The 57,671-nt window shown below is 38.0% G+C and carries 60 protein-coding genes and 1 other annotated feature (1 of these 61 running past the window's edge); of the genes, 53 read left to right on the top strand and 7 right to left on the bottom strand.

What is annotated here, in order from left to right; all coding sequences use genetic code 11:
• The 10 genes from alaS to mtnN all read left to right on the top strand — a co-directional run.
• Positions 1 to 79 carry the final stretch of an alanine--tRNA ligase gene (gene alaS / locus IPU53_RS13540; protein ID WP_207451512.1) on the top strand. It extends 2,546 nt beyond the left edge of the window, so 79 of the gene's 2,625 nt are visible here — the last part of the coding sequence; its start codon lies beyond the left edge, outside the window; the stop codon is at positions 77 to 79.
• A gap of 178 nt (positions 80 to 257) precedes the next feature.
• Positions 258 to 524, top strand: coding sequence for an IreB family regulatory phosphoprotein (locus IPU53_RS13535; protein WP_207451511.1), 267 nt, complete (start codon positions 258 to 260; stop codon positions 522 to 524).
• A 3-nt stretch (positions 525 to 527) separates the two neighbouring features.
• Positions 528 to 944, top strand: coding sequence for a Holliday junction resolvase RuvX (gene ruvX / locus IPU53_RS13530; protein ID WP_207451510.1), 417 nt, complete (start codon positions 528 to 530; stop codon positions 942 to 944).
• A 12-nt stretch (positions 945 to 956) separates the two neighbouring features.
• Entirely contained in the window at positions 957 to 1,241 is a 285-nt protein-coding gene (locus IPU53_RS13525) for a DUF1292 domain-containing protein (RefSeq protein ID WP_207451509.1), read from the top strand.
• 216 nt (positions 1,242 to 1,457) lie between these two features.
• Positions 1,458 to 2,627, top strand: coding sequence for an endolytic transglycosylase MltG (mltG, locus tag IPU53_RS13520; RefSeq protein WP_207451508.1), 1,170 nt, complete (start codon positions 1,458 to 1,460; stop codon positions 2,625 to 2,627).
• Positions 2,624 to 3,265: an O-methyltransferase gene (locus IPU53_RS13515; protein WP_313886495.1), complete on the top strand. Its 642-nt coding sequence runs from the start codon at positions 2,624 to 2,626 to the stop codon at positions 3,263 to 3,265. The genes mltG and IPU53_RS13515 overlap by 4 nt, the downstream gene beginning before the upstream one ends.
• A gap of 194 nt (positions 3,266 to 3,459) precedes the next feature.
• Complete coding sequence (gene greA / locus IPU53_RS13510) at positions 3,460 to 3,936, top strand: transcription elongation factor GreA (RefSeq protein WP_207451507.1); 477 nt, start codon at positions 3,460 to 3,462, stop codon at positions 3,934 to 3,936.
• Positions 3,937 to 4,097: 161 nt separating this feature from the next.
• Positions 4,098 to 5,825 carry a penicillin-binding transpeptidase domain-containing protein gene (locus tag IPU53_RS13505; protein WP_207451506.1) on the top strand — a complete coding sequence of 576 codons (1,728 nt, stop codon included), beginning with the start codon at positions 4,098 to 4,100 and terminating at the stop codon, positions 5,823 to 5,825.
• Between the two features lie 79 nt (positions 5,826 to 5,904).
• Entirely contained in the window at positions 5,905 to 6,558 is a 654-nt protein-coding gene (locus tag IPU53_RS13500; RefSeq protein WP_207451505.1) for a YrrS family protein, read from the top strand.
• A 16-nt stretch (positions 6,559 to 6,574) separates the two neighbouring features.
• Positions 6,575 to 7,270, top strand: a complete 696-nt coding sequence (mtnN, locus tag IPU53_RS13495) for a 5'-methylthioadenosine/S-adenosylhomocysteine nucleosidase (RefSeq protein ID WP_207451503.1) — start codon at positions 6,575 to 6,577, stop codon at positions 7,268 to 7,270.
• Between the two features lie 392 nt (positions 7,271 to 7,662).
• Here mtnN and sigK read toward each other — a convergent pair whose 3' ends face one another.
• Positions 7,663 to 8,391 carry an RNA polymerase sporulation sigma factor SigK gene (gene sigK, locus IPU53_RS13490; RefSeq protein WP_207451500.1) on the bottom strand — a complete coding sequence of 243 codons (729 nt, stop codon included), beginning with the start codon at positions 8,389 to 8,391 and terminating at the stop codon, positions 7,663 to 7,665.
• Positions 8,392 to 8,549: 158 nt separating this feature from the next.
• Between sigK and IPU53_RS13485 the strand changes: the two genes are divergently transcribed.
• Positions 8,550 to 10,346, top strand: a complete 1,797-nt coding sequence (locus IPU53_RS13485; RefSeq protein ID WP_207451629.1) for a M3 family oligoendopeptidase — start codon at positions 8,550 to 8,552, stop codon at positions 10,344 to 10,346.
• 346 nt (positions 10,347 to 10,692) lie between these two features.
• Here IPU53_RS13485 and pssA read toward each other — a convergent pair whose 3' ends face one another.
• Entirely contained in the window at positions 10,693 to 11,229 is a 537-nt protein-coding gene (gene pssA / locus IPU53_RS13480) for a CDP-diacylglycerol--serine O-phosphatidyltransferase (protein WP_207451497.1), read from the bottom strand.
• A 92-nt stretch (positions 11,230 to 11,321) separates the two neighbouring features.
• Between pssA and IPU53_RS13475 the strand changes: the two genes are divergently transcribed.
• Positions 11,322 to 12,122, top strand: a complete 801-nt coding sequence (locus tag IPU53_RS13475; protein WP_207451495.1) for a phosphatidylserine decarboxylase — start codon at positions 11,322 to 11,324, stop codon at positions 12,120 to 12,122.
• Positions 12,123 to 12,153: 31 nt separating this feature from the next.
• On the opposite strand, the gene IPU53_RS13470 is transcribed toward IPU53_RS13475, so the two are convergent.
• Positions 12,154 to 12,300: a sporulation histidine kinase inhibitor Sda gene (locus IPU53_RS13470; protein ID WP_207451493.1), complete on the bottom strand. Its 147-nt coding sequence runs from the start codon at positions 12,298 to 12,300 to the stop codon at positions 12,154 to 12,156.
• A 321-nt stretch (positions 12,301 to 12,621) separates the two neighbouring features.
• Between IPU53_RS13470 and IPU53_RS13465 the strand changes: the two genes are divergently transcribed.
• From IPU53_RS13465 to IPU53_RS13430, 8 genes are all read left to right on the top strand, one after another.
• Positions 12,622 to 13,143 carry a YqeG family HAD IIIA-type phosphatase gene (locus tag IPU53_RS13465; RefSeq protein WP_207451491.1) on the top strand — a complete coding sequence of 174 codons (522 nt, stop codon included), beginning with the start codon at positions 12,622 to 12,624 and terminating at the stop codon, positions 13,141 to 13,143.
• Positions 13,140 to 14,249 (top strand): ribosome biogenesis GTPase YqeH, encoded by a 1,110-nt coding sequence (gene yqeH, locus IPU53_RS13460; protein ID WP_242698290.1) that lies wholly within the window; start codon positions 13,140 to 13,142, stop codon positions 14,247 to 14,249. The genes IPU53_RS13465 and yqeH overlap by 4 nt, the downstream gene beginning before the upstream one ends.
• Before the next feature lie 27 nt (positions 14,250 to 14,276).
• Positions 14,277 to 15,116 carry a shikimate dehydrogenase gene (aroE, locus tag IPU53_RS13455; RefSeq protein WP_207451487.1) on the top strand — a complete coding sequence of 280 codons (840 nt, stop codon included), beginning with the start codon at positions 14,277 to 14,279 and terminating at the stop codon, positions 15,114 to 15,116.
• Complete coding sequence (gene yhbY / locus IPU53_RS13450; protein WP_207451486.1) at positions 15,110 to 15,400, top strand: ribosome assembly RNA-binding protein YhbY; 291 nt, start codon at positions 15,110 to 15,112, stop codon at positions 15,398 to 15,400. The genes aroE and yhbY overlap by 7 nt, the downstream gene beginning before the upstream one ends.
• Before the next feature lie 18 nt (positions 15,401 to 15,418).
• Complete coding sequence (locus IPU53_RS13445) at positions 15,419 to 15,994, top strand: nicotinate-nucleotide adenylyltransferase (RefSeq protein ID WP_207451485.1); 576 nt, start codon at positions 15,419 to 15,421, stop codon at positions 15,992 to 15,994.
• The gene (gene yqeK, locus IPU53_RS13440; RefSeq protein ID WP_207451484.1) at positions 15,984 to 16,547 is read left to right on the top strand and encodes a bis(5'-nucleosyl)-tetraphosphatase (symmetrical) YqeK; all 564 of its coding nucleotides are present in this window, start codon (positions 15,984 to 15,986) and stop codon (positions 16,545 to 16,547) included. Before IPU53_RS13445 ends, yqeK begins: the two co-directional genes overlap by 11 nt.
• 218 nt (positions 16,548 to 16,765) lie before the next feature.
• Positions 16,766 to 17,122, top strand: a complete 357-nt coding sequence (gene rsfS, locus IPU53_RS13435; protein WP_207451483.1) for a ribosome silencing factor — start codon at positions 16,766 to 16,768, stop codon at positions 17,120 to 17,122.
• Positions 17,122 to 17,862, top strand: a complete 741-nt coding sequence (locus IPU53_RS13430) for a class I SAM-dependent DNA methyltransferase (protein ID WP_207451482.1) — start codon at positions 17,122 to 17,124, stop codon at positions 17,860 to 17,862. The genes rsfS and IPU53_RS13430 overlap by 1 nt, the downstream gene beginning before the upstream one ends.
• A 124-nt stretch (positions 17,863 to 17,986) precedes the next feature.
• Here IPU53_RS13430 and comER read toward each other — a convergent pair whose 3' ends face one another.
• A complete protein-coding gene (gene comER, locus IPU53_RS13425) occupies positions 17,987 to 18,808 on the bottom strand; it encodes a late competence protein ComER (protein WP_207451481.1) in 822 nt (273 codons plus the stop codon).
• Positions 18,809 to 18,894: 86 nt separating this feature from the next.
• Between comER and IPU53_RS13420 the strand changes: the two genes are divergently transcribed.
• The 3 genes from IPU53_RS13420 to IPU53_RS13410 all read left to right on the top strand — a co-directional run bounded on the left by IPU53_RS13420 (position 18,895) and on the right by IPU53_RS13410 (position 22,469).
• Positions 18,895 to 19,512 carry a helix-hairpin-helix domain-containing protein gene (locus tag IPU53_RS13420; protein ID WP_242698288.1) on the top strand — a complete coding sequence of 206 codons (618 nt, stop codon included), beginning with the start codon at positions 18,895 to 18,897 and terminating at the stop codon, positions 19,510 to 19,512.
• A gap of 78 nt (positions 19,513 to 19,590) precedes the next feature.
• Positions 19,591 to 20,052 (top strand): ComE operon protein 2, encoded by a 462-nt coding sequence (locus tag IPU53_RS13415; protein WP_207451480.1) that lies wholly within the window; start codon positions 19,591 to 19,593, stop codon positions 20,050 to 20,052.
• 119 nt (positions 20,053 to 20,171) lie between these two features.
• Positions 20,172 to 22,469 (top strand): DNA internalization-related competence protein ComEC/Rec2, encoded by a 2,298-nt coding sequence (locus IPU53_RS13410; RefSeq protein ID WP_278253283.1) that lies wholly within the window; start codon positions 20,172 to 20,174, stop codon positions 22,467 to 22,469.
• A 255-nt stretch (positions 22,470 to 22,724) separates the two neighbouring features.
• Here the strand turns inward: IPU53_RS13410 and IPU53_RS13405 are convergent, their stop codons facing one another.
• Positions 22,725 to 22,859, bottom strand: a complete 135-nt coding sequence (locus tag IPU53_RS13405) for a YqzM family protein (protein WP_207451477.1) — start codon at positions 22,857 to 22,859, stop codon at positions 22,725 to 22,727.
• A 522-nt stretch (positions 22,860 to 23,381) separates the two neighbouring features.
• On the opposite strand from IPU53_RS13405, the gene holA reads away from it, so the two are divergent.
• Positions 23,382 to 24,404, top strand: a complete 1,023-nt coding sequence (holA, locus tag IPU53_RS13400; RefSeq protein ID WP_207451475.1) for a DNA polymerase III subunit delta — start codon at positions 23,382 to 23,384, stop codon at positions 24,402 to 24,404.
• 31 nt (positions 24,405 to 24,435) lie between these two features.
• Here the strand turns inward: holA and rpsT are convergent, their stop codons facing one another.
• A complete protein-coding gene (rpsT, locus tag IPU53_RS13395; protein ID WP_207451473.1) occupies positions 24,436 to 24,696 on the bottom strand; it encodes a 30S ribosomal protein S20 in 261 nt (86 codons plus the stop codon).
• 393 nt (positions 24,697 to 25,089) lie between these two features.
• Here rpsT and gpr point away from each other — a divergent pair, with 393 nt between their 5' ends.
• From gpr to deoC, 12 genes are all read left to right on the top strand, one after another.
• The gene (gpr, locus tag IPU53_RS13390) at positions 25,090 to 26,217 is read left to right on the top strand and encodes a GPR endopeptidase (RefSeq protein ID WP_207451471.1); all 1,128 of its coding nucleotides are present in this window, start codon (positions 25,090 to 25,092) and stop codon (positions 26,215 to 26,217) included.
• A gap of 66 nt (positions 26,218 to 26,283) precedes the next feature.
• Positions 26,284 to 26,619: a DUF3679 domain-containing protein gene (locus IPU53_RS13385; RefSeq protein ID WP_207451468.1), complete on the top strand. Its 336-nt coding sequence runs from the start codon at positions 26,284 to 26,286 to the stop codon at positions 26,617 to 26,619.
• A 198-nt stretch (positions 26,620 to 26,817) separates the two neighbouring features.
• Positions 26,818 to 28,647, top strand: coding sequence for a translation elongation factor 4 (gene lepA / locus IPU53_RS13380; protein ID WP_207451466.1), 1,830 nt, complete (start codon positions 26,818 to 26,820; stop codon positions 28,645 to 28,647).
• Positions 28,648 to 29,192: 545 nt separating this feature from the next.
• Positions 29,193 to 30,323, top strand: a complete 1,131-nt coding sequence (gene hemW, locus IPU53_RS13375) for a radical SAM family heme chaperone HemW (protein WP_207451464.1) — start codon at positions 29,193 to 29,195, stop codon at positions 30,321 to 30,323.
• 110 nt (positions 30,324 to 30,433) lie between these two features.
• Positions 30,434 to 31,459, top strand: a complete 1,026-nt coding sequence (hrcA, locus tag IPU53_RS13370) for a heat-inducible transcriptional repressor HrcA (protein WP_207451462.1) — start codon at positions 30,434 to 30,436, stop codon at positions 31,457 to 31,459.
• 102 nt (positions 31,460 to 31,561) lie between these two features.
• On the top strand, positions 31,562 to 32,173 hold the full coding sequence (gene grpE, locus IPU53_RS13365; RefSeq protein WP_207451460.1) for a nucleotide exchange factor GrpE: 612 nt from the start codon (positions 31,562 to 31,564) through the stop codon (positions 32,171 to 32,173).
• Between the two features lie 39 nt (positions 32,174 to 32,212).
• The gene (dnaK, locus tag IPU53_RS13360) at positions 32,213 to 34,051 is read left to right on the top strand and encodes a molecular chaperone DnaK (RefSeq protein ID WP_207451458.1); all 1,839 of its coding nucleotides are present in this window, start codon (positions 32,213 to 32,215) and stop codon (positions 34,049 to 34,051) included.
• Positions 34,052 to 34,397: 346 nt separating this feature from the next.
• Positions 34,398 to 35,525, top strand: a complete 1,128-nt coding sequence (gene dnaJ, locus IPU53_RS13355) for a molecular chaperone DnaJ (protein WP_207451456.1) — start codon at positions 34,398 to 34,400, stop codon at positions 35,523 to 35,525.
• A gap of 19 nt (positions 35,526 to 35,544) precedes the next feature.
• Complete coding sequence (gene prmA / locus IPU53_RS13350) at positions 35,545 to 36,486, top strand: 50S ribosomal protein L11 methyltransferase (protein ID WP_207451454.1); 942 nt, start codon at positions 35,545 to 35,547, stop codon at positions 36,484 to 36,486.
• 12 nt (positions 36,487 to 36,498) lie between these two features.
• The gene (locus tag IPU53_RS13345; RefSeq protein ID WP_207451452.1) at positions 36,499 to 37,251 is read left to right on the top strand and encodes a 16S rRNA (uracil(1498)-N(3))-methyltransferase; all 753 of its coding nucleotides are present in this window, start codon (positions 36,499 to 36,501) and stop codon (positions 37,249 to 37,251) included.
• Positions 37,252 to 37,255: 4 nt separating this feature from the next.
• A complete protein-coding gene (gene mtaB, locus IPU53_RS13340) occupies positions 37,256 to 38,608 on the top strand; it encodes a tRNA (N(6)-L-threonylcarbamoyladenosine(37)-C(2))-methylthiotransferase MtaB (protein ID WP_207451449.1) in 1,353 nt (450 codons plus the stop codon).
• A 220-nt stretch (positions 38,609 to 38,828) separates the two neighbouring features.
• Positions 38,829 to 39,479: a deoxyribose-phosphate aldolase gene (gene deoC / locus IPU53_RS13335; RefSeq protein WP_207451447.1), complete on the top strand. Its 651-nt coding sequence runs from the start codon at positions 38,829 to 38,831 to the stop codon at positions 39,477 to 39,479.
• A gap of 3 nt (positions 39,480 to 39,482) precedes the next feature.
• Here the strand turns inward: deoC and IPU53_RS13330 are convergent, their stop codons facing one another.
• Positions 39,483 to 40,403 carry a Na/Pi symporter gene (locus tag IPU53_RS13330; protein WP_207451445.1) on the bottom strand — a complete coding sequence of 307 codons (921 nt, stop codon included), beginning with the start codon at positions 40,401 to 40,403 and terminating at the stop codon, positions 39,483 to 39,485.
• A gap of 1,506 nt (positions 40,404 to 41,909) precedes the next feature.
• Between IPU53_RS13330 and rpsU the strand changes: the two genes are divergently transcribed.
• From rpsU to glyS, 17 genes are all read left to right on the top strand, one after another.
• Positions 41,910 to 42,083, top strand: coding sequence for a 30S ribosomal protein S21 (gene rpsU, locus IPU53_RS13325; RefSeq protein ID WP_057983047.1), 174 nt, complete (start codon positions 41,910 to 41,912; stop codon positions 42,081 to 42,083).
• Between the two features lie 14 nt (positions 42,084 to 42,097).
• Positions 42,098 to 42,544, top strand: a complete 447-nt coding sequence (locus IPU53_RS13320; RefSeq protein ID WP_207451443.1) for a GatB/YqeY domain-containing protein — start codon at positions 42,098 to 42,100, stop codon at positions 42,542 to 42,544.
• Positions 42,545 to 42,818: 274 nt separating this feature from the next.
• Positions 42,819 to 44,123 carry an NfeD family protein gene (locus tag IPU53_RS13315; protein ID WP_207451627.1) on the top strand — a complete coding sequence of 435 codons (1,305 nt, stop codon included), beginning with the start codon at positions 42,819 to 42,821 and terminating at the stop codon, positions 44,121 to 44,123.
• A gap of 33 nt (positions 44,124 to 44,156) precedes the next feature.
• On the top strand, positions 44,157 to 45,149 hold the full coding sequence (floA, locus tag IPU53_RS13310) for a flotillin-like protein FloA (RefSeq protein ID WP_207451441.1): 993 nt from the start codon (positions 44,157 to 44,159) through the stop codon (positions 45,147 to 45,149).
• Between the two features lie 27 nt (positions 45,150 to 45,176).
• On the top strand, positions 45,177 to 45,617 hold the full coding sequence (locus tag IPU53_RS13305; protein ID WP_207451439.1) for a hypothetical protein: 441 nt from the start codon (positions 45,177 to 45,179) through the stop codon (positions 45,615 to 45,617).
• A gap of 196 nt (positions 45,618 to 45,813) precedes the next feature.
• Entirely contained in the window at positions 45,814 to 46,062 is a 249-nt protein-coding gene (yqfC, locus tag IPU53_RS13300; protein WP_242698295.1) for a sporulation protein YqfC, read from the top strand.
• Positions 46,063 to 46,065: 3 nt separating this feature from the next.
• Complete coding sequence (gene yqfD / locus IPU53_RS13295; RefSeq protein WP_313886493.1) at positions 46,066 to 47,262, top strand: sporulation protein YqfD; 1,197 nt, start codon at positions 46,066 to 46,068, stop codon at positions 47,260 to 47,262.
• A 3-nt stretch (positions 47,263 to 47,265) separates the two neighbouring features.
• On the top strand, positions 47,266 to 48,240 hold the full coding sequence (locus IPU53_RS13290; RefSeq protein WP_207451433.1) for a PhoH family protein: 975 nt from the start codon (positions 47,266 to 47,268) through the stop codon (positions 48,238 to 48,240).
• Between the two features lie 298 nt (positions 48,241 to 48,538).
• The gene (locus tag IPU53_RS13285; protein WP_207451431.1) at positions 48,539 to 50,722 is read left to right on the top strand and encodes an HD family phosphohydrolase; all 2,184 of its coding nucleotides are present in this window, start codon (positions 48,539 to 48,541) and stop codon (positions 50,720 to 50,722) included.
• Positions 50,706 to 51,176 carry an rRNA maturation RNase YbeY gene (gene ybeY / locus IPU53_RS13280; RefSeq protein ID WP_207451626.1) on the top strand — a complete coding sequence of 157 codons (471 nt, stop codon included), beginning with the start codon at positions 50,706 to 50,708 and terminating at the stop codon, positions 51,174 to 51,176. The genes IPU53_RS13285 and ybeY overlap by 17 nt, the downstream gene beginning before the upstream one ends.
• The gene (locus IPU53_RS13275; RefSeq protein WP_242698286.1) at positions 51,166 to 51,549 is read left to right on the top strand and encodes a diacylglycerol kinase; all 384 of its coding nucleotides are present in this window, start codon (positions 51,166 to 51,168) and stop codon (positions 51,547 to 51,549) included. Before ybeY ends, IPU53_RS13275 begins: the two co-directional genes overlap by 11 nt.
• 250 nt (positions 51,550 to 51,799) lie before the next feature.
• Entirely contained in the window at positions 51,800 to 52,207 is a 408-nt protein-coding gene (locus IPU53_RS13270; protein ID WP_207451428.1) for a cytidine deaminase, read from the top strand.
• Positions 52,194 to 53,114: a GTPase Era gene (gene era, locus IPU53_RS13265; RefSeq protein ID WP_207451625.1), complete on the top strand. Its 921-nt coding sequence runs from the start codon at positions 52,194 to 52,196 to the stop codon at positions 53,112 to 53,114. Before IPU53_RS13270 ends, era begins: the two co-directional genes overlap by 14 nt.
• Before the next feature lie 130 nt (positions 53,115 to 53,244).
• On the top strand, positions 53,245 to 53,391 hold the full coding sequence (locus IPU53_RS13260) for a YqzL family protein (RefSeq protein ID WP_207451427.1): 147 nt from the start codon (positions 53,245 to 53,247) through the stop codon (positions 53,389 to 53,391).
• A 51-nt stretch (positions 53,392 to 53,442) separates the two neighbouring features.
• Complete coding sequence (gene recO, locus IPU53_RS13255; RefSeq protein ID WP_207451426.1) at positions 53,443 to 54,201, top strand: DNA repair protein RecO; 759 nt, start codon at positions 53,443 to 53,445, stop codon at positions 54,199 to 54,201.
• 75 nt (positions 54,202 to 54,276) lie between these two features.
• Positions 54,277 to 54,450 (top strand) — a binding site (T-box leader).
• 259 nt (positions 54,451 to 54,709) lie between these two features.
• Positions 54,710 to 55,600, top strand: a complete 891-nt coding sequence (gene glyQ, locus IPU53_RS13250) for a glycine--tRNA ligase subunit alpha (protein ID WP_207451425.1) — start codon at positions 54,710 to 54,712, stop codon at positions 55,598 to 55,600.
• A complete protein-coding gene (gene glyS, locus IPU53_RS13245; protein WP_207451424.1) occupies positions 55,593 to 57,650 on the top strand; it encodes a glycine--tRNA ligase subunit beta in 2,058 nt (685 codons plus the stop codon). Before glyQ ends, glyS begins: the two co-directional genes overlap by 8 nt.
• The last annotated feature ends 21 nt before the right edge of the window (positions 57,651 to 57,671 follow it).

The following is a 57,671-nucleotide window of genomic DNA, read 5'->3' as shown; positions in this document are numbered from 1 at the left end:
GGCTCAGGCTGGAGGGAAAAACCCCGAAAAATTGGAAGAAGCGTTAAACTATGTCAAGGATTGGGTGAAATCCGTTTGATTCCAAGTCGAAATCATGTACAATAAAGGTAATGTTTAACAATTGGGCATATCTTTAAGAGGATGTTCAAAAAGTTCGGTGAAAATATGTCGGCAGATGGTTGGATGTCAGTGTCGAAGCCGACTTGCTCCTTTTTGAACATCACTTTTATGGTATGTCTTAAGAGAGGTGTTATATATTGAGCTCTTTTGATAAAACAATGCGATTTGATTTTCATGAGGATCCGATGGAGCGGGAAGTAAAAGAGGTTTTATTACAGGTATATGGAGCTCTTCAAGAAAAGGGATATCACCCGATTAACCAAATCGTTGGTTACCTACTTTCCGGGGATCCAGCCTATATTCCACGTCATCAGGATGCACGGAATATGATGCGAAAGCTAGAAAGAGATGAAATCATTGAAGAGCTAGTTAAATCGTATTTAAAGCAGCATCGAGAGGAATAATATATGCGAATCATGGGTTTAGATGTAGGGTCCAAGACAGTTGGTGTAGCAATCAGTGATGAAATGGGGTGGACTGCCCAGGGGGTAGAGACCATCCCAATTGATGAAGAGAAAAATAATTTTGGCTTTAATCGAGTCAAGCAGGTCATTGACGAATACAACGTAGAAAAAATTGTCGTTGGTTTCCCGAAAAATATGAATAATACGGTTGGTCCAAGAGGAGAAGCTTCCAAATCCTATGCCGAAAAATTGGAGACGCAATTTCAGTTACCAGTTTTATTATGGGATGAGCGTTTAAGTACAATGGCAGCTGAACGCGTATTACTTGAAGCAGATGTAAGTCGAAAGAAAAGAAAAAAGGTTATCGATAAAATGGCCGCTAGCATGATTTTACAGGGCTATTTAGATAGCCAACAATAATGAGGTGAAGATATGGAAAACGGTGATAAATTTATTACAGTTGTAGATGAAGAGGGAAATGAACAGTTACATGAAATTTTATTCACCTTTGATTCAGAAGAATTTAATAAATCGTACGTATTATACTTCCCAGCAGGAGCGGAAGAAGATGAGCAGGAAGATATCGAAATTCATGCGTCTGCTTACAATCAAAATAATGAGAGTGATGGGGGAAATCTGCAACCCATTGAAACAGAAGAAGAATGGGATATGATTGAAGAAATGCTAAATACTTTTCTGGCTGAAGAAGAGGAATAGCAGGAACAATCTTCCGAATAATGAAAGAGATGGACCTAGCTCATAATAAAAGCTAGGTCCATCTCTTTTATTCCGCATGAACGGACAGTACCTCCCCTTTTTCACTTCAGTTTTTAATGTTATATTTCATTTTACGAGTAAATTAGACATTTTTTATAGTATAATGAACAGGAAAAAATATAGAGTAGCTTTTTTGCTTCATAAGGGGGATTGTACGTGGCGGGTAAAAGTCGCGAGAAAAACAATAAATTATCCAAAAAGACGATCATTAAAAATAATTTGATTGAGAGAGGAAATGAGGCGAGAATCATTAGAAGAATTGTAGCCATTATCGCCCTGATTTTAGTATTGGCTGCGGGGGGAGTTTTCTTGGGGGGATATATATATATTGAATCATCATTGAAACCACTTGATCCTGATAATCAAAAGCAAAAAGAGGTTGAAGTTCCTATTGGATCCTCCACAAGCTCGATTGGACAATTATTAGAAGAAAAGAAAATTATTAAAAATGGAACGATTTTCAAATATTATGTAAAATTTAATAACATTTCTGGATTCCAAGCGGGAAATTACAAATTTTCTCCTTCTATGACATTAGCGGAAATTACGGATGCACTGCAAACGGGGAAATTAGTCAGCAAAGAAGTATTTAAGATCACTGTGCCTGAAGGATTTCAACTAGAGCAAATTGCAGAAGTAATGGCTAAACAAACGGATTATTCAGCAAAGGAGATTATGGAAAAATTAGACGATCCTAAAACAGTGGATGAATTTGCGGAAAAATATCCGGAAATTATTACAGATGATATGAAAGCTGATGCAATTAAGCATCCATTTGAAGGATACCTTTATCCTGCAACATATTCTTTTTATGAGGAAAAGCCATCATTAGATGCGATTATCGATCCAATGATAAAGCAAACGCAAATTGTGTTAGCGAACTATACCGAGGCGCTTTCTGAGAAAAAAATGAGTGTTCATGAATTGTTGACGATGGCTTCTTTAATTGAAAAAGAAGCAACAGCTAAAGCCGATCGCCAAAAGATTGCAAGCGTCTTTGTGAATCGTATAGAGGAAGATATGCCTTTACAAACAGATCCAACGATTGCTTATGCCTTAGGGGAACATCAAGTAAGGACAATGTATGAAGATCTGCAAGTAGATTCTCCTTATAATACGTATGTGCATAAAGGATTAACACCAGGCCCCATCGCAAATGCTGGTAAGGAGTCGATCGAAGCTGTTTTGAATCCTGCTGATACCGATTATCTTTACTTCCTAGCAGAGTATGGGACAGGTGATGTCTACTTCGCAAAAACATTGGAAGAGCATAATGCTTTAAAGAAAAAACATATAACAGATAAAAGGAAGGAAGCTTCGGAGTGATAGATGAATCGGTAAGAAATTATCTCCACTCTCTTATGGGCACTCGTCCAAGTATTTTTTATGAGATGGAGCAATATGCCAAAGATGAACATGTTCCTATTATGGATTTAGCCGGTATAGAAGTGATGTTACACATGATGAAGCTCCAAAAACCGAAACGCATTTTGGAGATCGGCACAGCTATTGGATATTCCGCTCTTAGAATGGTAGAGGCTTTAGCGGATAGCCAGATCGTCACCATAGAAATCGACGAATCAAAGGTGGAAAGAGCTCAATATTATATCCAACAAGCTGGTTTTAAAGAAAGAATCAACATCATCCATGGAAATGCATTAGATGTTTTTGAAACAGTGAGCATATATGGTCCCTTTGATACTATATTTATTGATGCTGCGAAGGGACAATATAAAAAATTCTTTGAAATGTACAGCGATTTACTGGCACCATCAGGATGTGTTTATATTGATAATGTTTTATTCAGAGGATTAGTAGCAGATCCAACTATTGGGGAAAATAAAAGATTGACAAAAATAGCAGAAAAGCTGGAAAATTTTAATCAATGGTTAATGAGCCAAAATGAATTTGAAACAGTTATTCTCCCGGTTGGGGATGGCTTGGCAGTGAGTCGGAAAGTATAAATATTGATATTCATTTGTAATTGTGTAAAGATAAGCCTATCTTGAACAAAAGTTATTTTTGTAATAATATAGCATAGATACTATATATACATGTACTCACATGAAGAACATGCGCGCCTCTAAATAGGCGCGTTATCATGTATACATTCAATATTTAATATATAGAGGTTTTAAACAGATAAGGAGTGAAGGGAATGGCTGTCGAAAAGGTTTACCCAATGACAGAAGAAGGTAAAGAAAGACTTGAACAAGAACTAGAAGAATTAAAAACGGTTAAAAGAAAAGAAGTTGTGGAACGTATTAAAATTGCTCGTAGTTTTGGAGATCTATCTGAGAATTCGGAATACGATTCTGCAAAAGAAGAACAAGCTTTTGTAGAGGGACGTATCACAACTTTAGAAAATATGATCCGTAATGCGAAAATCATTGAGGATGATGATCTGAATTCAGATACGGTCACATTAGGGAAAACGGTCACATTTATTGAACTTCCTGATGGTGACGAAGAAACGTATACGATTGTTGGAAGTGCGGAAGCAGATCCGTTTGAAGGAAAAATATCCAACGATTCTCCAATCGCCAAAAGTTTATTGGGCCATAAGGTAGATCAAGAAGTGAATGTGCAAACACCTGGAGGAGAAATGAAAGTAAGACTTGTTTCAATTCAATAAAGAATAAAAGAGGAGCCTCTCATAAGTCAGTTAATGGACTTTTGGGAGGCTCCTTCTTCAATAGTTCTTTGGCTGGTGATGGAAGCGACAATTTACCCTTTATTTTCCAGCTATAGGTTGATTAATTGTTAAAAAGGCAACACTGTTCTTGAGGTGGTTGCATGAGCAAGAAACGTGTTGTCTTTTTATCAATCAGTATTCTATTAGGATTAGGACTATTATTAGGAAGATTAATGCAAATTCAATTATTTCAAACCGAAAATTTTTCGAAACATGAGGTTAATCTTTTTGAAGAAAGTGTGAAGCAAAGGACACAGCAAGTATTCATTGATGATGGACGCGGACTGTTTTTAGATTCAGAGGATAAGCCACTTTCACATCGTGAAGAGATGGTTCTGGTGTTATTCCCTTTTTTAAAAGGGATTGAGTGGGATCAAAACGGAGTAGCTGAAATTTTACAAGTTCCATCAAAGCAGTTAACAGCGAAAATAGAGAATGCTGCATCTCCTTTTATTTATGGGGAATTAACCGAGTTACAAGCTAATAAGATCAACGAATTAAATATTCCTGGAGTTGTTTCCTTAAAACGAAAATGGATTCCTGATACATTACCGGCAGCCCAACTTATTGGTGTAGTTGGTGAAAATAATGAAAAACTCAAAGAAAGATATCCGGAAAAAAATATCAGTGATTTAAAAATAGGAGTTACCGGCTTACAAGAGCAATTTGATGAATTTTTATTACCTGATACACCGACGAAGTTAATTTTTCATGTGGATGCAATAGGGAACCCTTTGTTTGGCGTTGATGTCAAATATACAGGTGAGAATAATCCGTATTATCCCCTTAATGTGAAAACGACGATTGATCGAACGATACAAGAAAAAATGGAATCGCTACTAGATCAATATGAAGTTGAAAATGGTGGGGCTATTTTATTGGATATCGAAGCAGGTACAGTGATTGCGGATGCATCTCGTCCTGTTCTTAACAGTCAAAGCCCTTTTGATGATAAAGGGGTGGTCAATCAAATGTTTGAAGCGCAGATTCCAGGGTCTATATTTAAAACAGTTGTGGCTACAGCGGCGTTTGAAGAAGGATTAATAACGAATTCGGACCATTTTAATTGTAATCTTGATATTAGGGGCGATAGTGCTAAGCGCCAATTAGGTGAGTTGAATATAGAAGATAGCTTTGCGCGTAGTTGCAATCGTACATTTGCGGAACTTGCCAATAAAATTCAGGACAAGGACCCCCATTTATTAGAAGCTTATGCCGAGAAATTAGGTTTAATTGGAGCTCAGAGCTGGGAGGGGAATGTTTTTTATCTGAATGACTTTAAACAATTTACAGCTTCTACAGGAAGAATATTTTTGCAAAATCATGATCAAGTTGACCATAATTTTATTTCGCAAACTGGAATTGGCCAGCATGAGGTTCGTGTCTCACCAATCGGAGTTGCCAATATGATGGCGACGATTGCAAGGGGAGGGAAAGGGAAATCGATTAGGATTGCATCTGAGATTCAATATGCGGACGGAAGCTCAATGTTTGAATTTCCTGCCCAGGATAAAAAAGACATATCGATTTCAACTGCTACTGCACAAAAAATGCAGCAATTACTTCGAAAAGTTGTAACAGATCCAGAAGGAACGGGTGCTTATTTTCAAAATCTCCCTTATGATGTGGCAGGGAAGAGCGGTACAGCACAAACAGGTATGCAAGCTGAGGATGAGCAGTTGTATAACAAATGGTTTGCTGGTTATTTTCCTTTTGAAAATCCCAAATACGTTCTTGTGACGGTTAATTTAGGGGTGAAAGATGATCAAGGCTCAGTAACAAGTCTTTATGCTGATTTAGTTGAGATGATCCATGAGGAAGAAAATTGAATAGCAAATAAGAGAAAATTTAATTCACGTTTTTTCCTGTCCATGATATGATATAGACAATGGAAATGGGGTGGATTATATGCCAGATAAATTTAATCGAATTAATTCACGTTATGAACAACGTGCAAAACGAAGGAAAACAAATATTGTACTAAATACATTGATTGCGATTGTAGTCATTCTTATTCTGATAGTAGGTGGCAATATTTTCCTAACAGATAGTAAGACAGAGAAAGAAATGAAAGAAGCAGCTAAAACAGAAGCACAAACAAAGGAAAATCAACAATCAGATGATAAGCAAGACAAAACAGATAAAGCAGGAGAAAAAGAAGATGCGGATGAAGAGAAAGAAACTGATGAGAATGCAGAAGACGAAGAGGTAATTGAAGAGGATAGTGATGAAGCAAATGTTGATAAAGTGATCAAAGATCCTTCATGGGAGCCAGTTGGCACAGAACAATCAGGTGAGCATCAATATTCTTCGGAAATGGGATCGACAGATTGGAATGAAAAAGAGAAGGCTGCTGCCTATGCCATTGGAATTTCCCCGGACAGTATGACAAATTGGTGGACTAGAAAAGGGGACGATACAGGAAGTCAAGCTATTATGACAGTATCTGAATCAAGTAAGCCAGATGAAGCTTATCGGGTATATCTTGAATGGGTTGATGGCGAGGGATGGAAACCGACAGAAGTGAAGAAGTTAATCGAAAACGATAAAGGTCAAGAATAGGAATGGGGTATGCAGCATGATCATTTCAATCATCGGTGCAATGGAGGAAGAGGTTTCGATATTAAGAAAGCAAATGGTCGATATAAAAACAGAGATTGTTGCTAATTGTGAGTTTACAGTTGGGAAAATAGAGGACAAGCAAGTAATCTTGTTGAAATCTGGAATTGGGAAAGTCAATGCAGCAATGTCAACATCGATATTATTGGAAAGATTCAAACCAGATATTGTGATTAACACTGGTTCTGCTGGTGGTTATCATCCTGACTTAAATATTGGAGATTTAGTGATCTCAACAGAGGTTCGCCATCATGATGTTGATGCCACTATTTTTGGGTATGAATATGGTCAAGTTCCACAAATGCCACCTGCTTTTAAGGCAGATGCTTTTCTTGTAGAAAAGGCGGTAAGAGCCGCTGAGAAAATTGACGAGATTCAGACAGTAGAAGGACTAATTGCAACAGGTGATTCATTTATGAATGACCCTGAAAGAGTGGAGTTCGTTCGTCAACAATTTCAGGATCTTTATGCGGTTGAGATGGAAGGAGCTGCGATTGCACAAGTAGCATCGCAATTTGATGTTCCTTTCGTCGTCATCCGATCTTTATCTGATATAGCAGGGAAAGATTCTAATATTTCATTTGACCAATTCCTTGAGACTGCTGCTGTTCATTCCGCTCAGCTTGTAGTAGAAATGATCAAGGAAATATCCTGAACTATAAAACATACTAAGATTAGTGGGTAAAGTCATTGACGAATGACTTTGCCCACTATTTCTGTACACGGATGTACTTGCATAATGCGCTTTAAGTAATCTTCACATCGTTCGGAACATGATTCGTCAACAAAAAAAGCATCGAATCATATAGTGGATTACTATTATAAGTTAAGAAAGCAACCCATCCCAAAAAGGATAAGGTTGCCATTGTAGCTTGTTGAACAAGCTGCTGAAATGTATCTATTCCATGACCAGCGGAAAGCGAAGTATATTTCCGAAGTAGAGGTATATGCACATACTTGTTCGGTTTTTTCTTTGATGAGAATACTTATGTCCCAGTCGTACTGTAATGAAAAACATAATATTATAACCCTTTATAAAGTGGAACCTCAATCATCTCCCTGCGTTTTTTTGAGTTTTTCTCTCTCTGCCCTATAAAATTCATGGAACATTTTCATCAACGCTCGTTTTTCAATTCGTGATACATAGCTTCTTGATATTCCTAACTCCTTTGCAATTTCTCTCTGTGTTCTTTCTTTTTTTAAGTTTAGTCCAAAGCGGCCGACAATCACTTGTTTTTCTCTCTCATCCAAAACGTCAATATATTTTTTTACTCGTTCTAATTCCATGTTTAATTGAATGGTGTCAAATACATCCTCCAGTTCTGACTTTAAAACATCGATCAAGGAAATTTCATTCCCTTCTTTGTCATGACCAATTGGATCATGTAATGACACATCTTTTTTTGTTTTTTTTAATGCCCGAAGATGCATTAAGATTTCATTCTCAATACATCTGGCAGCATAAGTAGCCAATTTGGTCCCCTTACCGAAGGAATAACTTTCAATTGCTTTAATCAATCCGATTGTCCCGATAGAAATTAGATCTTCTGCATCTTCACCAGTATTTTCAAACTTTTTTACGATATGGGCAACAAGCCGTAAATTATGTTCAATTAAAAGGTTACGTGCTGTTTCATCTCCTTCTGCCATTTGTTCTAAGTAGAGTTTTTCTTTTTCTGGGGATAAAGGTTGCGGAAAAGCGTTATTTTTTACATATGAAACAAGGAACATTAGCTCTTTGAATAAATACCCAATTGCCGCTAGTATCCCGGACAAATCCTCACCTCCATCTCCGCTTTCGCCTATATCTCATGTATATGAGTCCAGTTGAATAGTTTTGCTTGTCCAGACTAAAAACTTGAAGAACCTCTAAAATTATGAAATATAGGATAAGTCTTTTATAATGAATTGGAAGACAAGGTTGAGGAGGAATCATATTGAGAAGTCATTATGAAGAGACTTGGGACTTAGAAGTTTTTTTCGAAGGGGGAAGTGAATCACCCCAATTTGCCAAACATTTACAAAGCTTGAAGTCACAATTGAACCAATTTAAAGATCATGTTGAACATTGGACAATCCCGACAAGCAACAATGATACGTCGCTTTTGGAATTATTAGCAAATATGCAGACCGTCGCTGATAATATGGGACAGGCAGGAGCATTTGTCAGTTGTTTGCAAGCTCAAAATTTAAACGATGCAAAGGCGAATGAATTGCGTGGAATCGTCACAACATTACGTGCCCAATTCGAAACGCTTCTGACCGTATTCGATGAAAAAATATCCATGATCGAAGAAAATATTTGGCTAAGCTTATTAAAAAGGCCTGATTTTCAAGAAATCACATTCGTGTTGAATGAAAAAAGACAACAGGCATCTGAAAAGTTACCACAAGAACAGGAAGCTCTTATCCATGCATTAAGTGTAGATGGCTATCATGGCTGGGGAGAATTATATGATACGATTGTCGGAAAAATAAAGATACCCTTTGAAGAAAATGGAGAAATAACGGAGCTATCTGTTGGGCAAGCTGCCAATAAATTCTCGTCTCCTGATCCGCAAGTACGTCAACAAATATTTACTGCTTGGGAAGAATCATGGGAGCAAGAATCTGATGTATTGGCGGATACATTAAATCATCTTGCTGGTTTTCGGTTATCTGTTTACCACCAAAGACAATGGGATGATTTTTTGAAAGAAGCTCTAACATATAATCGGATGAGTGAAGAGACCTTAAATGTAATGTGGGAGACGATTTCTGCTCATAAACAACCATTTGTAGAGTTTCTTCAACGTAAAGCAGAGATTCTAGGTGTTGAACAGCTCAGTTGGCAAGATTTAGATGCACCGATTGGGAAATCCAATAAAACATATAGCTATCAAGAAGGCGCAGATTTTATTTTAAAGCATTTTAGTGAATTTGGAGATAAGTTACCTCAGTTTACGGAAAAGGCTTTTGCAGAGCGATGGATTGAAGCCGAGGACCGCCCAGGCAAACGGCCAGGAGGATTTTGTACGTCTTTCCCAAATAGTCAGCAATCAAGAATTTTTATGACCTATTCTGGAACACCAGGAAATGTCTCAACCCTTGCTCATGAATTAGGTCATGCGTTTCATTCTTATGTGCTAGAAGAGGTGAATCCCGCTAATCGTGATTATGCGATGAATGTAGCTGAAACAGCCTCAACATTTGCGGAAATGATTGTTGCCGATGCATCTGTGAAAGAAGCGCAAAATGATGATGAAAAGCTTGCTCTCTTAGAAGATAAAATTCAACGGTCTGTTGCCCTGCTTATGAATATTCACGCTCGTTTTTTATTTGAAACTCGTTTCTATGAGGAACGTAAAAATGGAATTGTGAATAAAAACCGTCTAAATGAGTTGATGACAGAGGCACAAAAAGAGGCCTACGGCGATGCTCTAAAAGAATATCATCCGCAATTTTGGGCCTCAAAATTACATTTCTTTATCACAGGCGTACCATTTTACAATTTCCCTTATACTTTTGGTTATCTATTTTCGCTAGGCATTTACGCCAAGGCGTTAAAAGAAGGGAAAAGCTATGAACAGAACTATATCTCGCTTCTCCAGGATACAGGTGCCATGACAGTAGAAGAACTCGCGAAAAAACATCTAGATGTCGACCTAACAAAAAAAGACTTTTGGGAACAAGGCATCCAACTGTGCGTCCAAGACGTAAAAGAATTTATGAAGATGACAAGAAAAGCGTAAGCGCCTGTTCAGCGACGTACAAATTTAAAGGGTTCAGACGAGATAAAGGAAACACGATGAGGAGAGAGGACGAATCGATGTTGACTTATCGTAGGAGGAAGCCGTAAATTTGCTAGTCGCTAGGCGCTGTAGCTAGACAAGAAAAGCGTAAGCGCCTGTTCAGCGACGTACAAATTTAAATAATAAGGTTGAACGGCAAAAATTGCGGTCCTGGCGACAGACTCAAATAGCGAGGTCCTGTCGCTTCGTCTCACTTATACATCCTGTACGTCGCAACACCGTTCTGATCAACATCCTGTTGGTTTAAATTAAGCCGGTCAACTCTTTCGAGGTGAACCGGCTTATATTAAACCTTTTTTATTGTAAAAGTACTAATCATCATGATGGATAAAAGAAGGCTAATAAGAATAAAAGAGTATGATGGTAGGTAAGGAATAGTAAGATAGCTCAGTGTAAGCAAACATCCTGCGGCTGTGATAGGAAGTCCCGTAAAATGCCCCTCATTTTCCGTAATATTAAATCTAGCAAGTCTAAAAGCTCCACAAGCAATATAGAAAACAGTAAAAAATATTCCTGGAAAACCAAACAGATGAAGAATTCCCTGATATAATAACAATGCAGGAGCGACCCCAAATGAAATAATATCACTCATTGAGTCCAGTTGTTTTCCTAAATCAGATTCAATATGAAACTTTCGGGCAGTCATTCCATCGAACCGATCAGCCAATGCAGCAATAAATATGAAGAGTAAGCCTAAATGATATTGACCGTTGATACAGGCTATAATGGCAAAACTACCTAATCCTAAATTGATAAGTGTTAAGAAATTTGCAGCATTTGCTTTCAACAAACGAACTGTCATATCCATTACATTGATTAACATTACAGCACCTCCTTTTAATTACAGGTCTTCTTTATAATTATAAAACTTTCCAACGAAAATGTTAACAAAATTATTTACCGGAGGAATATATTTTGAAAGAGCTATTATACCGAGCTATGATTAGAGCGACAAATGGTCCGATTTTTTCAAAGACCCTTTCACGATTTGCACAATCGAATATAAGTCGACCCCTCATTAAGCCTTATGCAAAAATTTTCCGAATCAATTTGGATGAAATGGCCGGTCAATGGAGCTCCTATCCGAATTTACATACATTTTTTACACGGAGGTTGAAAGCGGGTGTCCGCTCAATCGATGAACAATTTGATACGGTCGTGAGTCCAGTGGATGGCGTGATTAAAGAGATGGGGACGGTTGATTTAAATCAAGATATCATGGTAAAAGGGAAAAGATATTCCATTGCGGAAATGCTTGGTGGAAAGGAACAAGCCCAGGAATTTGTAGAAGGAACGTATATGATCATTTATCTAAGTCCTTCCCATTATCATAGAATACATTCTCCATTATTAGTGGAAAAAATGGATCAATACAGCCTTGGGGACCGGTCTTTCCCTGTAAATGCATTAGGCTTAAAATACGGGAAGGCTACTTTAGCGAGCAATTACCGAGTCATAACATTATTACAGCACGAAGGTGTTCGTTTGGCGATGATAAAAGTTGGAGCGATGATGATCAATTCGGTACAAGTGACAAATCACAATGAGACTTGGAAAAAAGGGGAAGAAATTGCCTACTTCTCTTTTGGTTCGACAGTTATGTTATTGTTTCCAAAAGCAACCTTTGAATCACTATTACAACAAGACCTACCTCTTCCTGTGAAATACGGGGAGCCGATTGGGAAAATAAAAACAAAGCGCCATAAATTAAGATAGAGACGCTTCGTACGAATCAAGTTCATTTTCGCTAGTTTAAAGTTACTTTTTCCGTATACTCTTCTAGTGATCGCCGGTGGAGCTCCAATTCAATTAGCTGAATAAAGTCGTAACTCAATTCGAGTTCTTTTGCTTTATAATAAGATTCAATCAATAGTTCGTCTGATAGCTTATTCATCAGCTTCACCTCCAGCAATTTTAATTCAACATGCATTCATAAAATAATAGGTTGTCTAAACGTTATTGTTACTTTAACAAAATTAAATCGTTGGAACAAGTGTTCCTTTATCCACAGGCAGAAGTGGATAACTTGTGGGCAACGTATGGATAAATCTGTTTAAGCTTGATATAACCACTTTAATAAAGTGAATAAAGTTATCCACAGATCCAAGTTTGTTAGAAAATGTCGAAAAGTATTTGGTATTAACAAAAAAGGTGCGATTTTGTCAAAAGTTAGGTAAGATACATTTATATATTTTTTTAATAGAGGTGCAAATCATTGCTGAAAAAATTCTTGCCAGGAGAATATGTCAAAAGTATTTATCATATTTCTCCAAGCGTATTAAAAGAAAAAGGGGTCAAAGGGATTATCACAGACCTTGATAATACATTAGTTGAATGGGATCGGCCGAATGCGACCCCACCATTGATTGAGTGGTTAAATGACATGAAACAACATCAGATTAAAATTACCATTGTGTCGAATAATAATGAAGAACGAGTGCGAATTTTTTCTGATCCATTGGAAATACCTTTTATCTCTAAGGCGAGAAAGCCGCTACGTACGGCTTTTAAGAAGGCTATGCTAACGATGAATTTGAAAAAGGAAGAGACAGTCATTATTGGAGATCAGTTGCTCACAGATATATTGGGTGGAAATCGCATGGGATTACACACGATTTTAGTTGTACCAGTTGCTAGCTCGGATGGTTTTTTTACTCAATTTAATCGTAAAATTGAACGTAAAATAATGGCGAATTTCAAGCGAAAAGGCTTGATTGATTGGGAGGAATCAAATTGAGTAATACCGAAGAATATATTTGTTATGGGTGCGGTGCCGCGATCCAGACTATAGATCCTAAAGGGGTCGGTTACGCACCAAGTTCTTCACTAGCAAAAGAAGAGATTATCTGCCAAAGATGCTTTCGTTTAAGACATTATAATGAGGTTCAGGATGTATCTCTTACAGATCAAGACTTTTTGAATATCTTAAATCAGTTGGCGAAAACAGATAGCTTGATTGTCAAAATTATTGATATCTTTGACTTTAATGGGAGTTGGCTTCCAGGGCTTCATCGCTTTGTAGGAAAAAATCCGATTTTACTTATTGGTAATAAAGCGGATTTGCTTCCCAAATCAGTAAAAGCGAATAAAGTGATTCAATGGATGAAAAGTGAGGCAAAACAATTAGGGCTTAGACCGGTGGATGTTCTCCTGACAAGTGCACAAAAGGGGTTCCATATTCAAGAGGTACTTGAGAAAATCGACCAGTATCGACAGGGAAAAGATGTATATGTTGTCGGTTGTACAAATGTCGGGAAGTCCACATTGATTAATCGGATTTTGCATGAAGCTGCGGAAGTGGACAACCTTATTACGACTTCTCATTTCCCTGGGACAACATTAGATATGATCAAAATTCCTTTACAGGATGGTCAATCATTAATTGATACGCCAGGAATTATAAATCATCATCAAATTGCTCACTTTGTAGGGAAAAAAGACTTAAAAATAATCACACCCAAAAAAGAAATAAAATCAAGGGTATTTCAGCTAAATGAACAACAAACCTTGTTTTTTGGTGGATTAGCTCGACTGGACTATGAAAAAGGCGGACGTCGCTCTCTCGTGTGTTATATGGGAAATGAACTTGATATTCATCGGACTAAATTAGAAAATGCTGATGCTTTATATAAAAATCATGTTGGAGAAATGCTTCAACCACCTCGAAAGAATGAACTTGAAGCATTTCCAGAGCTTGTTCGCCATGATTTTACGATTCGTGAGGGGAAGACAGATATTGTCTTTTCCGGTCTAGGTTGGGTGACAGTGCCAGAAGCTGGAGCCAAAATCGCTGCCTATGTTCCGAAAGGCGTTAGTGTATTATTACGAAAATCACTTATTTAATAGAGAGAGAAAGGGGAAATGTTGACGATGAAATTATATGGAGTGATTGGGGATCCGATCGCACATTCTCTGTCTCCTCTAATGCATAATCAAGAATTTAAAGAATTAGGGATGGAAGCTTACTATCATCCCTTTCATATTAAAGGAACTGATCTTGAGATAGCCATTAAAGGAATGAAAGCAATAGGGGTGGAAGGCTTTAATATTACGATCCCACATAAAACAGCGATTATCCCTTTCTTAGATCGAATTGATCCATTAGCTCAGGCTATTGGAGCGATTAATACTGTGATCAGGGAAAATGATCAATGGGTTGGTTTTAATACAGACGGGGAAGGGTTCATTAAGGCTTTACAAGCAGAATGGAAAGAAAGGTTAGAGAATGAGCGGGTATTAATTGTCGGAGCGGGCGGGGCAGCAAAAGCGATTTTTTATACATTATTATCAAAAGGGATTGGGCATATTGATATTTGCAATCGTACGGTCGAACGCGCGCTCAACCTCATGGAAATGTGCCCTTATAAAGGTCATTCGTCTGCTTTAACTTTTGCAGAAGCGGAAGATCGACTAAATGAGTATACATTAGTGATCCAAACGACTTCCATTGGGATGTATCCAGAGATGAATCAAAGCCCTTTTTCGTTAGCTCGATTAAACTCTCAGGCCTTTGTTTCTGATATTATCTACAATCCATTTCAAACGACCTTTTTAAAACAGGCAGAGAATCAAGGGGCCCAAACACAAAATGGCATAGGGATGTTTGTCTACCAAGGTGCCTTGGCTTTCGAGAAGTGGACAGGGGATATGCCTAATACACAAAGAATGACTGAAATCGTAATGAAACATTTAGGAGGAAAAGTATGTTAACCGGAAAACAGAAACGCTATTTAAGATCGACAGCTCATCATCTCCAGCCGATTTTCCAAGTAGGGAAGGGTGGAGTAAATGATAATATGATTAAGCAAATCAAGGAAGCCCTTGAAGCAAGGGAGTTAATCAAAATTAGCATATTACAAAATTGTGAGGAAGATCGGGAAACAGTGGGCAATGCTTTGTCTGCAGGGGCTAATGCTGAACTTGTGCAAATTATCGGGAATACGATCATTTTATATAAAGAATCGCAGGAAAATAAACAACTTGAATTACCATAGTATGAGGAGATTTGTAACATGCAAAAACAACGAATAGGCATTTTAGGCGGTACCTTTGATCCCCCGCATTTCGGTCATTTAGTAATCGCGAATGAAGTGTTGCATACTTTGGAATTAGATCAAATTGCTTTTATGCCTAACCAAGAGCCTCCTCATAAGGAAAGAAAAAGTGGTACAACCGAGTCTGACAGGGTGCGGATGCTAGAATTAGCTATTGGGGATAACCCTTGCTTTGCCATTGAAAAAATTGAATTGGAACGACAAGGAAAATCCTATTCACTTGATACAATGAAAATGTTAAAAAAACGAAACCCAGAGGTGGAATATTATTTCATTATTGGAGCAGATATGGTGGAGTATTTGCCGAAGTGGCACGGCATTGAAGAATTAGTTAATATTGTCTCCTTTATAGGGGTGAACCGTCCGAAATATGAGCTAGAAAGCCCTTATCCGGTTCAATATGTCGACATTCCCCAAGTGGATATATCTTCTTCGCTCATTAGGGAAAGATGTAAGCAGTCTTTTTCCATTAGGTATCTGTTGCCTGATAATGTGATTCAGTATATTGAGGAGAAGGGTTTATATGAATCATGATCAAGCTTTAGAAATTGTTCAGAGATCATTAGGGTCTGGACCACGGTATCAACATACCGTTAGAGTACTAGAAACAGCGATAATATTAGCAGACAGATATGGGGAAGATGTAGCCAAGGTTGAATTAGCAGCAATCTTCCATGATTATGCAAAAATGCTGGCAGTGAGTGAGTTGAAAAAGTTGCTATTGAAGGCAAATGAAGATCCACGGCTAGTAGAGTATCATCCCGAGTTATGGCATGGACCAGTAGCAGCCTATTTGGCTCGCGAGGAATTTGCGATAGAAGACAATGATATATTAAATGCGATTCGTTACCATACAACTGGTCGGGCAAATATGTCTCGTCTTGAAAAAATAATATTTTTGGCAGACTATATCGAGCCACAAAGAGATTTTCCAGGAATAAACGAAACGAGAGAGCTAGCTCGCAAAAATTTGGATGAAGCGGTGCTAAAAGCATTAAGTAATACAATCGTATTTTTATTAGCGAAAAAGGCCACTATTTATCCAGATACATTTGAAGCTTATAATGATTTAGTTAGAAAAGCGTAAGCGCCTTGTATGGAAGAAAGACTAAGTTCGCGACGTTCTGTCGGCAGACTTAAATGTTGCTTTGCCTGCACTAGTACATCCTTGTACGTCGCAGTGTCTTTGTGACCTACATTCTGCAGGCCTCCGGAAAGCGTCCGTGGAACGGAAATCAACGGTGACCAGCAGATTCGCCATTTGTAAATGATCTCGTTCTATTTAAAAAAGGGAGGAATTCGTTTTTGAGTACAGAAAAGCTATTAGATACTCTTGTAAAAGCAGCTGACGATAAGAGAGCAGAAGATATTGTTGTTCTTAATATGAAAGGTTTATCCTTGATTGCGGATTATTTTATCATTTGTCATGCCAATTCTGGCAAGCAAGTGCAAGCAATTTCTCGAGAAATGAAAGATGTTTCTGAAGAAATGGGAATAGATGTTAAAAAAGTAGAAGGCTTTGATGAAGGAAAATGGATTCTCATGGATTTTGGGGATGTGATCGCTCATATTTTCCATCGGGATGAACGTAGCTACTACAATTTAGAAAAACTTTGGGGAGATGCACCCATGATCGATGTATTAAGCAGGGTGAATCCGTAATGTATGGTCGCTTTGCCTATGTCTATGATGAGTTAATGAGCGATGTTCCCTATCATAAATGGCTTCAATTGGTAGAACGCGAGACACAAGCCAATCAAGTAAAAGGGAAACAAATCTTAGAAATTGCGTGTGGGACAGGAGAATTGTCTGTATTACTTGCACAAAATGGTTATGAAGTGACAGGTGTGGACTTGTCTTCGGATATGTTAATGGTTGCCCATGAAAAGACAGAAAGCATTCGTAAAAATATCCAATTTTATGAGCAAGATATGTCCAAGCTGGAAGATTTAGGAACATATAATATTGTAACGATTTTTTGTGATTCTTTAAATTATTTACAATCTCCTGACCAAGTTGTGCAAACATTTCAACGGGTTTTTACCCACTTGGATCAAAATGGATTATTTCTATTTGATATCCATTCTCTATATAAAATAGAACAAATCTTTATGGATCAAACTTTTTCATATGTAGATGAAGATATTTCTTATATATGGGATTGTTATCCGGGAGAGACATCCTATACGGTAGAGCATGATCTTACTTTTTTTCTAAAAGATCATGCTACTGGTCAATATGAACGATTTGATGAATTTCATACACAAAGGACCTATTCAGTAGCTGACTTTACAAAATGGTTAAAAGAAACTGGCTTTAAAATACGTTCTATTACAGCAGATTTTACGAAAGACGCCCCAAAAGAAGAGTCAGAAAGAATCTTTTTTGTCTGTCAAAAGTAAAAGCAATCTTTAAAGAGAAAGTTGAACCAGTGGGGAAGGCGCACATCCCTCCCTCACTGGGATTGAATACCAAAAAAATTTGATAAAATAGCAGGATTATCGTGAACCACGTCGAAAACTATACTTAATCGATAAAATCCTTTTCTAATTCTTGCACCTCCTTTGTATATTTTTTATGTGTTGCTTGAAAGACCTTTTCAAATGTATCGCCTAATTCGTTTTCTAAGACATCAATGCCTTCCCCGGTAATTCCACCTTTCACACATACTTTTTCTTCCAGCTCAGATAATGAATAATACCCTTTTTTTAAGAGATCTCCAAAGCCAACCAACATATGTTCAAACATTATTTCTGCAGTTTTTTTATCGATTTTTGTTTCTGCGACCGCTGCTTCAATGAACCGCCTTGTTATATAACTAAAAAATGCTGGTCCACAACTTACAATATCTGAAGAAACACGTGTGATTTCTTCAGGAATAAGCAGGGGGGTAGAAATCATTGAAAAGATTTCATGGAGGTCATCCTTCCATTTATCTGTACATCGCTCTCCAAAAGTAATTAATGTAACGCCTGTGAGCGCGCGATTAGTGATGCTTGGGATAGTACGTACACAAGAACTAGGAACCACTTTTTCTAACCAAGCTGTATGAATCGGGCTAGTAATAGAAGCAAGACATTGATCTGTTCTAAAATATTGCTTGTTTTCCTGCAGAAAACTGTAAAAATCTTTTGGTTTCAAACAAAGAAAGATAAGGTTGGAACTTTCAATTAATTCTTTGGGACTATTTGCGATGGTAATCCCCTGGTATTTATCTCTAAGCCTCTCAGCTTTTGCTGTTGTGCGGTTGATAATTATGAGGTTTGAAGGAGATATGGCCTTTCCTGTGAGAAGTGCTTCAGAAAGAATGGTACCCATATTTCCGATTCCGATAATTCCGACCTTCACGTTTCTCCCTCCTTCATCCATTACTCCTAACAAATGTATGCTGGTGCCCACAAAATATTCATAATAATATGAGGTGAATTGAATAATTGCTTATTTGGTTTGAAAAATATAAACAAATGATAGTGATTGTTGTTATTGCAGTGATTATACTCCTTCTATTTGTATTTAAGTTCCAACAGAAAGAGGAGGCGTTGAGTGAACCAATTTGGACGGAATCGGAGTTGGAGTCGGAGCAAGTTGAAAAGGAAATACAGGACGTAAAATCTACGCCTGAGAATATTTTTATCGATGTAAAAGGAGCAGTTCAAAACCCCGGATTATATGAAGCGATCGAGGGAGAGCGTGTAGATGATGTATTGGAAAGAGCAGGTGGATTACTAAAAACAGCTGATGAAAAGCAAATAAACTTCGCAATGAAGTTATCCGATGAGATGGTGATTTATATTCCGGAAATCGGAGAAGTAGAAATGGAAATGCCTCATATAGACACTATGAGTTCGAGTAATGATAAGAAAGTGAATATCAATCAGGCAGATGCAAGCGAGCTAGAAACAATATCGGGAATCGGTCCCAGTAAAGCAGCTACGATTATACAATATCGTGAAGAAAATGGTTTGTTTAAAGAGATAGAAGAACTTATGAACATATCTGGTATTGGTGAAAAGACATTCGAAAAATTAAAGGAACAAATCACAATCCAATAGCTCAGAAGAAATATACTGACTCAAACATGGTTTTTTGGTAATCTGTTATAAGGAGAAAAAAGTAGAGGGGTAAAAGGAATGCAAAGAATATCTTGGAATCAATATTTTATGGCACAAAGTCACTTACTATCATCTCGCAGTACTTGTACAAGGCTTACTGTTGGCGCCACAATTGTAAGAGATAAACGGATGATTGCAGGCGGTTATAATGGCTCGATTGCAGGTGGCACTCATTGTGCCGATGAGGGGTGTTATATTGTTGATAATCATTGTGTCAGAACCATTCATGCTGAGATGAATGCCATCCTTCAATGTGCAAAATTTGGGGTAGCGACAGAGGGAGCGGAAATTTATGTTACACATTTTCCGTGCTTACAATGTTGTAAAGCCCTTATTCAGGCTGGTATAAAGGCTGTTTATTATGCGGAAGATTATAAAAATCATCCCTACGCTCTAGAACTCTTTGAACAAGCAAATGTGAAAACAGAGAAAGTTCCACTAGATAAAGATGTCTTTCTAGCATTTGCAGAGAGTATCTAATAGGCTTTTTTTAAATCATTATGATATGGAACTGTTCAAAAGAGTTGGGTCTGCGCCATGTAGTCTCGCTTGATTGAACAGCTCCTGCATTATGCAATAAAATTGAATAAGGAGATGTTATGTTTACAGGCAGATGGATATTTTTAGCATTAGCTTCACTTTCGGGTCTCATACTCACACTTGAACTACATGTATTTTCTGTTTTATTGATACTCATGTTCATAATTAGAGTGGTTCTTGAAAAAAATATAAGACTTTTACTCGCTTGTTGTATATGCCTTTTGATTTTTTCGAGTATTAGTTTCCTAAAAGAAAAAAATAATCTGTCCATTTATAATCTGGGAGATATGACTGCGATCATTACATTTCAACAATACCCTCTTATTGACGGAGATCGTTTACGAGCAGTCGTTGTTACCGAACATGAAAAACTTCAGTTACAGTATCGTATACAAACTGAGCATGAAAAGGAATTCTTAAAAACGTCGATTCAAGCTGGTACTGTATGTAAAATCTCAGGTGAACTGCTTGAACCAATGAATAACACGAATGAACATGCTTTTAACTATGCTAAGTATTTAAAAAGGCATGACATCCACTGGATTTTCCAACCTTCGAATAATATGCTTCAAAATTGTACCTCTAGTAAAAAATCCCTCTCTAGTTACTTCATCAACATCCGCGAACAGGGGATTCGCCTTGTTGAAGAAAACTTTCCCACCACTATACTCCCTTATGTGAATGCACTAGTTTTCGGAGAACGAAGCTTTTTTGATGAAGATCTATTGAATGCTTATCAGCGATTGGGGGTGATCCATTTATTGGCTATTTCTGGCCTTCATGTTGGGTTCATAATGGGTTTTCTTTATTACTTTTTTAGAAGGATCGGATTAACTAAAGAAGTCACCTACTGGATTTTTGTAGCTACTCTGCCAATGTACGCCATGATCACAGGAGCAAATCCCCCGGTTGTCAGGGCGATTCTGATGATGCTACTCCTCTTGACCTCCAAAAAATGGCAATGGCCGCTAACACCAATGGATACGATTGCCATCAGCTTTATCCTCTTTATTCTATTTAATCCTTATATCGTCTATCAAGCAGGATTCCAATTATCCTTTGTCGTATCAATGGGCTTAGTCATAATGGCGAATAGTTTGCCGAAAGAAACTTCTTTCCTTAAGACTTTGTTTGAAACATCTCTTACCTCAATGCTTGTCTCTCTCCCTATTTTAATGTGGCATTTCTATGAATTCTCTCTCGTAAGCCTTGTTGCGAATATATTTTTTGTTCCGTTTTATTCGTTGGTTGTTCTCCCTTCGTCGATTTTTGCTTGGGTAGTACAATTTGTGAATGATGAGATCTTTCTGTATTTTACCGATCTTTTAGCAAAGGTCCTGATTTTCTCGGAACATATTGTAATGTATGTAAGCTCATGGCATTTTTCTTCTGTTATTACGGGAAAGCCAAGTGGCACAGCTCTATTCTGTATCATAATAGGAATTGGGATCTACTTTCTTTTACGGGAAAAGAAAAAGCTTCGGCTAGTTGCGGTTTTTCCACTCCTATTTATTTTCATCATCTATTTTGTGGGATTACATTATTCGCCAAAGGGAGAAGTAGTTTTTATTGATGTCGGACAAGGGGATAGTATTTTTATTCAATTACCCTATAATCGTGGTAATTATCTAATTGATACTGGAGGGCAGATTGACTTTCCGCAGGAAGAGTGGAAAGAGCGGGCAACTCCGTTTGATGTAGGAAAAAGTATTCTAATTCCTTTTATAAAAAGTAAAGGGGTGCAGAAAATAGACAAATTAATACTAACACATGCAGATATTGATCATATGGGGGCTGGGGAGGAGCTTTTGAAACAAATAAAGATAAAAGAAGTCCATGTTCCTCCGAACTCTTGGGAGAAACCAATGATGGAAGCTTTTCTTACAAAGGCAGAAGAAAAAGATGTGAAGATTGCGGTTACAAAAGCTGGGTCAAAGTGGCAAAATAAATCAGGCTCATTCTCATTTATTTATCCTATAAAGGAAGAGTATCTGGATAATGATTCTTCACTTGTCTTGCTGGCAGACTTTGGGGGAATGAAGTGGCTGTTTACGGGTGACTTAGAAAAAGAGGGAGAAAGGGAGTTATTACAGACTTATGGAAAATTATCAACGGATGTTTTAAAAGTCGGACATCATGGAAGTAAGACATCGACAAGTATTGAATTGTTAGAAAGGATCAAGCCTGAATACGCAGTCATATCTGCGGGGAAAAATAATCGTTATGGACACCCACATCCTGATGTGTTAGAAAACCTTCAAAGATTCAAGGTGAAGATTTTTCGGATCGATGAGCATGGAGCCTTACATTATAAATTTTCTTCTGAAGGAGGAACGTTTCAAACCATATCGCAATAAGATATTGTAAAGCGCGAGAAGAAAATAATCCGTAATCAGCTTCTTACCTCTAAATAAAAAAAGTTTGCATGAAAGCAAACTTTCTTTAAGAGGTTGTTCAAAAAGCCCAACAAAAATGACACATCGAATTTCTACGTTGGCTTGCTTTTCCGGTACTCACGTATGTAAAAGCATACGCTCCGTTCCTCAAAGCTGCGCCGCCTTGAACTTCTTGGTCCTTTTTATCGGACTTTTTGAACACACACTTTAAATAAGTTATTTTCCTACGAGTTCAATGACCGTTCCTAATACAAAAATAGCAGCGAAGAAAACAAAAGAAACGACAAAACCAACACCTGAGTCTATCGCGTCATTTCGTTTCGATTGTACATTTTTTTCAAATTCGTTCACAACTACCCCTCCTATTTCCACTTATAGTATAGACGAAGACTTAAAAAAAATCCACTTTTTCCATTACCACTGTTGACAAGAGTTGACACCCATACTTTTTAGCAATGAGGTCACAATATAGATACAAGAAGATGAAGAAGCACTTCTTATATTCTGCAGAATCACAACCAACAGTAATAAGCACTGTGCTATGTTCCGCTTCAGAAAAAGAATCCTAGGTCTTTTCTCTGTGGCGTTCATCATAGATCTGAGGCAAATCAACATGAGTTGATTTGTCTCTTTGTACTTGTCAAATGAGCCCAGCTTTCTTACGATATAGAGGACGTTCAAAAAGTCCGGTAAAAATGACATTGCGAGATAAAAGATCTTCGACTAAGTACTGACACGTCCTGTGTCGAACGTCGAAGTCACCACATCCTGTGGTAGCTCGTTGGCTTGCTTCTCCGCTGCTCGAAGGCTGCGCCGCCTCAACCTTTTTGAACATGTATATATCATAAGAAGATGAATGAGAGAAGGGCTAATATGAAAATTTGGAATCAATTAGAAAAAAAACAATTTGCTCCCTTGTATTTATTATACGGAACGGAAAGTTATGTAATCAATGAAACAAAACAAAAAATAGTGACAAATGTGTTAACAGATGAAGAAATGGATTTTAATTTATCTGTTTATGATATGGAGGAATCTTCGATAGAGCAGGCGTTAGAGGATGCAGAAACCTTTCCGTTTTTTGGAGAAAAAAAATTGGTGATCTTACATAATCCGATCTTTCTTACTTCAGAAAAGCCGAAGGAAAAAGTGGAACATAATTTGAAAAAATTAGAGACCTATATACTGGAACCTGCGCCATATTCGATTTTAGTATTTGCTGGTGATTATGAAAAATTAGATGAAAGAAAAAAAATAACGAAATTACTAAAGAAACATGCGGAAGTGGTGGAAGGAAAAAAGCTAAACGAGAAAGAACTGGTTGTTTGGGTGCAACAGCAAGCAGCAGCCCAGCAAATCAAAATGGATCAAGCTGCAATTGATTTACTAGTAAATTTGGTTGGATCGGACTTAACACGTCTTCATTCAGAACTCGAAAAAATATTTTTGTATGTTGGAAGCGAGAAGGAAGTTCATACAGACATCATTGAAAAATTGGCTTCTCGGTCATTAGAACAAAATATCTTTGATTTAATTGATAAAGTTGTACAACGGAAAATGGATCAAGCCTTTAGAATATATTACGATTTACAGAAGCAAAATGAGGAACCCATCAAAATATTGGCCTTAATCGCCGGTCAATTTCGCTTGCTTTATCAAGTAAAGGAATTGACGAAGCGTGGATATGGACAACCGCAAATTGCCAGTACATTAAAGGTTCATCCTTTTCGGGTAAAACTTGCCGCTGGACAAGCACGTTCCTTTTCAGAAGTGGAATTAGGAAAAATTATCAATCTTTTATCGCAAACAGACCTAAAACTTAAGACAGGTGGAGCAGGGAGAGAAGTCGCTTTAGAGTTGTTTTTACTACAATTAGGAAATCTAAATGAAAATTAAAAAAACGTCCCAAAACGGGGCGTTTTTTTAATTATGCCAAATTGCTTAGTTTTTTAGTTAGACGAGCTTTTTGGCGGTTAGCAGTATTTTTGTGAATTAAGCCTTTTGTTGCTGCCTTATCCAATTGTTTTACTGCAGCCTTGAATAATTCTTTTGTATCTTCTTGGTTTGCTGTAGCAGCTACTTCAAACTTTCTTACAGCAGTACGCATAGCAGATTTTGCTGCCGCATTTTGTGCGCTTTTAGCATCATTGATTTTTACACGTTTAATCGCTGATTTAATATTTGGCATTCCCTTCACCTCCTGTATAGCTCGAGATTCTATGTCACTCGACCAATACCATTATAAACAATAAGAACAAAGGATATTTTATCAAACAGATAGCAGGATTGCAATACTTCTGAATGAAATTTGCCAAGGAAGGAAATGATGTGAAAAAGAAAAGAATAGAAGAGGTTGTTCAAAAAGTCCGGTAAAAATGACATTGCGGGATAAAAAATCTTCGACTAAGTACAGACACGTCTTGTATCGAACGTAGAAGTCACCACATCCTGTGGTCCGCCTGGAACTTTCGACATACAGGATGTACTAGTGTCGGCGTTGCTGATAGGACGTCAGCACCTTTAGGCGACGCGGTCCTTTTATCTTCCTTTTTGAACACTCATTAGAATGGAGGAGCTAGAAATGACAGAAAAAAACTTAGATTTAAATCCATATTCTGTTCGGACTGACCTTGCAACAGAAGCTTTTGAAATAGCTTTAGAACAATTAACTGGAAAGAAAAAGGATAAGGTAGAAAAAAAAGAAATTGAAGGTGTCATCATCCAGGAAAAAATGGAACAGGACATGAAGATATCTATGGCGACGGTCACAGCTGAAGGGGAAAAACGAATTGGGAAAAAGCAAGGTCACTATCTTACGCTTGAAGTACAAGGAATTCGCTCACAAGATAGTCAAACACAACAAGAAGTTGAAAAAGTATTTGCTCGTGAGTTCCACTCTTTTTTACAAATGTTAAAAATTCCGAAAGATGCTACTTGTTTAGTTGTTGGTTTGGGAAACTGGAATGTTACTCCAGATGCTCTAGGGCCAAGTGTTTGTGAGAATTTAATCATAACTAGACATTTATTTCAATTACAACCGGAAAATGTGGAGAAAGGTTACCGAGCTGTAAGTGCGATTGCTCCCGGTGTAATGGGACTTACTGGCATTGAAACAAGTGATATTATTTTTGGGGTTATAGAAAAGTCTAACCCGGATTTTGTTATTGCGATCGATGCACTAGCTTCCAGATCGATCGAAAGGGTCAATGCGACTATTCAGATTTCAGATACAGGCATCCATCCAGGATCTGGGGTAGGGAATAAAAGGAAAGAACTAAGTAAAGAAACACTAGGAGTTCCGGTGATTTCAATTGGAGTCCCAACTGTTGTAGATGCTGTGACGATTACAAGTGACACCATTGATTTTATTTTAAAGCATTTTGGTAAGGAATTAAGAGAGTCAGGGCAGCCCTCAAAATCTTTGGCGCCGGCAGGCATGACATTTGGAGAGAAGAAAAAATTGACTGAAGAGGATCTACCTGAGGAAAATGAAAGACAAACATTTTTAGGGATGTTAGGTATCTTGGACGAAGAGGAGAAGAGAGGTTTGATTTCCGAGGTGTTGGCACCCTTAGGACATAATTTAATGGTGACACCAAAAGAAGTAGATGTGTTTATTGAAGATATGGCAAATGTATTGTCAACTGGTTTAAACGCAGCCTTGCATGCGGCAGTGGATCAAACAGATACTGGGTTTAAAACAAGATGATTTTGTTCTACTCTTTTCTCTATCCGCATACGGATTAGTAGAGGGAATGATAGAGAGGTGGAAGAAATGGGGAAGTTTGTATTCAAATCAATATTTCTGATTATCATTTTACTTGTAGGGGTTTTAATCGGCATGAATAAAGCGAATCAAGGGATGAACGAAATGAGAGGGTATACAGATTCCTCCTTCCAAACACCCGTAAATATAGAAACAACGGATGAGGGATCTCTCAATGCTGCTGTATTAGGAAACGAAATCTCCTCCTTTAATTTAGATGAGAAAAAAGAAAAACTGGAAGAAGCAAAATCGTTTAACTTTTTTTCAGAAATCGGTAAGTTATTAGCGGATTTAATTTCTAGTATTGCCCAAGCGGTTATTAACTTCTTTGCAAGTCTTTTTTAGGGCAGCATAAGGATTTGTAGTGGACTAAACGAAATCGAACATGAGTGAAGCTTGCAAGGAAATTGCTTTTTGCCGTTCACTGATGTTCTTTTTTATGGCTTATAAGAGAATAAGAAGCGTTTTTCCATTTCACTTTTCCCGATACTGCTGTTATAATTTAGCCTAGCAATCATGTGTCGATTAACAGGAGTGAACGGAATGAATCGTGAAGAAAAGATAAAGAGACGAGAACGGATAAGAAACTTTTCTATTATCGCTCATATTGATCATGGAAAATCAACATTGGCAGATAGAATATTGGAGAAAACAAAAGCTTTAACAACTAGAGAGATGAAGGCGCAACTTCTTGATTCCATGGATCTGGAAAGAGAGCGCGGCATTACGATTAAATTAAATGCGGTTCAATTAAAATATCAAGCTAAAGATGGGGAAGATTATATTTTTCATCTTATCGATACACCGGGACATGTCGATTTCACTTATGAGGTGTCACGCAGTTTGGCTGCTTGTGAGGGGGCCATATTAGTTGTGGACGCGGCCCAGGGCATCGAAGCACAAACATTGGCGAATGTCTATTTGGCACTAGATAATGATTTGGAAATCTTGCCTGTTATTAATAAAATTGACCTTCCTGCTGCCGATCCAGAAAGAGTAAGGCAAGAGGTGGAAGATGTTATCGGGCTTGATGCAAGTGAAGCTGTACTCGCATCTGCGAAAGCGGGCATTGGAATCGAGGAGATTCTTGAGCAAGTTGTCGAAAAAGTACCAGCTCCTACTGGGGATCCTGAAGCGCCATTAAAAGCATTAATTTTTGATTCGATTTATGATGCGTACCGTGGCGTTATTGCCTCTATTCGAATTGCTGAGGGGACCGTTAAACCAGGAGATAAAATTAAGATGATGGCCACAGGGAAAGAATTTGAGGTGTTAGAAGTTGGAGTCCATGCTCCAAAGCCTATGCTTGTAGAAGAACTCACTGTTGGGGATGTTGGTTTCTTGACGGCTTCTATTAAAAATGTGGCAGATACTAGAGTAGGGGATACCATTACACAAGTGAATAATCCTGCTGATGAGCCTTTACCAGGTTATCGAAAATTAAATTCAATGGTATTTTGCGGGCTATACCCGATTGATTCAAATAAATTTAATGATCTCAGGGAAGCTTTGGAAAAATTGGAGCTAAATGATTCGGCACTTGGTTATGAGCCGGAAACTTCACAAGCACTTGGGTTCGGTTTTCGTTGTGGCTTCTTAGGCCTGCTCCACATGGAAATTATTCAAGAACGTATTGAAAGAGAATTTAAAATAGACCTTATTACGACTGCACCAAGTGTTGTATATAAGGTGTATTTAACAGATGGCACGGAGTTAAAGGTGGACAATCCATCGAATATGCCTGACCCGCAAAAAATTGATCATGTGGAAGAACCTTATGTGAAAGCATCGATGATGGTGCCAAACGATTATGTCGGAGCAGTCATGGAGCTTTCTCAAGCGAAGAGAGGGAACTTCGTTGATATGCAATACTTGGATGATATTCGAGTAAATGTTATTTACGAAATTCCACTTGCAGAGATTGTATTTGACTTTTTTGATCAATTAAAATCTCAAACAAAAGGGTATGCCTCTTTTGATTATGAAATGATTGGGTATAAACCTTCGAATTTAGTAAAAATGGATATCCTATTAAATACTGAGCAGGTTGATGCATTAAGCTTTATTGTTCACCGTGATTTTGCCTATGAGCGTGGAAAATCAATTGTAGAAAAATTAAAAGATTTAATTCCTCGTCAACAATTCGAAGTACCAGTTCAAGCGGCGATTGGACAAAAAATTATTGCCCGTTCCACGATTAAGTCGATGGGAAAAAATGTATTAGCAAAATGTTATGGTGGGGATATCTCACGAAAACGTAAGTTACTTGAAAAGCAAAAAGAAGGTAAAAAACGAATGAAACAAGTAGGCTCGGTAGAAGTTCCGCAAGAAGCATTTATGGCGGTACTCAGGCGAGATGAAGACGGAAAATAGAAGCTGATAAGGGAGATAAGCCCATAAAGGCTAACTCCTTTTTTCGTATAGACCTTTTGCAGAGGGTAAAAAATTCTAAGCGTAAAGCTCATAAAAGGCTTGCGCTTTTCTTAAAAGATAAGAAAGTATAAAATTTTGGCTAGTGTTTTGATCTAGCTCCAGCGCCTAGCCCCTCGAGGTCAAATAACCTGAGCCAATAAAAGTCAAAACCGGACTTTTCTTGTCTCAGAACATTTGCTTGTCGGGGCTGAGCAAGGCGCTTGCGCTTTTCTTAAAAGGTTAGAGTATAAATTGGCTAATACTGGATCTAGCTTTAGCGCCTAGCCCCGAGAAACTCAAGGATATCGTGCTTTTAGCGGATGTTCTACTAATAACCCTAAACCTATGAAGGAAAAGATCGTACTTTCAAGGTTCAGGAAAATTTGCTTGTCGGAGGGCAACAGGATGTTGGTTAGAAAGGCGCTGCGACGTACAGGATGTCGTGAACTTAGTCTTTCTTCCTATATCAGGACGCTTACGCTTTTCTTAAGATAAGGTGTGATAAGATGAAAGCTGCGTATATTCATATACCATTTTGTGAACATATATGTTATTACTGTGACTTCAATAAATTCTTTTTAAAGGGACAACCTGTTGATGAATACTTACAATCACTTTTTCAAGAATTTAAGCTAACGATAGACCGAAAGTCTACACAAGACTTAGCGACTATTTTCGTGGGAGGGGGAACTCCTACAGCATTAAATGAGCGGCAATTAGAGTGGCTTTGTAAAGGAATTAGAGAAGGTCTCCCTTTTACAAAGGGCGAATTTACATTTGAGGCCAATCCAGGTGATTTATCTAAAGAAAAATTAAAAATTCTTGCAGACTATGGAGTGAATCGCTTAAGCTTTGGTGTTCAATCCTTTAGCAATGAATTGCTTGAAAAAATAGGTCGTTCCCATCGAGTCGATGATGTCTATCGCTCTATTGAACAAGCCAAAGAGGTAGGATTTGAAAATATCAGTATTGACTTGATTTATGCGTTACCTGGACAAACAATCGAAGATTTTCAAGATACTCTTCAAAAAGCACTTGCGCTCGATTTACCACATTATTCAGGGTATTCCTTGATTGTTGAGCCGAAAACAATTTTTTACAACCTAATGAGAAAAGGTAAATTACCGCTTCCTAGTGAAGACGAAGAGGCTGATATGTATCGTTTACTAATGGAGGAAATGGAGAAGAAGGGACTCCAGCAATATGAAATTAGCAACTTTTCGCGAAGTGAATTTGAAAGCAAACACAATCTTATATACTGGAATAACGAAGAATATTACGGATTTGGAGCAGGAGCACATGGTTATATAAATGGTACAAGATATTCCAATGCGGGACCATTAAAAAAATATATGGAACCTATTTCGGAAGGTAAGCTTCCGATCTTCTCCGAAAACAGTCCGACAATGAAAGAGAAACTGGAAGAAGAGATGTTTCTTGGTCTGCGAAAAACAAAAGGGGTCTCCATTTCCCATTTTCAAAAGAAGTTTTCCTTGGATCCTTTCCAGACATTTCGGTCCGCTATTAAGGAAATGACCGAAAGAGACTTACTAGAAATTGCTGATGATCATATTCGTCTAACCGAAAAAGGCCGTTTCTTAGGAAATGTGGTTTTCCAGGCATTTCTCCTTGCTTAAAAAATCTTGTATCCTTTGAGTATTAATCGTTGACATCATCTAGTCATTTTGATACTTTATTTATAGATTTAGCACTCGAGTTTATAGAGTGCTAATAGAGGTGATGAAAGTTGTTAACAGATCGTCAATTATTGATATTGCAGGTAATTATTGATGACTTTATTCGATCTGCCCAACCTGTCGGCTCAAGAAAATTATCACAGAATATTCCTTTTGCGATTAGCTCAGCAACGATTCGAAACGAGATGGCTGACTTAGAAGAACTGGGCTTTATAGAAAAAACCCATACATCTTCTGGGAGAGTCCCATCTGAAAAAGGATATCGTTATTATGTGGACCATTTGTTATCACCACCAGAACTAAAAAAAGATGACATGAATAAAATTCATTCGATATTTAGTGAACGACTTTACGAACTAGAAAATATTGCCCAAAAATCGGCGCAAATTTTATCAGAGCTAACAAATTATACGGCGATTTTATTGGGACCTGCAGTAAAGGAAAATCAGTTAAAAAGTCTACAAATTATCCCTTTGAATGATAACAGAGCTGTCGCAATCATTATCACAGATACGGGACATGTTGAAAATCGATTGTTCACTTTACCTGATGATATTGCGGCTGGGGAAATTGAAAAGTTGGTCAATATATTAAATGAGAAACTTTCTGGAATTCCTATTTCTGAATTAGGACGTACAATCTACAAAGAAGTGGCAACTCTTCTAAAGAAGAATATTGAACGTTATGATTATTTCTTTAAAATCATCATGGAAACCGTTGATTCTCCAGCATCTGAACGACTTTTCTTTGGTGGGAAATTAAACATGCTGAATCATTTCGAATTCAATGATATTGAAAAAATTCGGTCATTCATGGATATGATAGAGGAAGGGAAAGGAATATACGAACTTTTCAAGCACACCCCTAGAGGGATTAATGTTAAAATTGGCAAGGAAAATAATAACATTATGATGGAAGACTGCAGCCTGATTACAGCAACCTATTCTATCGCGAATGAAGATGTTGGAACCATTGCTATTGTCGGCCCAACGAGGATGGAATATTCTAGAGTCATTAGTTTATTAGATTTCTTGAGTAGAGATATGACGTTAGCGATGACAAGATTATACCGCTAAGGGGAGTGCAAAGTTCAACCAGGAAGGAAATTATTTTGTTTCCTACTGGTTAATGTTGCTCGAAAAGCAATGCCAGATTATTATTTTAAGGAGGTGACTGTGATGCAACAAGATGCGAGTAAGCAAGCTGAGAAGAAAGAATTTGAAGATGAAATAACGATTGAAACCAGCGATAACGCCGAATTTGTTGATGAAAATGATGAGAATACGGTTGAACAAGCTGAAGAAAAGGTAAAAGAGGATAAACAAGAAAATACAGAAGAAGGTACTAAAATTAAAGAATTGGAAGCTAAGCTTGAAGAGGCTGAAAATCGTTATGTAAGATTATATGCTGATTTTGAAAACTCACGCCGCCGTGCACGTCAGGAACTGGAGGCAAGTGAAAAATATAAATCGCAAACACTGATCACAGAGTTGTTACCAGCTATAGATAACTTTGAACGAGCTTTGGCTTTTGAACCTGAAAACGAGCAATCAGAAGCTTTATTAAATGGTGTTGAGATGGTTTATCGATCTATTATAGATGCGCTTGAAAAAGCTGGTGCTAAACAAATTGATGCAGTTGGAAAGCAATTTGACCCCAATTATCATCAAGCTGTTATGCAAACTTCTGATGAACAGATTGAATCCAATGAAATCGTGGAAGAGCTCCAAAAGGGGTATATCTTAAAAGATCGTGTGATCCGTCCATCAATGGTGAAAGTAAATCAATAATCGTTAAATCTTACATAATTTAATTGGAGGTAAAATATTATGAGCAAAATTATCGGAATTGACCTCGGGACAACAAACTCTTGTGTGTCTGTCCTAGAAGGTGGAGAACCTAAAGTTATTCCTAACCCAGAAGGAAACAGAACAAGTCCATCTGTTATTGCCTTTAAAAATGGAGAACGCCAAGTTGGTGAAGTGGCGAAACGTCAAGCTATTACAAATCCTAATACAGTAATCTCGATTAAACGTCATATGGGATCAGACTTTAAGACAGAAGTTGAAGGAAAAAATTATACACCACAAGAACTATCTGCTGTAATCTTGCAATATCTTAAATCATATGCAGAAGATTATCTAGGTGAAAAAGTCGAGAAGGCTGTTATTACAGTTCCTGCATATTTTAATGATGCCCAACGTCAAGCAACGAAGGATGCTGGCACAATCGCTGGTCTTGAGGTTGAAAGAATCATTAATGAGCCGACAGCGGCAGCTCTTGCCTATGGTCTTGATAAAACAGAGGAAGACCAAACCATCCTTGTCTATGACTTAGGTGGAGGCACATTTGACGTATCAATCATGGAACTTGGAGATGGCGTCTTTGAAGTTCTAGCTACTGCTGGTGATAACAAGCTTGGTGGAGATGATTTTGACCAAGTCATCATCGATTATCTTGTACAAGAATTTAAGCGAGAAAATGGAATTGATCTTGCTAATGATAAAATGGCTTTGCAAAGATTGAAGGATGCTGCTGAAAAAGCAAAAAAAGATCTTTCAGGCGTGACTTCAACGCAAATCTCTCTGCCATTTATTACAGCAGGAGAGGCTGGACCTCTTCATCTTGAGATTAATTTAACTCGAGCAAAATTTGACGAAATTTCATCCTCTCTAGTAGAAAGAACAATGGGACCTACTCGTCAATCTTTAAAAGATGCGGGTAAATCTGCTTCAGACATTGATAAGGTTATTTTAGTAGGTGGATCAACAAGAATTCCAGCTGTACAAGAAGCTATCCGTAAAGAAGTTGGCAAAGAGCCGCATAAAGGTGTGAACCCTGATGAAGTGGTGGCAATGGGAGCCGCGATCCAAGGTGGAGTCCTTACAGGAGACGTGAAAGATGTTGTCCTACTTGATGTGACACCATTATCCTTGGGTATTGAAACAATGGGTGGAGTATTTACAAAATTAATTGAGCGTAATACCACAATCCCAACAGCAAAATCTCAGGTATTCTCCACTGCAGCAGATAGTCAAACAGCGGTTGATATTCATGTGTTACAAGGTGAAAGACCGATGGCTGCAGATAATAAGACATTGGGACGTTTCCAATTAACGGATATCCCTCCAGCACCACGTGGTGTGCCGCAAATTGAAGTGAAATTCGATATTGATAAAAACGGTATTGTTAATGTTAGTGCTAAAGATCTTGGAACTAGCAAAGAGCAGAATATCACAATCAAATCTTCTTCCGGTCTATCAGATGATGAAGTCGATAGAATGGTAAAAGAGGCGGAAGAAAATTCTGAAGCAGATAAGAAGCGTAAAGAAGAGGTTGAATTAAGAAATGAAGCAGATCAACTAGTCTTTACAACTGAAAAAACATTAAAAGACCTTGAAGGAAAAGTGGATGAAGAAGAGGTCAAGAAAGCAGAAGAAGCAAAAGAGGAATTAAAATCCGCAATTGAAAAAAATGATCTTGAAGAGATGCGTCAAAAGAAAGATGCATTACAAGAAATCGTCCAAAATCTCTCTATGAAGCTATATGAAGAAGCTGCTAAGCAAGCACAAGAAAGCCAAGGTGGCGAAGCTGGACAAGAAAACAGTGATGATAATATTGTCGATGCTGATTATGAAGAAGTTAACGACGACGAAGAGAAAAAATAAAAGAATTGGTTTGAAAAAAGCCAAAGCCCATAATCGGCTTTGGCTTTTCTTATAAGGGGCAGATCAAGGCGCCTTGAGCTTTTGTGCTTGTTAAGGAAACTATAAAATTCTTGGCCTGTGGATAACTGTTTACGTTGCGGCTTGACATCCAGCTCCAGGCGCCATCGGCTCGAGGTCAAATAACCTGAGCCAATGAAAGACAAAGAACGTCTTTCTTTGTCTCAGAACATTTGCTTGTCGCCGATAAGCGGGCGCTTTGAGCTTTTCTTAAGATCAGTACTTTCAATCCACAAATTATATATGTTAGAATAGAATTTATGTGAAAAGGATCCGGGAGTGTGTTTAGATGAGCAAAAGGGATTACTATGATGTATTAGGTATATCGAAAGATACGTCAAAAGATGAGATCAAAAAAGCTTATAGGCGTTTGTCGAAGAAATATCACCCTGATATTAACAAAGAACCAGGGGCAGATGAGAAATTTAAAGAGATCACGGAAGCATATGAAGTATTGAGCGATGACCAAAAAAGAGCTCAGTATGATCAATTTGGGCATGCTGGTCCACAAGGATTTGGGGGCGGAGGCGGTTTTAGTGAAGGCTCCGACTTTGGCTTTGGTGGATTTGAAGATATTTTTAACACTTTCTTTGGAGGAGGTGGCGGTCGACGTGATCCTAATGCTCCGAGACAAGGAGCGGATCTCCAATATACAATGACTCTATCTTTTGAAGAGGCTGTGTTTGGCAAGGAAACAGAGATCGAAATACCAAGGGAAGAAACTTGTGAAACTTGCCACGGTAGTGGTGCAAAACCAGGAACTTCTCCTGAAAAATGTACCCATTGTAATGGGACTGGTCAACTCAATGTAGAACAAAATACACCTTTTGGTAGAATTGTTAATCGACGAGTGTGTCAGTATTGCCAAGGAACTGGAGAAATTATTAAAGATAAGTGTACAACATGTGGTGGAGACGGAAAAGTCAAAAAACGGAAAAAGATCAATATTAAGATTCCGAAAGGTATTGATGAAGGACAACAAATGCGTGTCGCTGGTGAAGGAGAACCAGGTACAAAAGGTGGCCCAGCTGGAGACTTATATGTTGTCTTCCATGTAAAGAATCATGAATTCTTTGAACGTGATGGTGATGACATCTATTGTGAAATGCCGATTACCTATGCACAAGCGGCTTTGGGAGATGAAATTGAAGTTCCGACACTTTATGGAAAAGTAAAATTAAAGATTCCAGTAGGGACCCAAACTGGTACAACATTCCGCTTACGTGCTAAAGGAGTTCCAAATGTTCGTGGCTATGGGACTGGTGATCAACACGTTCAAGTAAAAGTGATTACACCGACTAAACTAACAGAACAACAAAAGCAGCTTCTTCGTGACTTTGCTGAACTTAGTGGTAGTACTCCTGATGAGCAGCACGAAAGTTTTTTTGATAAAGTGAAACGGACTTTTAAAAGCTGATGATAGGGAATGAGACAACTTGAAATGGAATGAAATTTGTGTCCATACAACCAATGAAGCCGTTGAGGCAATATCCAATATTTTCCATGAGGCTGGTGCAAGTGGAGTCGTTATTGAGGATCCTTTAGAATTAACCAAAGAACGTGAGAATTGGTTTGGAGAAATCATTGAACTAAATCCAAATGATTATCCAGAAGAAGGAGTCATCATTAAAGCGTATGTACCCATCAATAATTTTATTGGTGAGACAATTGATTCGATCAAAAAAGAGATTTCTGATTTGGTTAAGTATAATATTGACATTGGAAGAAATCATGTTTCCACAACAGAGGTAAAGGAAGAGGACTGGGAAACTGCTTGGAAACAATATTACCACCCTGCTAAGATCTCCAAGCGATTTACAATTGTTCCTACTTGGGAAAACTATCAAAAGGTGGCAAGCGATGAACTCATCATTGAGTTGGATCCAGGGATGGCTTTTGGTACAGGGACACACCCGACTACAGTCATGAGTATTCAGGCCTTGGAAAAAACGGTAAAGGCTGGGGATACAGTCGTTGATGTTGGTACAGGGTCTGGTGTTTTAAGTATTGCTGCAGCCCTGTTAAATGCAAAAAGTACCACAGCACTTGATTTAGATGAAGTGGCGGTTGAATCGGCAAAAGAAAATATTCAATTAAACCACTTAGAGGAAAAAGTAGAAGTCCGCAAAGGCGATTTATTGACTGGTCTCTCAGTGAATAATATAGATGTCGTTGTAGCCAATATCCTGGCTGACATCATAATCCGTTTAACCAAGGACGCAGCATCGATTGTTCGTAAGGGTGGATATTTTATAACATCTGGGATTATTCAACTGAAAAAACAAGAAGTCAAAACGGCATTAAATCAAGCGGGATTTGAAATTGTCGAAACGCTCGTAATGGAAGATTGGGTCACTTTTATTACAACAAAAAGATGACGGAGTAAAGCTATGCAAAGATATTTTCTAAATGAAACCTATGAGGGACAAAAATCGGTTGTTCTTTCAGGTGACGAGTATCATCATATTAATCATGTTATGAGGATGAAGGAAGGAGCCAGCTTTTTGGTTGCCTTTTCCAATTTGAAAACGGCACTCGTTACAATTAATTCGATAAGTGATTCATCGTTAGAGGCAAAGATTATTGAGTGGGAACAAGAAGACAAAGAGCTTCCTATCGATGTAACGATTGCAAGTGGTTTGCCTAAAGTGGATAAATTAGAATGGATCATTCAAAAAGGGACAGAGCTTGGAGCAACTGAGTTTATCCCTTTTATTGCCGAACGGTCTGTAGTGAAATGGGAAGAGAAAAAAGCAGAAAAGAAATCGCAAAGATGGAAAAAGATTGCAAAAGAAGCCGCTGAGCAATCACATCGTCAACGCTTACCTGTTATTCACTCTCCAGTAAGGCTAAAGGAGCTTATTGGATATAGCCAAGCCTTTGATCAGAAGGTACTCGCATTTGAAGAAGCGGCAAAAGCAGGAGAAAAGAGTCAATTTGCTCAGATCCTTTCGGAAATGAAAACTGGAGATAGAATGTTTATTGTTTTTGGTCCAGAAGGCGGCATAACAGATCAAGAAAAGAACCTTCTTTTGGAAAATGACTTTAAAATATGTGGACTTGGCCCGAGAATTTTACGAACAGAAACAGCGCCGTTATACACATTGGCGGCTATTTCTTATCATTTTGAATTATTGAGGTGAGGATATGTCTAGTGTTGCTTTTCACACATTAGGTTGTAAAGTTAACCACTATGAGACTGAAGCGATTTGGCAATTGTTTCAAAAACAAGGATATGAACGTGTCGATTTTGAAAATAGTTCAGATGTATACGTCATTAATACTTGTACGGTGACAAATACTGGAGATAAAAAAAGTCGCCAGGTTATCAGACGGGCGATCCGAAAAAATCCTGATGCCGTTATTTGTGTAACAGGATGTTATGCACAAACATCTCCAGCAGAAATTATGGCTATTCCTGGTGTGGATGTTGTCGTTGGGACGCAGGATCGTATTAAAATGCTTGAATATATTGAGCAATACAAACAAGAAAGACAACCGATCAATGGTGTCGGTAATATTATGAAAAATCGTGTCTATGAAGAATTGGATGTTCCTTCTTTTACCGATCGAACTCGCGCTTCTTTGAAAATTCAAGAAGGATGCAATAACTTTTGCACATTTTGTATCATTCCATGGGCACGTGGCTTAATGCGTTCCCGTGATCCTCAAGAAGTTATTCGCCAAGCCCAACAATTAGTGGATGCAGGATACAAAGAAATTGTTTTGACAGGCATTCATACTGGTGGATATGGAGAAGATTTAAAAGATTATAATTTAGCAGCGTTATTGCGAGACCTTGAGTCACAGGTAAAAGGTCTAAAAAGATTACGTATTTCCTCTATTGAGGCCAGCCAATTAACGGATGAAGTGATTGAGGTAATGGAGAACTCTAAAATTGTTGTTCGCCATCTACATATTCCGCTTCAGTCGGGCTCTGACACTGTATTAAAGAGAATGCGTAGAAAATATACAATGGCCTTTTATGCGGAAAGACTTGAAAGATTGAAAAAAGCTTTACCAGGACTAGCCGTTACTTCTGACGTGATTGTTGGATTCCCTGGGGAAACAGAAGAGGAATTTCAGGAAACATATGATTTTATAAAAAAACATAAGTTCTCAGAGCTTCATGTCTTTCCATATTCCATGCGCACTGGAACGCCTGCCGCAAGAATGACGGATCAAATAGATGAAGATGTGAAAAACAATCGTGTCCATCGCTTGATTTCTTTATCAGACCAGCTTGCAAAAGAATATGCTTCACGTTTTGAGAATGAGGTTCTTGAGATTATCCCGGAGGAACCTTATAAAGAGGATCCTGAGAGCGGATTGTATGAAGGATATACAGATAATTACATGAAAGTAGTATTCCCAGGAACGAAGGACATGATTGGGAAATTAATTCGCGTAAAAATTACAAAAGCGGGTTATCCATACAACGAGGGAAAATTCGTAAGAGAAATGGATGAGATTCAAGAAACAGATTCCATGGCTATGTAGAAACAAAAGCGCAAGGCGCCCGCCTATCGGTGAAAAGCAAATGTTCTTTGCTTTTCATTGGCTCAGGTTATTTGACCTCGAGGGGCTAGGCGCTGGATACGAAATTAGCTGAATTTATACTTTTGAAAAGCTATCCCATTCTATGGTGGATAGCTTTTCTTTTTCAAAAACAGAAGAAATGGTATGCTTATTTAAAAGAAATTGATAGGGGTGTTGTTATATGTCTGAGAATTTAGCGGAGATCATTGATCATACATTATTAAAACCAGATGCAACTAAAGAACAGATTATCCAACTATGTGAGGAAGCAAGTCATTATCATTTTGCTTCAGTATGTGTGAACCCTGGATGGGTGTCCACGGCCAATCAATGTTTACAGAAAACAAATGTGAAGGTTTGTACAGTTGTTGGTTTCCCACTTGGTGCGAATACAACAGAAACAAAGGTGTTTGAAACAACGCATGCCATTGAACAAGGGGCTGATGAAGTCGATATGGTCATCAATATTGGTACTCTTAAAGCTGGAGAAAATGATCAAGTGCAAAAAGATATTGATGCTGTATGTGCTGCTGCAACTGGAAAAGCTTTGGTAAAGGTTATTATTGAAACAAGTCTATTAACAGAGGAAGAAAAACGTCAAGCATGCTTTCTGGCAAAAAAGGCAGGCGCTGATTTTGTCAAGACATCCACAGGCTTTTCAGGTGGAGGTGCAACGATTGAAGATATAAAGTTAATGAGAGCAACAATAGGAGAGCAAATGGGCATCAAGGCGTCTGGTGGAATTAAAACGAAGGAAGATGCCTATAAAATGCTAGAAGCAGGGGCGACCCGTATTGGAACGAGCTCCGGAGTCGCCATTGTCCAAGGATGAGAGCTATTTTCCGTGAAGCCAGATTATATACTGCCCGAATTTTCGAGCAAACGGTAAAATCAGCAAAGAAACGGCCATATTATACAGAACACTTGCATGTGCTAGTTGTGTAGCTGGTAGGTCAGAAAGCATAGAACTTGTATGACTTAAAATAGAGATGAACGGTAAAAAGATAATGGCACCAATTAAATTCAACCAGGTATGGGCGTAGGCGGTCAGTCTTGCTTCATTTCCAACTCCAATACTTGCTAATAATGCGGTAGCACAGGTGCCAATATTAGCACCGATCATAATAGCAATCCCAGTATCTAATGTGAAAGTTCCAGAAGTCAAAAAAGTCATGGCAATTCCTGTCATCACAGTACTCGATTGGATGAATGCAGTAAGGAATGTTCCTGTAAGGAATGAAATAGCAATATTATCTTTCATTGTATATATGAGTTTCTGCATAAAAGGAACATCTTCAATTGAATTTGCTAATTGTTCAAATCCGTTCATAGAGGCAAAAATAATTCCAATTCCTAAGAAAATAAAACCAGAGCTTTTGAATTTTGTATTTTTGAAAAACTGCAAGCAAATTCCAACTATGATAAATGGGATAACCATTCGGGTTAAATCAAAGGTGAAAAATTCCAATGTAATCGTTGTGCCGATATTCGTTCCTAGTATAATGCCAATTGTTTGAGGGAATGTGAGAATTCGCGCAGACACAAGCCCGACTGCAATCACTGTCACGGCAGAACTACTTTGGAGGACAGCGGTCATTCCAATGCCAGCCAGCATGCCCATAAAGGGTGAACGAGTGAATTTTTGCAACCAGTTTTCCATTCTACTACCAGATAAATTAAAGAGGCCAACTCTCATCCATGTCATGCCCAATAAAAAGGCGCTTGCTAATAAAACAAAAATAAATATGTGTAGCATGTCCAACCCCCTTATATATAGCATATGGGGAGGTCATGGAGGACATGCAAATAAGAAAAACAATATTTGATAAAATTATAGTTTTGTAAAGTAGTCATGCGTAGGATCAACCAGCTATATTAAAAGGATTATAAGGATGGCGTATATCCATATAAAATGAGTTTCAACATCATACGATGGTGGCCGGTGCCCCCGAAGGCTTCTTCGGGAATACTCTTGACAAGATATTGATTGCAAAGGCAAAATCGTCTTCTTTCAATTTAATTTCTAAATCTAGAGGTAAAAGTAGAGTGTTTAAACATAATGAATCAATTTCATAATAGAAAATTCAGTATTAAAATCCGAACAATGTTGATTTCCGCTCCAGTCGGACGCTTTCCGGGGGACGTGTGGTGAGCTTCCTCATGGCACCTCCAAAATTATTGTTTGGTCAATTTAATTTTATCAAAAGGTGTCCTTTTGTTGACTAAAATAGCGACAAAAAAGGCGTGAGGTTTACACTTTATAGTGTAAGCTTCAACACCTTCAATTTATTTATTGGAATTTTGTCCTAGTCTCACCTTACTTTCTCAGTTGTAGTTAATTATTTACAAAAGAGCGGACGAATAGAATACCAGTAAAAACCGGGATAAGAATCCTTGCGAGAATGCTTTCCATAATAAAAGATACCCAACTGTTCGTCTGAACTCCATACCAAGAGATCCAATTATGATAGGGAATAAAGACCAGAACAAGCAGAAGAACTGAAATAATCGCTGGGAACCAACTGAAGGAAACCTTTCCAGAAATAATTAAAGAAATTTCCCGCCAGTTTAAGAAAAATACCAAATAAAATACCATAAATAGTGATTGGTACAACAACATTATTAACAGAAATTGAATCTACAGTATGTTCCTGAAACTGTTGGGTCAGTAACGATAAAAAAGAAAATAATCTCTAAAAGAACAGATATAGAAATAACCCACGCTTGTATTTTCATAACTGCCTCCTTGCTTTGAAAATCCCTTTCGTAAAAAATAAAATCTGAAAAATTTGCTGTATCCATTTAACTCAATATATTTTTTAAGATAAATTCATCTTTTGGGCAGGAAGATCATTTTAAGAAATGCGTTGATTGGAGTGGCGGCTGGCGACTCCTGCGGGAATGAGCGTGCAGCTTGAGACCCTGCAGGAGCAAAGCGACGAAGCGGCTCAAGACACGCCCCGCGGAAAGCGTCCAGCCAAAACGAAAATCAACATCTTCATCCCAACACTAACCTTTATAAAAAATGTGCCTAACCGCACGTTTATTTGTATTGCATAAAATGTATAAACAGAAATCAATCCAACGATTTCTGTTTCGAAAATATTTGGTTGATGAAAAAATCCTTCATATCTAATGAAAATCGGTAAACTTAAAAGTGAAAGATTGTTGACCATATATTCAGCTTATTATATAATTGCATGGTACATGGGTTTTCATGTATGAACATGTGATTGTTATGTTCGGAGGGAGGGAAAGAGAAATGTCAAAAACAGTTGTTCGTAAAAACGAATCGCTTGAAGATGCTCTTCGCCGCTTTAAACGTACAGTTTCTAAAACTGGTACTTTGCAAGAATATAGAAAGCGCGAATTCTATGAAAAACCAAGCGTAAGACGTAAGAAGAAGTCTGAAGCAGCAAGAAAACGTAAGTTTTAAAAGAGGGTGCGATCATGAGTCTTCATGACCAATTAAATGAAGATATGAAACAAGCGATGAAAAGCAAAGAAAAAGACAGATTATCTGTCGTTCGGATGCTGAAAGCAGCTATTCAAAATGAAGCCATAAAGCTCGGAAAAAAACAATTAACCGAGGATGAAGAATTGACAGTTCTTTCTCGTGAAGTGAAACAACGCAAGGACTCCCTCCATGAATTTGAAAAAGCAGGTCGTGAAGATCTGGTAACAAAAATTCAAAGCGAACTTGTTTTTGTACAAGAATACATGCCTACTCAATTGAGTGAGGAAGAAGTAGAAGCGATTGTCACTGCTGCTATCGCAGAAACCAATGCCTCTTCGAAAGCAGATATGGGTAAGGTTATGGGTGTACTAATGCCAAAGGTAAAAGGCAAAGCGGACGGCTCATTGGTTAGCAAACTTGTTCAAAAACATTTATCATAACGAAGCCCAAAAGCGGAATCGCCGTTTATGGATGAACGGCCAAATTTGTCACATATTTTGTGACAAGTCCTTTCAGACCCATAACTTATGGTTATGGGTCCCCTGAAAAGCTGATAAGCGATAGCTTGTCAGCTTTTTTTTCACATATCTCGCATGAAAGATCCTCAGATTTATTTCTTTGAATGGAATACCTGCAAAATAAAGTATTAATGAATCCTTTTCTTAGTCCTATTCGTATGAAAGATAGATATGCTTCGGAAAGGGGGAAAAAATGATGAGGAAAATTCTGATTGCTATCTGTTTTTCTTTAGCAGCTGTTCTTGCGTTTGTGCCTGTGTCTGCGGAGACAGAAGAATCCAATGTTTACGTCATCCCGATCAAAGAAGAAGTGACAAAAGGTCTAGAGAAATATTTGAATCGTGCAATCAATGAAGCGAAGGAAGCAAACGCAGAAGTCATTATTTTTGATATGAATACCCCAGGTGGTGCCGTGGATGCAGCGATGGATATCGGCAACCTTATATTAGATATTGATCATATAAAAACCGTTACATTTATCAATTCACGGGCATTATCGGCCGGCTCATATATCGCCCTTCATACAGAAGAGATTTACATGACATCGAATGCAACAATAGGGGCTTCAGCTATTATCAACCAAGACGGGAATACCGCTGGAGAAAAAGCAGAGAGTATGTGGATTGCTGCAATGGAGGGAGCAGCAAAGCAAAAGAATCGTGATCCAGAAATTGCGAAAGCGATGGCGATTGGGGATGTCTCCCTTCCGGAGCTCAAAAAAGAAGGCGATTTATTGACTTTGGATGCGGAAAATGCCTTAAAAGTTGGCTATTCAGACGGTACGGTTAAAAATATCGATGAGCTTTTAACAACATTAGGATATAAAGGGGCGGACATGCAAACAGTTGAGAGCACCTTTGCGGAGTCGTTAGCAAAGCTAGTGACCAATCCAGTGGTTGTCCCAATACTGTTGTCAATTGCTAGCCTAGGCCTTGTATTAGAGCTTTATACACCAGGGTTTGGAGTAGCCGGAGGGATGGGATTAACAGCGCTAATCTTATTCTTCTTTGGCCATTATATAGCCGGTTTAGCTGGTTATGAAACCTTGATCTTGTTTATTCTTGGAATCATTCTCATTGTAGCTGAATTTTTCCTTCCAGGGGGGATTGCAGGTCTCTTGGGAGCAGTAGCGATTATTGGTAGTATTATTATGGCGGGGCAAAATACCGTCTATATGGCGATTTCCGTAATCATCGCACTATTCCTTGCTGCGGTAGCCATCATTATTATGATAAAGGTGCTTGGTAAACGAATGAAATTTTTCAAAAAACTCATTTTAAAAGATTCTACCAATACAGAAAGTGGTTATGTATCTAATGTAAATCGGCTCGATTTAATTGGCCGAGAAGGAATTGCATTAACCGATTTGCGGCCATCTGGCACCGTCACAGTAGATGATGAACGCCTTGATGTAGTAGCAGAGGGAAGTTATATCGAAGCCAATACAAAGGTTAAAATTATCAAAGCAGAAGGTTCAAGAATTGTTGTTCGCGAAATATAGCATAAAATAAAATGATTTAGGGAGGAAAGATAGATGCCAGTAGAAACGATACTTTTACTGGGAGCCATTGTCGTAGGTATTATTGTTCTTTTAGTGTTATTTACTTTTGTACCGATTGGACTATGGATTTCAGCTTTAGCAGCAGGAGTAAAAATGGGGATCATTACATTAATTGGAATGAGATTGCGACGTGTTATTCCAAGGAGGGTGGTTGACCCATTAATCAAAGCGCATAAGGCGGGGCTACAAGTTACAACTAATCAATTAGAGAGCCATTATTTAGCAGGAGGTAATGTGGATCGGGTTGTTAACGCCCTGATTGCAGCACAACGCGCCAATATTGAACTTTCGTTTGAACGTGCAGCAGCGATCGATCTAGCTGGTCGAAATGTGTTAGAAGCTGTCCAAATGAGTGTTAATCCAAAAGTCATCGAAACACCGTTTATTGCCGGTGTAGCAATGGACGGGATCGAAGTAAAAGCGAAAGCGCGTATTACTGTTAGAGCCAATATTGATCGCCTTGTTGGGGGAGCGGGAGAAGATACCGTGATTGCCCGTGTAGGTGAAGGGGTTGTATCAACGATTGGTTCAAGTGATAATCACAAAAAGGTTTTGGAAAATCCAGATATGATTTCAAAGACAGTACTAAGTAAGGGATTAGACTCAGGAACAGCTTTCGAAATTCTCTCTATTGATATCGCAGACGTAGATATCGGTAAAAACATTGGTGCCCATCTGCAAACAGATCAAGCTGAAGCAGATAAGAAGATTGCTCAAGCAAAAGCAGAAGAAAGAAGAGCGATGGCTGTAGCCAATGAACAAGAAATGAAAGCCCGTGTTGAAGAGATGAGAGCAAAAGTGGTAGAAGCAGAGGCAGAAGTACCATTAGCCATGTCAGAAGCCCTTAGATCCGGGAAACTAGGTGTAATGGATTATTACTCACTACAGAATATTGATGCTGATACAGATATGAGAGATTCCATTGGAAAAATGTCCAAACCAAAGAATGATCGTAAGGACCAGTAATAACCCTAGTGAAAGGGGGAAACTCCTGTGGAACAATTTATTATTTTTATCATTGTTGCGATCGTTGGTTTACTTTTCAATCGAAGTAAAATAAATAACCAAAAGCAGCAATCAGAGCAACCAAAACCTGTCCAAACGCGTCCGATGCAAATGGAGGAAGCACGGGAAGAGTCTTCTCCTTTTGCAGAAGCAACAGAAGCTAGAACATTGAAAGACGCAGCAGATCAACTTAAAACTCAACCTGATCTCTATAAACAGCAAGAAGAAATGGCAGCAAAATTAAATGATCTAAATAGAGAGGAAGAACTTCATCGTAAAAAAATAGAAGTTATCAATACGGAAGTATACGATGAAGAGGTACAACTAGATTTAGACTTAAAACAAAAAGATATTGTAAATGGGATCATTATGTCAGAGGTTTTAGGGCCCCCGAGGGCAAGAAAACCCTATAATCGAAGAAGGACATAAGATAACATATGCATTTTCAGCAGCGATGAATTCAGTACATGAAGGGTTGTCATACCTTGTACTTCTCATCTAGAGACTCACAAAGACGAATTTAGATAAAAAACAAGTGATGAAACCCCCTTTTTGCTCATACACATGAGTGGAAAGGGGGTTCTTTACTGTGAGTAAAACGTGGACAAAGAAAATAAAAAAATGGATGACATCAAAAATGGAACTTCCCGCTGATATTATGATGGATCTTCCAAGGATAACGATGGTCGGAAATTTACATATTTATATTGAAAACCATAACGGCCTGCTCGTATTTACAGATAATGAATTGCGCTTACTCCTCAAACAGGGGCAACTATTAATAAAAGGAAAATCTTTTGTGCTGAAAACCATTCTACCAGAAGAAATCTTACTTGAAGGATATATAGAAGAAGTTCTTTATTTGAATGAATAGGGAGTGGCTTGGTTGAAAAATAAATGGATTACTTTTTTAACAGGCAGAGTACTAGTGAAGGCGACAGGACCAGGAATGGAACGATTTATTAATCGACTCGCTCGTTCCGGACTTAGTATATGGAATGTGAAAAGAAATTATGAAGGAACAGTGTACTTTTATATTACATGGCCTGATCTTCACAGATTACGTCGTGTAGCAAGGAAAGCTGATTGTACTCTTTATTTTATACGTGGTGAAGGATTACCGTTCCTTTGGAAAAGGATACTAAAAAACATTGGGTTTCCTATCGGAATTTTACTCTTTTTTGTTCTCATTTTATTTTTATCTAATATTACGTGGGGGATTCAAATCCAAGGGGCTGATCCAGAAACAGAACATAAAATTAGAAAAGAATTAACGAATCTTGGAATTGTGAATGGATCTATGCACTTGTTTTCAGAAAAACCAGATCAAATTCAAAAAAAGCTAACAGATAAAATCGATAACATTACATGGGTTGGTGTTGAATTAAAAGGGACAACTTATCATTTTCAAGTCGTACAAAAAACAGAGCCTGATAAAGTAGAAGAAGCGAGCCCACGTCATTTAGTGGCAAATAAAAAAGCAGTGATTGCGAAAATGTTTGTTGAAAAAGGAAAAGCAGTTGTGAAAAAAGACCAATTGGTTGAGAAAGGGCAAATGCTTGTCTCAGGTGAAATTGGCCAGGAAGACAAGTCCATGGCGATTATTGCCGAGGGAGAGGTTTGGGGATATACGTGGTATAATACAAAGGTGAGCTTCCCTTTGGATACGCCTCTTAAGGTTTTGAATGGAAGGGAAATGAGAAAGTATTTTTTACATTTGGGCAAACTGCAATTGCCAATTTGGGGATTCGGTAAAAACGAATTTGCTAAATATGAAACGGAAGTAGACAATAATGATATCTTTTTCTTGGGAAAAAAACTTCCCATCCAGTATTCAAAAGAGACGATTCGAGAAACAGAAGCAATTCAACGAAATTTAAAGCAGAAAGAAGCATTAGAAGCGGCAAAGGAACTGGCTAGAAGGGACTTGAAAATGAAAATCCCTCCAGATGCCAGTATTGATAAGGAAATAATTTTGCAAGACAAAGTCGAGAATGGTAAAGTTACATTATCAATTAATTTTCAGGTTTTAGAGAATATTGCCATAGAAAAACCAATCATTCAAGGAGACTGACGGATGTCTGAAGAAAACACAACAGCAAAGATTGAATTAGAAAATGCAGAAGAAGCATATAGGTTATTAGGGAATGCGGATAGTCATATTCGCTTACTTGAAGAACAATGGAAAGTATCGATTGTGACTCGTGGGGATAGCTTAACAATCTCAGGAGACACCACCGATATTGGAATTGTCGAGCAAATCATTAATCAATTATTAAACGTTATTCGAAAAGGAATTCAAGTAAGTGAAAGAGATGTAACGTACGCTTCTAATATGGCCAAAGCTGGAAAAATTGAATATTTTGCTGATCTTTTTAATGAAGAGATTGCACGAAATACGAAAGGAAAAGCAATTCGCGTAAAGACTTTGGGTCAACGTGAATATATAGACTCGATTCGGAAAAAGGATCTTGTATTTGGCATTGGGCCAGCAGGAACCGGAAAAACCTATTTGGCCGTTGTGATGGCGGTGAATGCGCTAAAAAAGAACCATGTGAATAAAATCATTTTAACGCGTCCCGCAATCGAAGCAGGAGAAAGCCTTGGCTTTCTGCCAGGTGATTTAAAGGAAAAGGTTGATCCTTACCTACGTCCTCTATACGATGCGTTAAACGATGTTCTTGGGGCAGAACATACTCAGCGCTTGATTGACCGTGGTACAATCGAAATAGCACCTCTCGCTTATATGCGAGGTCGTACATTGGATGATGCATTTGTTATTCTTGATGAGGCACAAAATACGACTCAAGCGCAAATGAAAATGTTTTTGACACGTCTTGGTTTCGAGTCGAAGATGGTGATTACCGGGGATTCGAGCCAAGTCGATTTACCGAAAGGCGCAAAGTCTGGCTTGATGGCGGCAGAAATGATCCTAAAAGATGTAAACGGGATTTCTTTTATTCATCTGAATCAAAGCGATGTTGTTCGCCATCCACTTGTTTCGCAAATTATTCAAGCATATGAACGTAATGATCAATTACCACGTTCTTAACCTCTGTCATTTTACCGTTTTGCCCAAAAGGGTGAAACGGTTTTTTAACAAAAGGTAAGAAAGTATAAAAATTGGCTAGTGTTGGGATCTAGCGCCAGCGCCTAGCCCCTCGAGGTCAAATAACCTGAAACCTATGAAGGGAAAACCGCTCTTGGGTTTAAGAATATTTGCTTGTCGCCGATAGGCGTGCGCCTTGCGCTTTTCTTAAATCTTAAAAAAATAATGCTTTCGTTGTAAAAAACTGCTATCATTTGAGTAACTGAATATCCGTCAGCTATTAAAGGGTATGGAGGATGTTATGAAATTTCATGCATACATAAGTAAAATACGTTCTTTTCTAAGCTATAAAGTGTTCACAACATTGATTTATTGCTTATTGGCTTTAGTGCTTCTGTTAATTCTGTATCATAATATGAAGCCTGAAACATATGATATGGAAAAATTCCAGGTCGCTGATAAAACGATCCGTTCACCTAAGACGATTGAAGATGAAATGAAAACAGCAGAGGAGCGAGAAAAAGCATCTGAAGCAGTAGATAAGGTATATGTGTTTAAAAAAGAGATGGCACAAAATCGTGTTTCTTTACTAACTTCTATTTTTGATTTTATTTCGGAAACGAACCACGAATCTGATCAGAATGAAAAAGAGGAAGATAAAAAGAAAAAAGAACAATCAGAAGAGATTCCATTACAGGACAGATTGAAAGTCTTAAAATCGAAATTAACGGAAAATGTGTCAGAGGATATTACAGATTCCATTTCTGATACGATATTAAATTCACTTTTACAGGCAGAAGAGTCTGATTTAGAAACAACAAAAAATGTCGTGATCCAAAATGTGGAAACGGCGATGACAGAAAAAATCCGTGATGATGATTTAAATGATGTGAAAAAGCTTGTGCAGAATCAAATTAGGGCGGCAGATTTGCCTGAGGCAATGGAAAAGGCTGGAGAAGAATTGGGGCAATACGCTATTGTACCAAATGATCTATACGATCCAGATTTAACGGAGGAACGAAAAAAACAAGCAATGGCTGAGGTGGAGCCATTCAAAATTTTACAAGGACAAATTGTTGTTCAAGAAGGCCATTTAATTGATCGGGATTCCTATCGTCAATTGGAGTTGCTCGGATTATTAAAAAGTAATCCTACCATCAAACCTTTAATTGGATTAGCTTTGTTTGTTATCCTTGTCATTGGTTCGATTTATATTTATTTTTCAAGAATCGATTTACCTGAAGATAAGAAGCAAAATTACTTATTACTATCAAGCTTCATTTTCATTTGTTCTCTGGTTGTGATGAAAATTGTCGGTCTGATTGATGAAGAAATAAATGATATGGCATATATTTTCCCAGCTGCAATGGCACCGATGCTAATTAAAATATTGATGAATGAACGGTTGGCTTTGATTATGACGATTATGCTCGCAACCTGCGGGAGTATTGTCTTTCATGATGGAATCGCAGGGACGATCAATGTTGAGGTCGCCATCTATATTCTTTTTAGTGGACTAGCAGGTATTTTGTTTTTATCAGGCCATAATGAAAGAAATCACATCTTGCGTGCAGGGATTTTTATCTCCCTTATTAACCTACTCTTAATCTTGTTTTTAATGTTTAGTGGGAGTGGACAGTATACACCGACGGAATATTTATATTTTGCTCTATATGCGGTGGTTTCTGGTCTTCTTTCAGCTGTATTCACAATTGGCTTGTTGCCATTTTTTGAAGCAGGATTTGGAATCTTATCAACAATGAGATTAATCGAATTGTCGAGTCCAAACCATCCATTATTGAAGAAAATATTAACCGAAACGCCGGGTACCTATCATCACAGTGTAATGGTCGCCAATTTAGCTGAATCTGCTTGTGAAGCAATAGGTGCAAATGGACTTTTGGCCAGGGTTGGTTGTTATTATCACGATATCGGAAAAACAAAAAGACCGCCTTTTTTCATTGAGAATCAATTAAATATCGAGAATCCCCATGATCAGCTTCCGCCTGAAACGAGTCGGGATATTATTTTAGCCCATACAACTGATGGAGCTGAGGAATTAAGGAAACATAAGCTCCCGAAAGAGATTGTTGATATTGCGGAACAACATCATGGAACAAGTCTGTTAAAATTCTTTTACTATAAGGCGAAAAAAGAGAATGAAGAGATTGCTGAAAGTGAGTTTAGGTATTCAGGGCCTAAACCACAAACAAAAGAAATAGCGATTATTAGCATGGCAGATAGTGTAGAAGCAGCGGTGCGCTCAAAGACAAATCCAACACCAGAAGAAATTCGCACACTTGTTCATCAGATTGCACAAGATAAGCTGCTCGATGGCCAGTTTAATGAGTGTGACCTAACTTTAAAAGAAATTGAAAAGGCAAAAAAGGTGTTTTGTGAGACATTAAATGGCATATTTCATTCACGAATTGAGTATCCTGACATAAAACAACAGAAGGTGATAGATGGTGGCACTCCTAATTGATACGATAGATGAGACAGGACAATTAACAGAGGAAAACTTAAAGATGGTCGAAAAGCTATTAATGTATGCGGCTGAAATAGAAGAAATTCGTGAAGACGCAGAAGTTTCCTTAATGATTGTTTCCAACCCAAAAATACAAGAAATCAATAAAGAGTATCGGGAAAAGGATCAAGTGACGGATGTGATTTCCTTCGCACTTGAGGAGAATTCTGAAGGGGAGAAGTTGATTCAAGATGCACAGTTACCACGTGTACTTGGGGATATAATTATCTCTCTTGATCGAGCGAAGGAGCAAGCACATGAATATGGACATTCCTTTAAACGAGAATTAGGCTTTCTAGCCGTCCATGGCTTTTTACACCTACTTGGATATGACCATATGAACCGAGAGGATGAAAATCGTATGTTCATGAAGCAGAATGACATATTGGCAGGTTTTGGTCTTGAAAGATAGAAGCAGTTTTTCTCTGAAGCGATTGGTATCCGCCTTTAAGTATGCGATAGAAGGGATTCAATATGCAGCTAAAGTAGAGAAAAATTTTCAAATTCATCTTGTGGCTGCAGTGATTGTGATCATTCTCTCTTTTCTTTTAAGACTTGATAAAATCGAATGGATTTTTATGATGATCTCCATTTTTGGCGTAATGGCTTTAGAATTAGTAAATTCTGCGATGGAACGGGCGGTTGATTTAGCTACAGAAAAAATTCAGCCCTTAGCAAAACAGGCAAAAGATTTAGCGGCCGCTGCAGTGTTAATTTATACGTTGATGGCCGTTTTAATCGGTATCCTTATTTTAGGCCCGAAAATCATACAGTTATTTCATTAAGGAGCTTCTAAAATTGATTTTTTGGAAGCTCCTTTTTTTAGAAATCTAACAGGGTGTATGCGCATTCGCCCATTTTTACCCATTTAGCAAAAAAACTATGCCAGAATTTGAATGTGTTAAGCAGGTACGGTAAAATAATTTTACGGTCATTTTCGATCATGAAATGGAAATGTTCAAAAAACTTTCTTGAAAATGATAACTTTTGAATGAATTTGTAGTAAAATAAGGTATGAAAGATGAGGAGAACTATTTGAATATGGAGCAATTGGTAACAGCGGCAAGCGAGGCAAGAGAAAGAGCTTATGTGCCCTATTCTACATTTGCGGTTGGGGCAGCTGTTTTGACCAAAGATGGAAAGCTTTTTACAGGATGCAATATTGAAAATGCATCTTACGGGATGACGAACTGTGCAGAACGGACAGCGATTTTTAAAGCAGTTTCAGAAGGTGAAACAGAATTTACTACGTTACTTGTGATAGCCGACACAGCCCGGCCTGTGCCTCCATGTGGAGCATGTCGCCAAGTATTAGCGGAGTTCTGTCCAAGGGATATGCCAGTGATTTTAACCAATCTCCAAGGAGATCAACAACAGACAACAGTCGAAGAACTATTGCCATTTGCATTTACAGCGGAGGATATACATGATGAATCGAAATGAAGAAAGTGAAGTTTTTAAATCTGGTTTTATTTCTATAATTGGTCGGCCGAATGTAGGGAAATCCACTTTTTTGAATCGCGTAATCGGTCAAAAAATTGCCATTATGAGTGATAAACCACAAACGACAAGAAATAAAGTTCAAGGTGTTTTAACAACAGACGATGCACAAATGATTTTTATAGACACACCAGGCATCCATAAACCGAAGCATAAACTAGGCGATTTCATGATGAAAATTGCAGTCAATTCCTTAAAAGAGGTAGATCTTATTTTGTTTATGGTAAATGCTGAGGAAGGGTTTGGACGCGGCGAAGAGTTCATCTTGGATAAACTAAGTGGAATCCAAACACCAGTTTTTCTTGTGATCAATAAAATTGATCTTATTTCTCCAGATACGCTTTTAACCACTATAGATACTTATAAGGAAAAATATGATTTTGCAGAAATTATTCCGATTTCAGCAATAGAAGGAAATAATGTTGAACGTCTACTTGAACAAATCCGGGTACGACTTGAAGAAGGTCCCCAATTTTATCCTGCAGACCAGGTTACCGATCATCCCGAGAGGTTCATTGTATCGGAAATGATCCGCGAGAAAGCGCTTCATTTAACAAGGGAAGAGGTACCACATTCCCTTGCTGTGGTGATTGATAAAATGGAGCGGCGCAAGGAAAAAGAAATGATTGATGTAATGGCTACTATTATTGTGGAGAGAGACTCGCAAAAAGGGATTGTCATCGGAAAACAAGGGAAAATGTTAAAGGAAATCGGCAAACGAGCTAGAGAGGATATTGAAAAGTTACTTGGTTCAAAAGTTTATTTAGAATTGTGGGTAAAGGTCCAAAAGGATTGGCGAAATAAAGCGTTCCATTTACGTGATTATGGTTTTACTGAAGAGGAATATTGACACATATAAGGAACTTTGACAAATTTTATACAGTATGGTTAGAAGAGATGATGAGAAAATAATCTTATTCGGCTTTATCTTTACAGAAGACGAAAAATAATTGATCACTTGGAAAGGCGGGAATTTTAAAATGTATGAATTTACGTGGAAAGTTTTCAAAGAAACAGGTAATGTCAATACGTACCTGCTTCTAAAAGAACTTGAAAAAGAAGAGCATTTGAATATTCTGCCATGTAGGGAAAATACGGACGAAGCAGACTGCACACAAGTGACTTAAGCGTGTGAATTATCCCAAATGCTGTGAACGCAGTGAAAGGGGATAAAATCAATGGTAAATAAATTTGAAGGTATTGTCATTAGAACAACAGATTATGGGGAATCAAATAAAATTGTGACAATCTACACAAGAGAGGCTGGAAAAATCGCTGGAATGGCCAGGGGAGCTAAGAAACCAAGTAATCGGTTGTCCAGCGTTTCCCAGCTCTTTACATACGGATACTTTGTTATTAGCGGAACACGAGGCTTAGGGACAATTCAGCAAGGAGAAATGATTTCATCCCTTCGATATATAAGGGAAGATATTTTTAAAACAGCTTATGCTTCCTATATTGTCGAATTGCTTGATAAGGGAACCGAAGAAAAAGAGAGTAATCCATTTTTATTTGAATTACTTTATCAAACATTGCTCTACATCAATGAAGGATACGATCCTGACATTATCACAAATATATTTGAAATGAAAATGCTCAATGTTTTTGGGTTATATCCTGAGATGAATCACTGTGCTCTTTGTGGAAAAACTGAAGCACCATTCGGTTTTTCGATTAAAGAAAATGGTCTAATCTGTCAAGACTGTTTCCAAAAGGATCCGCATTATTTTCCGGTCTCGCAAAATACGATCAAGTTGTTAAGATTATTTTATTTCTTTGATATCTATAGACTAGGATCAATATCAGTAAAAGAGGGAACAAAAAAGGAACTTCGAGACGTTATTTCCACTTATTACGATGAATTTTCTGGTTTGAATTTAAAGACGAAGCGTTTTCTAGATCAATTAGGGAAGTGGAAGAACCAATTAGGTGACTAATTTACTGACTGATACAGCGGTAAATATTGACTTTTGCTCAAAATTCAGCTATTTTCTTCTTATAGAACATTTATTTAGACTGTGAAGAAGGAAAAGAGTAACAGAAAATCTTTTCATTTTAGCGAACCTGGAATGGTGAAAGCCAGGTATGAAGATTCTGTGAACGGCATTCCTGAACAGCAAATGGAAAAAGTTGGCTACTAACAGTAGCAAATAGGGTGGAACCGCGGGTAAACTCTCGTCCCTATGCTAAAAGCATAGGACGAGGGTTTTTTTGATGCCTGGAAAAAATATGGTGTCTACATAGCGGCGTTTACGCATTTCTAGAAGGATTAAGAAAGAAAATTCGGGTAGTGTTTGGATCTAGCTCCAGGCGCCAGCGGCTCGAGGTCAAATAACCCTGAACCTAGAAAGGGAAAATGCACCCTTTCTAGGTTCAGGAACATTTGCTTGTCGCCGATAAGCGGGCGCCTTACGCTTTTCTAATTTGAATGGAGGATGAATAGAAGTGAATGTTCAAAAGGTGATTTTGACTTTACAAAAGCATTGGTCTGACTATGGGTGTATTCTTATGCAGGCTTATGACGTGGAGAAAGGGGCAGGTACCATGAGTCCTTATACATTTTTAAGGGCTATTGGTCCAGAGCCTTGGAATGTGGCCTATATAGAGCCATCAAGAAGACCAGCAGATGGTCGTTATGGAGAAAATCCAAATCGTTTATATCAACATCATCAATTTCAGGTGATTATGAAACCATCTCCGGACAATATTCAAGAAATGTATTTAGAGTCTTTAAAAGCGCTTGGCATTGATCCACTCGAGCATGATATTCGGTTTGTAGAAGATAACTGGGAAAATCCTTCTCTCGGTTGTGCGGGTCTTGGCTGGGAAGTTTGGCTTGATGGAATGGAAGTCACACAATTTACTTATTTTCAACAAGTGGGCGGATTGGAATGTAAACCTGTATCTGTTGAATTAACATATGGGATCGAAAGGTTGGCTTCTTACATTCAGGATAAAGAAAATGTATTTGATCTTGAATGGACGAATGGATTTACAATTCGTGACATTTTCTACCAACCAGAATTTGAACATTCGAAGTATGCATTTGAAACATCGAATCAGAAAATGTTATTCGATTTGTTTAACACCTACGAAACAGAAGCAAAGGAACAGATGAAGTATGGTTTAGTTCATCCAGCTTATGATTATATCTTAAAGTGTTCGCATGTTTTTAATTTACTTGATGCGAAAGGCGCTATTTCTGTAACCGAAAGAACCGGGTATATCGGGAGAATGAGAAGTATGGCTAGACAAGTTGCCAAAACATTCTATGAGGAACGGGAAAAACTTGGTTTTCCAATGCTAGAACAAAAGGAGGAAGCCCATTATGAGTAATCAAGATTTATTGCTGGAAATTGGGCTTGAGGAAATTCCTGCTCGATTTGTATTAGATGCTGTCGATCAATTACAGAAAAAAACTAAAGAGTGGTTAAAGGAAAGAAAAATAGAATTTGGAGAGGTTCGGGCGTTTTCGACTCCGAGAAGGTTAGCGGTCCTTATATCCAATGTAGCTGAATCCCAAGAAGATACGGAATTAGAAGTGAAGGGACCGACAAAGAAAATTGCACTGGATCAAGAAGGGAATTGGTCAAAAGCCGCAGTCGGTTTTTCGAAATCTCAGGGAGCGGCAGTAGATGATATCTTTTTTAAAGAATTAAAAGGAGTAGAATACGCTTTTGTTCAGAAATTTGAAAAGGGGCGAGCAACGGAAGAAATTTTACCGGATCTGAAAGAAATTATTACATCACTTCATTTTCCAAATAATATGCACTGGGGAAATTTAAGCACGCGTTATATCCGCCCCATTCGCTGGATTGTTGCTTTATTTGGGCAAAATATCATCCCATTCACTGTCGCAAATGTGGATTCGGGTAATCAAACGTATGGTCATCGTTTTCTAGGTGAGAAGATTCGCTTAACAGCGCCAAAAGAATATGAACAACTGCTACTTGGCCAGTATGTGATTGCAGATTATGAGACAAGGAAAGCAGCGATCAAAGAACAAATAGCAAAACTAGCGGATGAACAACACTGGATTATTCCCGTTGACCCGACATTATTAGAAGAGGTTACAAATCTTGTGGAATATCCAACTGTTTTTCAAGGTTCTTTCCAAGGTAGCTTCCTTGAATTACCGAAAGAAGTCTTAATTACCTCCATGAAGGAGCACCAGCGATATTTTCCAGTCGAAGACCAAAACAATCAGCTGCTTCCTCATTTTATTGCTGTTCGAAACGGTGATCATCGACATTTGGAAACCGTCATGAGAGGAAATGAAAAAGTGCTCCGCGCCCGTTTGCAAGATGCGGATTTCTTTTATCATGAAGATCAAAAATTGTCCATTGAGCAAGCACTAGAGAAGTTAAAAAATATTGTTTACCATGAAAAGCTTGGAACACTTGCTGAGAAAGTGAAGAGAGTAACATCGATCGCGGAAGAAATTGCACAGATACTAGATGTTTCAGAGCAGGAAAAATCCTCTATTAGCAGAGCGGCTGAAATTAGTAAGTTTGATTTAGTGACGAATATGGTGGATGAATTTCCGGAATTGCAGGGAATTATGGGGGAAAAGTATGCTTTGCTCCACGGTGAGAAACCTGAAGTAACCCAAGCCATCCGAGAACATTACCAACCGATTCATCCAGAGGACCCAGCGCCAAGTTCGATTGTCGGCTCAGTGATCAGTACAGCTGATAAATTGGATTCGATCGTCTCTTCCTTTTCAATTGGATTAGTACCAACTGGTTCGCAGGATCCTTATGCTCTCAGACGACAGGCTGCTGGAATTGTAAAGATATTGCAGGTGAAAAACTGGGATATAGCCTTACCAGCCCTATTAAAATTAGCTTTAAAAGGAAATCATCAAGAAGATAATCAAGAGCTTTACGAACAACTTAAAAAGTTTTTCAGATTAAGATTAAATTATTTATTAGAAGAAAAAGGAATTCGATATGATATTGTGGAAGCTATATTAGACAGTGAGTGGAATAGTATCCCAGAGCTCACTCAAAGAGCTGAAGTATTGGAACGAAACAGTCAACAACCAAACTTTAAGGCCATTGTCGAATCATTATCAAGAGTACTAAATATCGCAAGCAAAGCAGAGCAAACCGCAAACATTCATAAGGATCTTTTCGAAAACGAATATGAAAAGAAATTGTATGAAGAATGGCAGCAAGCAGAAATCTTAATGACAAATGAACACTCTGTGGAAGCCCGTTATCAATCACTAGCCTCCCTAGAACCAGCGATTTCAGCCTATTTCGATCATACTATGGTCATGACGGAAAATGAATCACTTAAAACAAATCGCTTGGCACAAATGAAAAACTTAGCTAAACTCATCTATCAATTCGCAGATATGAATAAAATACTCGTGAAGTAAACAAAAGAAGAAGCGACTGTT

It is taken from the genome of Bacillus sp. SD088, from assembly GCF_017355205.1.
Lineage (GTDB): Bacteria > Bacillota > Bacilli > Bacillales > Bacillaceae_C > Lederbergia.
Note: the sequence above shows the minus strand (reverse complement) of the source record. Positions and strands in the feature narration are given on the sequence as shown.

Excerpts from the sequence above, each read along its gene's own strand:
- ruvX (WP_207451510.1), top strand. The coding sequence starts at position 528 with ATGCGAATCATGGGTTTAGATGTAGGGTCCAAGACAGTTGGTGTAGCA.
- IPU53_RS13525 (WP_207451509.1), top strand. The coding sequence starts at position 957 with ATGGAAAACGGTGATAAATTTATTACAGTTGTAGATGAAGAGGGAAAT.
- greA (WP_207451507.1), top strand. The coding sequence starts at position 3,460 with ATGGCTGTCGAAAAGGTTTACCCAATGACAGAAGAAGGTAAAGAAAGA.
- IPU53_RS13505 (WP_207451506.1), top strand. The coding sequence starts at position 4,098 with ATGAGCAAGAAACGTGTTGTCTTTTTATCAATCAGTATTCTATTAGGA.
- IPU53_RS13500 (WP_207451505.1), top strand. The coding sequence starts at position 5,905 with ATGCCAGATAAATTTAATCGAATTAATTCACGTTATGAACAACGTGCA.
- mtnN (WP_207451503.1), top strand. The coding sequence starts at position 6,575 with ATGATCATTTCAATCATCGGTGCAATGGAGGAAGAGGTTTCGATATTA.
- pssA (WP_207451497.1), bottom strand. The coding sequence starts at position 11,229 with ATGTTAATCAATGTAATGGATATGACAGTTCGTTTGTTGAAAGCAAAT.
- IPU53_RS13470 (WP_207451493.1), bottom strand. The coding sequence starts at position 12,300 with ATGAATAAGCTATCAGACGAACTATTGATTGAATCTTATTATAAAGCA.
- aroE (WP_207451487.1), top strand. The coding sequence starts at position 14,277 with ATGAAATTATATGGAGTGATTGGGGATCCGATCGCACATTCTCTGTCT.
- yhbY (WP_207451486.1), top strand. The coding sequence starts at position 15,110 with ATGTTAACCGGAAAACAGAAACGCTATTTAAGATCGACAGCTCATCAT.
- IPU53_RS13445 (WP_207451485.1), top strand. The coding sequence starts at position 15,419 with ATGCAAAAACAACGAATAGGCATTTTAGGCGGTACCTTTGATCCCCCG.
- yqeK (WP_207451484.1), top strand. The coding sequence starts at position 15,984 with ATGAATCATGATCAAGCTTTAGAAATTGTTCAGAGATCATTAGGGTCT.
- IPU53_RS13430 (WP_207451482.1), top strand. The coding sequence starts at position 17,122 with ATGTATGGTCGCTTTGCCTATGTCTATGATGAGTTAATGAGCGATGTT.
- IPU53_RS13415 (WP_207451480.1), top strand. The coding sequence starts at position 19,591 with ATGCAAAGAATATCTTGGAATCAATATTTTATGGCACAAAGTCACTTA.
- IPU53_RS13410 (WP_278253283.1), top strand. The coding sequence starts at position 20,172 with ATGTTTACAGGCAGATGGATATTTTTAGCATTAGCTTCACTTTCGGGT.
- holA (WP_207451475.1), top strand. The coding sequence starts at position 23,382 with ATGAAAATTTGGAATCAATTAGAAAAAAAACAATTTGCTCCCTTGTAT.
- rpsT (WP_207451473.1), bottom strand. The coding sequence starts at position 24,696 with ATGCCAAATATTAAATCAGCGATTAAACGTGTAAAAATCAATGATGCT.
- gpr (WP_207451471.1), top strand. The coding sequence starts at position 25,090 with ATGACAGAAAAAAACTTAGATTTAAATCCATATTCTGTTCGGACTGAC.
- IPU53_RS13385 (WP_207451468.1), top strand. The coding sequence starts at position 26,284 with ATGGGGAAGTTTGTATTCAAATCAATATTTCTGATTATCATTTTACTT.
- lepA (WP_207451466.1), top strand. The coding sequence starts at position 26,818 with ATGAATCGTGAAGAAAAGATAAAGAGACGAGAACGGATAAGAAACTTT.
- hemW (WP_207451464.1), top strand. The coding sequence starts at position 29,193 with ATGAAAGCTGCGTATATTCATATACCATTTTGTGAACATATATGTTAT.
- grpE (WP_207451460.1), top strand. The coding sequence starts at position 31,562 with ATGCAACAAGATGCGAGTAAGCAAGCTGAGAAGAAAGAATTTGAAGAT.
- dnaK (WP_207451458.1), top strand. The coding sequence starts at position 32,213 with ATGAGCAAAATTATCGGAATTGACCTCGGGACAACAAACTCTTGTGTG.
- dnaJ (WP_207451456.1), top strand. The coding sequence starts at position 34,398 with ATGAGCAAAAGGGATTACTATGATGTATTAGGTATATCGAAAGATACG.
- IPU53_RS13345 (WP_207451452.1), top strand. The coding sequence starts at position 36,499 with ATGCAAAGATATTTTCTAAATGAAACCTATGAGGGACAAAAATCGGTT.
- mtaB (WP_207451449.1), top strand. The coding sequence starts at position 37,256 with ATGTCTAGTGTTGCTTTTCACACATTAGGTTGTAAAGTTAACCACTAT.
- deoC (WP_207451447.1), top strand. The coding sequence starts at position 38,829 with ATGTCTGAGAATTTAGCGGAGATCATTGATCATACATTATTAAAACCA.
- IPU53_RS13330 (WP_207451445.1), bottom strand. The coding sequence starts at position 40,403 with ATGCTACACATATTTATTTTTGTTTTATTAGCAAGCGCCTTTTTATTG.
- rpsU (WP_057983047.1), top strand. The coding sequence starts at position 41,910 with ATGTCAAAAACAGTTGTTCGTAAAAACGAATCGCTTGAAGATGCTCTT.
- IPU53_RS13320 (WP_207451443.1), top strand. The coding sequence starts at position 42,098 with ATGAGTCTTCATGACCAATTAAATGAAGATATGAAACAAGCGATGAAA.
- IPU53_RS13315 (WP_207451627.1), top strand. The coding sequence starts at position 42,819 with ATGAGGAAAATTCTGATTGCTATCTGTTTTTCTTTAGCAGCTGTTCTT.
- floA (WP_207451441.1), top strand. The coding sequence starts at position 44,157 with ATGCCAGTAGAAACGATACTTTTACTGGGAGCCATTGTCGTAGGTATT.
- yqfC (WP_242698295.1), top strand. The coding sequence starts at position 45,814 with ATGACATCAAAAATGGAACTTCCCGCTGATATTATGATGGATCTTCCA.
- IPU53_RS13290 (WP_207451433.1), top strand. The coding sequence starts at position 47,266 with ATGTCTGAAGAAAACACAACAGCAAAGATTGAATTAGAAAATGCAGAA.
- IPU53_RS13285 (WP_207451431.1), top strand. The coding sequence starts at position 48,539 with ATGAAATTTCATGCATACATAAGTAAAATACGTTCTTTTCTAAGCTAT.
- era (WP_207451625.1), top strand. The coding sequence starts at position 52,194 with ATGAATCGAAATGAAGAAAGTGAAGTTTTTAAATCTGGTTTTATTTCT.
- IPU53_RS13260 (WP_207451427.1), top strand. The coding sequence starts at position 53,245 with ATGTATGAATTTACGTGGAAAGTTTTCAAAGAAACAGGTAATGTCAAT.
- recO (WP_207451426.1), top strand. The coding sequence starts at position 53,443 with ATGGTAAATAAATTTGAAGGTATTGTCATTAGAACAACAGATTATGGG.
- glyS (WP_207451424.1), top strand. The coding sequence starts at position 55,593 with ATGAGTAATCAAGATTTATTGCTGGAAATTGGGCTTGAGGAAATTCCT.